The 45423-nt window shown below is 22.6% G+C and carries 39 protein-coding genes, 1 tRNA gene and 1 rRNA gene; 13 read left to right on the top strand and 28 right to left on the bottom strand.

Annotated features, from left to right (window positions below; all coding sequences use genetic code 4):
- Positions 1–232: 232 nt before the first annotated feature.
- The 7 genes from ACXX85_RS00755 to ACXX85_RS00785 all read left to right on the top strand — a co-directional run bounded on the left by ACXX85_RS00755 (position 233) and on the right by ACXX85_RS00785 (position 5534).
- Positions 233–931 carry a hypothetical protein gene (locus ACXX85_RS00755; protein WP_458560365.1) on the top strand — a complete coding sequence of 233 codons (699 nt, stop codon included), beginning with the start codon at positions 233–235 and terminating at the stop codon, positions 929–931.
- 92 nt (positions 932–1023) lie between these two features.
- The gene (locus ACXX85_RS00760) at positions 1024–2388 is read left to right on the top strand and encodes a M17 family metallopeptidase (RefSeq protein WP_458560366.1); all 1365 of its coding nucleotides are present in this window, start codon (positions 1024–1026) and stop codon (positions 2386–2388) included.
- Positions 2389–2612: 224 nt separating this feature from the next.
- Positions 2613–3191 carry a DUF6088 family protein gene (locus ACXX85_RS00765; protein ID WP_458560367.1) on the top strand — a complete coding sequence of 193 codons (579 nt, stop codon included), beginning with the start codon at positions 2613–2615 and terminating at the stop codon, positions 3189–3191.
- 8 nt (positions 3192–3199) lie between these two features.
- Positions 3200–3826 (top strand): type IV toxin-antitoxin system AbiEi family antitoxin domain-containing protein, encoded by a 627-nt coding sequence (locus ACXX85_RS00770; RefSeq protein ID WP_458559648.1) that lies wholly within the window; start codon positions 3200–3202, stop codon positions 3824–3826.
- Positions 3827–3842: 16 nt separating this feature from the next.
- The gene (locus ACXX85_RS00775) at positions 3843–4676 is read left to right on the top strand and encodes a nucleotidyl transferase AbiEii/AbiGii toxin family protein (protein WP_458560368.1); all 834 of its coding nucleotides are present in this window, start codon (positions 3843–3845) and stop codon (positions 4674–4676) included.
- Positions 4666–4878 (top strand): hypothetical protein, encoded by a 213-nt coding sequence (locus ACXX85_RS00780; RefSeq protein ID WP_458560369.1) that lies wholly within the window; start codon positions 4666–4668, stop codon positions 4876–4878. Before ACXX85_RS00775 ends, ACXX85_RS00780 begins: the two co-directional genes overlap by 11 nt.
- A gap of 209 nt (positions 4879–5087) precedes the next feature.
- Positions 5088–5534 carry a hypothetical protein gene (locus ACXX85_RS00785; RefSeq protein ID WP_458560370.1) on the top strand — a complete coding sequence of 149 codons (447 nt, stop codon included), beginning with the start codon at positions 5088–5090 and terminating at the stop codon, positions 5532–5534.
- 342 nt (positions 5535–5876) lie between these two features.
- Here the strand turns inward: ACXX85_RS00785 and ACXX85_RS00790 are convergent, their stop codons facing one another.
- From ACXX85_RS00790 to ACXX85_RS00830, 9 genes are all read right to left on the bottom strand, one after another.
- Positions 5877–6107: a hypothetical protein gene (locus ACXX85_RS00790; RefSeq protein WP_458560371.1), complete on the bottom strand. Its 231-nt coding sequence runs from the start codon at positions 6105–6107 to the stop codon at positions 5877–5879.
- Positions 6107–6859 carry a hypothetical protein gene (locus ACXX85_RS00795; RefSeq protein WP_458560372.1) on the bottom strand — a complete coding sequence of 251 codons (753 nt, stop codon included), beginning with the start codon at positions 6857–6859 and terminating at the stop codon, positions 6107–6109. The genes ACXX85_RS00790 and ACXX85_RS00795 overlap by 1 nt, the downstream gene beginning before the upstream one ends.
- An 876-nt stretch (positions 6860–7735) precedes the next feature.
- Positions 7736–8188 carry a hypothetical protein gene (locus ACXX85_RS00800; RefSeq protein ID WP_458560373.1) on the bottom strand — a complete coding sequence of 151 codons (453 nt, stop codon included), beginning with the start codon at positions 8186–8188 and terminating at the stop codon, positions 7736–7738.
- A gap of 49 nt (positions 8189–8237) precedes the next feature.
- Positions 8238–10349: a hypothetical protein gene (locus tag ACXX85_RS00805; RefSeq protein ID WP_458560374.1), complete on the bottom strand. Its 2112-nt coding sequence runs from the start codon at positions 10347–10349 to the stop codon at positions 8238–8240.
- A 229-nt stretch (positions 10350–10578) separates the two neighbouring features.
- The gene (locus tag ACXX85_RS00810) at positions 10579–12246 is read right to left on the bottom strand and encodes an IS1634 family transposase (protein WP_458560375.1); all 1668 of its coding nucleotides are present in this window, start codon (positions 12244–12246) and stop codon (positions 10579–10581) included.
- 253 nt (positions 12247–12499) lie between these two features.
- Complete coding sequence (locus ACXX85_RS00815; RefSeq protein WP_458560376.1) at positions 12500–12634, bottom strand: hypothetical protein; 135 nt, start codon at positions 12632–12634, stop codon at positions 12500–12502.
- Between the two features lie 61 nt (positions 12635–12695).
- The gene (locus tag ACXX85_RS00820; protein WP_458560377.1) at positions 12696–13382 is read right to left on the bottom strand and encodes a hypothetical protein; all 687 of its coding nucleotides are present in this window, start codon (positions 13380–13382) and stop codon (positions 12696–12698) included.
- Positions 13383–13487: 105 nt separating this feature from the next.
- Positions 13488–14567, bottom strand: a complete 1080-nt coding sequence (locus ACXX85_RS00825) for an SPFH domain-containing protein (protein ID WP_458560378.1) — start codon at positions 14565–14567, stop codon at positions 13488–13490.
- A gap of 17 nt (positions 14568–14584) precedes the next feature.
- Positions 14585–15616 (bottom strand): hypothetical protein, encoded by a 1032-nt coding sequence (locus tag ACXX85_RS00830; RefSeq protein WP_436358658.1) that lies wholly within the window; start codon positions 15614–15616, stop codon positions 14585–14587.
- A 1219-nt stretch (positions 15617–16835) separates the two neighbouring features.
- Here ACXX85_RS00830 and metK point away from each other — a divergent pair.
- Positions 16836–17975 carry a methionine adenosyltransferase gene (gene metK / locus ACXX85_RS00835; protein WP_458560379.1) on the top strand — a complete coding sequence of 380 codons (1140 nt, stop codon included), beginning with the start codon at positions 16836–16838 and terminating at the stop codon, positions 17973–17975.
- A 461-nt stretch (positions 17976–18436) separates the two neighbouring features.
- Here metK and serS read toward each other — a convergent pair whose 3' ends face one another.
- The gene (gene serS, locus ACXX85_RS00840) at positions 18437–19708 is read right to left on the bottom strand and encodes a serine--tRNA ligase (protein WP_458560380.1); all 1272 of its coding nucleotides are present in this window, start codon (positions 19706–19708) and stop codon (positions 18437–18439) included.
- 87 nt (positions 19709–19795) lie between these two features.
- On the opposite strand from serS, the gene ACXX85_RS00845 reads away from it, so the two are divergent.
- The 4 genes from ACXX85_RS00845 to ACXX85_RS00860 all read left to right on the top strand — a co-directional run bounded on the left by ACXX85_RS00845 (position 19796) and on the right by ACXX85_RS00860 (position 23596).
- On the top strand, positions 19796–21925 hold the full coding sequence (locus ACXX85_RS00845; RefSeq protein ID WP_458560381.1) for an AAA family ATPase: 2130 nt from the start codon (positions 19796–19798) through the stop codon (positions 21923–21925).
- A 55-nt stretch (positions 21926–21980) separates the two neighbouring features.
- Entirely contained in the window at positions 21981–22559 is a 579-nt protein-coding gene (pth, locus tag ACXX85_RS00850) for an aminoacyl-tRNA hydrolase (protein WP_458560382.1), read from the top strand.
- Positions 22519–23406 (top strand): tRNA lysidine(34) synthetase TilS, encoded by an 888-nt coding sequence (tilS, locus tag ACXX85_RS00855; protein WP_458560383.1) that lies wholly within the window; start codon positions 22519–22521, stop codon positions 23404–23406. The genes pth and tilS overlap by 41 nt, the downstream gene beginning before the upstream one ends.
- Positions 23407–23522: 116 nt before the next feature.
- Positions 23523–23596, top strand: a tRNA-Gly gene (locus ACXX85_RS00860).
- Positions 23597–23637: 41 nt separating this feature from the next.
- Here ACXX85_RS00860 and ACXX85_RS00865 read toward each other — a convergent pair.
- The 15 genes from ACXX85_RS00865 to ACXX85_RS00935 form a co-directional block, all read right to left on the bottom strand.
- Positions 23638–23880 carry a Smr/MutS family protein gene (locus ACXX85_RS00865; protein WP_458560384.1) on the bottom strand — a complete coding sequence of 81 codons (243 nt, stop codon included), beginning with the start codon at positions 23878–23880 and terminating at the stop codon, positions 23638–23640.
- Complete coding sequence (gene mutM, locus ACXX85_RS00870) at positions 23881–24699, bottom strand: DNA-formamidopyrimidine glycosylase (protein ID WP_458560385.1); 819 nt, start codon at positions 24697–24699, stop codon at positions 23881–23883.
- Positions 24700–24787: 88 nt separating this feature from the next.
- A complete protein-coding gene (locus ACXX85_RS00875; RefSeq protein ID WP_458560386.1) occupies positions 24788–26299 on the bottom strand; it encodes an APC family permease in 1512 nt (503 codons plus the stop codon).
- A gap of 257 nt (positions 26300–26556) precedes the next feature.
- Entirely contained in the window at positions 26557–27402 is an 846-nt protein-coding gene (gene whiA, locus ACXX85_RS00880) for a DNA-binding protein WhiA (RefSeq protein ID WP_458560387.1), read from the bottom strand.
- Between the two features lie 35 nt (positions 27403–27437).
- A 5S ribosomal RNA gene (gene rrf, locus ACXX85_RS00885) occupies positions 27438–27543 on the bottom strand.
- A gap of 66 nt (positions 27544–27609) precedes the next feature.
- Positions 27610–30474 carry an SGNH/GDSL hydrolase family protein gene (locus tag ACXX85_RS00890; protein WP_458560388.1) on the bottom strand — a complete coding sequence of 955 codons (2865 nt, stop codon included), beginning with the start codon at positions 30472–30474 and terminating at the stop codon, positions 27610–27612.
- 103 nt (positions 30475–30577) lie between these two features.
- Positions 30578–32104 (bottom strand): GIY-YIG nuclease family protein, encoded by a 1527-nt coding sequence (locus tag ACXX85_RS00895; RefSeq protein WP_458559391.1) that lies wholly within the window; start codon positions 32102–32104, stop codon positions 30578–30580.
- Positions 32105–32113: 9 nt separating this feature from the next.
- On the bottom strand, positions 32114–32770 hold the full coding sequence (locus ACXX85_RS00900) for a chromate transporter (RefSeq protein ID WP_436358672.1): 657 nt from the start codon (positions 32768–32770) through the stop codon (positions 32114–32116).
- Positions 32770–33339 carry a chromate transporter gene (locus ACXX85_RS00905; RefSeq protein ID WP_436358673.1) on the bottom strand — a complete coding sequence of 190 codons (570 nt, stop codon included), beginning with the start codon at positions 33337–33339 and terminating at the stop codon, positions 32770–32772. Before ACXX85_RS00905 ends, ACXX85_RS00900 begins: the two co-directional genes overlap by 1 nt.
- A gap of 124 nt (positions 33340–33463) precedes the next feature.
- On the bottom strand, positions 33464–35527 hold the full coding sequence (gene rnr / locus ACXX85_RS00910; RefSeq protein ID WP_458560389.1) for a ribonuclease R: 2064 nt from the start codon (positions 35525–35527) through the stop codon (positions 33464–33466).
- 2 nt (positions 35528–35529) lie between these two features.
- Complete coding sequence (secG, locus tag ACXX85_RS00915; RefSeq protein ID WP_436358675.1) at positions 35530–35760, bottom strand: preprotein translocase subunit SecG; 231 nt, start codon at positions 35758–35760, stop codon at positions 35530–35532.
- A 218-nt stretch (positions 35761–35978) separates the two neighbouring features.
- On the bottom strand, positions 35979–38798 hold the full coding sequence (locus ACXX85_RS00920; protein WP_436358676.1) for a DUF262 domain-containing protein: 2820 nt from the start codon (positions 38796–38798) through the stop codon (positions 35979–35981).
- Positions 38791–40017: a DNA (cytosine-5-)-methyltransferase gene (gene dcm / locus ACXX85_RS00925; protein WP_436358677.1), complete on the bottom strand. Its 1227-nt coding sequence runs from the start codon at positions 40015–40017 to the stop codon at positions 38791–38793. The genes ACXX85_RS00920 and dcm overlap by 8 nt, the downstream gene beginning before the upstream one ends.
- A complete protein-coding gene (locus ACXX85_RS00930) occupies positions 40007–40246 on the bottom strand; it encodes a hypothetical protein (protein WP_436358678.1) in 240 nt (79 codons plus the stop codon). The genes dcm and ACXX85_RS00930 overlap by 11 nt, the downstream gene beginning before the upstream one ends.
- A 74-nt stretch (positions 40247–40320) precedes the next feature.
- The gene (locus tag ACXX85_RS00935) at positions 40321–40476 is read right to left on the bottom strand and encodes a hypothetical protein (protein WP_436358679.1); all 156 of its coding nucleotides are present in this window, start codon (positions 40474–40476) and stop codon (positions 40321–40323) included.
- 113 nt (positions 40477–40589) lie between these two features.
- Here ACXX85_RS00935 and fmt point away from each other — a divergent pair, with 113 nt between their 5' ends.
- Positions 40590–41429 (top strand): methionyl-tRNA formyltransferase, encoded by an 840-nt coding sequence (gene fmt, locus ACXX85_RS00940; protein WP_436358680.1) that lies wholly within the window; start codon positions 40590–40592, stop codon positions 41427–41429.
- 23 nt (positions 41430–41452) lie between these two features.
- Here the strand turns inward: fmt and ACXX85_RS00945 are convergent, their stop codons facing one another.
- From ACXX85_RS00945 to ACXX85_RS00955, 3 genes are read right to left on the bottom strand one after another with little or no spacing between them, the layout of a single operon-like run.
- Positions 41453–42463 carry a hypothetical protein gene (locus ACXX85_RS00945; protein WP_458560390.1) on the bottom strand — a complete coding sequence of 337 codons (1011 nt, stop codon included), beginning with the start codon at positions 42461–42463 and terminating at the stop codon, positions 41453–41455.
- A 1-nt stretch (position 42464) separates the two neighbouring features.
- Entirely contained in the window at positions 42465–44276 is a 1812-nt protein-coding gene (locus ACXX85_RS00950) for a S8 family serine peptidase (protein ID WP_458560391.1), read from the bottom strand.
- 24 nt (positions 44277–44300) lie between these two features.
- The gene (locus ACXX85_RS00955) at positions 44301–45314 is read right to left on the bottom strand and encodes a hypothetical protein (protein WP_458560392.1); all 1014 of its coding nucleotides are present in this window, start codon (positions 45312–45314) and stop codon (positions 44301–44303) included.
- Positions 45315–45423: the final 109 nt, after the last annotated feature.

The raw sequence follows: 45423 nt of genomic DNA on the forward strand, positions 1-45423 counted from the left end.
AATCTCTTACTAAAAAGTAAGCAAGAGAAATTTACACAAAATATCTTACACTACCTCAAAAGAAATATATTTATTTCCTTTTTTTGGTTCTTATGTTTTTATGTGATTATTTAAAAACATAGTCTTTTTGAATCTAAATGATAGTGATTTAGAAATTGATATAAAAAGAAAAATTTATTTTATTCTGTTTTTTCCTTTGTTTATAAGTTTCGTGTTTTTATTTGTATTTTTGATGTGCTCTGTATTTTTACTTCAAGAGTGAAATAATAATCCAGAAACAAGTTTCTATTTAAAATTTTTAGTTGCTACTAGCGGAATTATTATTTATATTTTACTTCATCCTTTATGAGTATTTCTTGCTTTTAAAGAATGTAAAAAATATTCTCATAAAGAGTACAATACAAAAGGAAAAATAGATTATAGTTTATTTCAAATAAAGGATCAAAAAGAGTTAATTTCCTTTGTATTTAGAAAAAACCATATAGATGATTTTTCTTGTTTAAAGCATTTTCAATTTATGATTAAAAATGAAACAAATAATAAAATAAAATTAACTGAAAAACAAAATATAAATATATCTAATAATTTAGTTGAAAATATAATTTTTAACTGATATAAAAAGCATTTTTACAAATTTAAATTAATGTTCTTACTAGTTTATATAAAAAATATAATTAAAAATCAAGAGCAAAATGATCTAAATAATAATGCTTTATATAAATACATAAATAAAGAGATTTTCTTTTTAATTGGTTTAAAATTGCTATTTTTTACAGCTTGAATTAGTTCTTTAATTTTAATTATTTTTCTATCAAATATTTTTGTCTTTTTCATTTTCTTATTCTGTTCAATACTTTCTTATTTAGTAATTTTAAAACCTTTTTTCGGTTTTATATTTAGAATAAAATTGTTGAAAAAACTTCAAGCATAAACATTTAACAAGATGTTTGTGCTTTTTTAATAAAAAAAGATAAAAATTTAAAAAAAAGTTTAAAATATATTTATTATAAGAATAGGAGAAAAATGATTAAATTTATAGAAAAATTAACAAATTCTAACTTTTCACTTGAAGCTGTATTCAAAGGTGAAAAGTTTGATTCAAATGTTATTGAAAAAAAATTCGCTTTAACTGAATTTATTACAGAGAAAAAAGCTGTAATGTTTTTAGGAGATAAATCAGAGTTTAAATTAAGTGATTTAGATACTTTATTAGATAAACTTGTTTCATTATCAAGAGTTTATGAAGTCAAACTTGAAAGTTTTGTAAATGAAGAAGTTTCATTAACAACACTAGCAACAAGATTACTAGAAAAATATGAATTTGTAAATGCAAATATTTACAACGTAAAAACAAACAAAAAAGAAGAAAAACATGATTTATATGTTTTAGTAAGTAATCTAAGTTCTTTAGATGCTGAACTTAAAAAAACAAAAGTGTTAGTTGAATCAGTAAATTTTGCAAGAAATTTACAAGCAACTCCTCCAAACATTTGTAACTCAGAATGATTAGCTGAAAAAGTTAAAGAACAAGTTTCACAATTTAAAAACTTAAAAGTAACTGTATTAAACAAAAAAGAAATTGAAAAACTTGGAATGGGACTTTTATTATCAGTAAATAAAGGTTCTATGTATGAACCAAGATTAGTTGCTATTGAATACAATGGAAATCCTGATTCAGAAGAAAAAGTTGCATTTGTTGGGAAAGGTATTACTTTTGACTCTGGTGGTTACAACATTAAAACCGGAAGAAGTATGCTTGGAATGAAATATGATATGTCAGGAGCAGCAATAGTGGCTTCTGCCTTAAATGCGATAGCACAATTAAATCCTAAAGCAAACGTTGCTGCGGTATTAGCAATTACTGACAACAGAGTAAATGGTGATGCTAATTTACCAGATGCAGTTTGAACTTCAATGAATGGAAAAACAGTTGAAATCAATAACACAGATGCAGAAGGAAGATTAGTTCTTGCTGATGGAATGACATATGCTATTAGAAATTTAAAAGCAACAGCAGTTATTACAGTAGCTACATTAACAGGTGCTATTTTAGTTGCTCTTGGACATACATTCACAGGAACATTCTCAACTTGTGATTGCTTATGAAATAAATTAGATGAAGCTGCAAAACAACAAAACGAATTAATTTGAAGAATGCCTTTACACGATGATTTTGCTAAATTTATTAAAGGTTCAACAGTAGCAGATTTAAAAAATACTGACTTAACTGGAAATGGTGGTTCTATTTCTGCTGCTATGTTCTTAAAAGAATTTGCAGAAGGAAAATATTTTGCTCATTTAGACATTGCTGGAACAGCAGAAACAGGTGAAAAACCTATGGGTGTAATGGTTAAAACATTAGTTCAATATGCATTAAACAAAAAATAATAAAGATAAATTACAAACACAAACAAACTTGTTTGTGTTTTTTTACTAAATTCTTTATTTTTCCTTTATTAATCATAAAAAATATATAAATATTCATTATAAAAATGCACCAAAAAGTATATATTATTTGGTGCAAAAATGTAAGATTGTGATATAATAATTTTGTATAAATTCACCAAAAAGTTTATGTTATTTAGTGCAAAATAAAGAAATAAAGGAAAAATATGATAAGTAAACAAATAGAAGAAATAATGTATAAAAATAGGGGACAAATATTTACTGTTTCTGATTTTCTAAATTTAGCTTCTGTAAATACAATAAAATCTGCTTTGTTACGATTAAAAAACAAAGGTAAAATTCAACACTTAATGAGAGGTTTTTTTGTTTATCCAAATTATATAAGACTATTAGATGAATATTCTTTGCCTTCTCCTATAGAACTGGCAGAAAAAATTGCAAAAAAGTATGATTTTATTTTAACTCCTACAGGAAATACTGCATTGAATATGACAGGTATTTCAACTCAAGTACCAAATGTTTGTTTATTTTTAACAAATTGAAACTATAAAAAATACAAATATAAAAATTGAGATATTGTTTTCAAAAAAACAAGCAATAATTTAATTAATGGTTTTAATTTATATCAAAATTTAATTATACAAAGTATAAAAACACTAGGACCTAATATAAGTGAAGAAAATATAGAAATATTAAAAAATTTTAAAAACAAGAATAAAGTACATTTTACAGATAAAATTAAAAAATTACCAAATTGGATTTTTAATATTATTCAAAAAATTTAAGGACTACTATGAAACATTTACAACAAATTACAAAACTAATTAATAAATATAATGGATTAATTAGTGCAAAAATTTTAAAAGATAATAATATTCCTACTTGATACCTTTATTATTTGTACAAAAAAAATAAATTAGAAAAACACAAAATAAAAGGTTTTTACGTGCATTGTGATTATTTTAACTTAGACGAAGAATTTACTTTTCAATCCAAACACAAAAATGTTATTGTTAGTCATTTAAATGCTTTATATTACTGAAATTTAACAGACCATCATATTTGACTTAATCATTTTACCACTTCAAACAAAAGTATTAAATCTGAATACAAAATTTACAATGTAAATAAAAAACTCTTAAATTTAGGTGTTGTTACAATAAAAAATCAGTGAGGATTACCTATAAAAATTTACAATATGGAAAGGACTTTAATAGATATTTATAAAGATAGAAAAAATATGATTAGAGAAATATATTTAAAAGCATGAAAAACTTATCTATTAGAACCTATCCACCCTACTAATATAAAACGATTATTATATTATGCTAAAAAATTCAAAGTTCAGTATGAAATTAAAGCAATATTAAATTATTTAGGTGTTTGAGAGAAAATGAGAGAATTAGCGAATTTAAAATAAAAATAAGAAAGTAAATATGAGTAATAAATTAATAAAAAATTATAGTGATTCTGTAAAAAATAAAGTGAAACATATCAATAATAAATATAAATTACCTCCAAATACAGCATTAAACACCTTTTTTATGTTAGAGTTTTTAAAATTAGTAGCGGAATCTAAATATAATAAAGAATTTGTAGTTAAAGGAGGGATGCTATTATTAAACCGATTAGGGTTAGATAAGAGATGAACTAAAGATATTGATTTTTTAAGTTTAAATAATGATATAAATTTAATCGAAAGCAAAATCAAAGAAATAATAAGAACAAATTCACAAATTAAATTCCAAGTGTTACCAAAAACAGAAAATATTAGAGAACAAGAATTATATGGTGGCATTAGAATATACCTTAAAGCATCTTTAAATAAAATAGAAACATTTTTTCATATTGATATTACAATTAAAGACGTTATTTATCCAAAAATTGTTAATAATGTTTATAATACATTAGAAAAACAACCTTTTAAATTACAAGAATTTCCTTTAGAAACTGTTTTTGCTGAAAAATTACACTCTTTATATGAATTAGGAGTTAATACATCTAGGTTTAAAGATTTCTTTGATTTTAATTTTTTAATAAATAATGTAGAAATAAATAGTTTAAAGCAAGTAATTAATTTAGTTTTTAACCATCGTCAAACCGTTTTTAATATAAATACTATGATTAATACAATTCTTAAAGTTAAAAATTCAAATAATATACAAAAATTATGAGATATTTATAAAATTAATATTAAAAGTGATTTAAAATTAGAAGAAATATTAAATAAATTACAAGAATTATTACAAAGGATTTTCAATGAGCAATAGTAAAGAATTAGAGTTTGTAAAAAAATATAAATATTATCGTAATAAAAAACAATTAGATAGTAGTGAATTTAGTAATTATTTATATGAGTTTTTTAAAAATAATACTTTAGATTTGTTTGAATTAGAAATTATATTAAAAAATCAAGTAAAAATATTTTTAGAAATACAAGATTTATGTGGATTCACATCAATTAGAATATAAATAAATTTTTATTCAGGTAGTTTAGGAAGTGTAATAAATTTTTGTTTTTTTACTAAATTCTTTATTTTCCTGTGTTTTATAGTTGAAAATTAAATATTAACCTATTTTGCCTTATTTAAATCCAACATTTATTATTTATTATGATTGTATTTTACGGGATTATAATAGTTAGTCGATTTAGCAAGTTAAATTTATCTATATGATTTTGAATGTTTCAAGTAGTAATGATAACTTTATATTATTTATGAGATTGAACGTTAATTAGAAGAAAAGAAAATTCGCTATATAATAACTTATATTCACAATACGCACCTATTATTTCTAATTATTTAACTCAAACTTACACCACAACAATTAATAACACCGATAATAGTGATAACAGTTCAAAAATAATTAATATTGATATGAGTCAAAACTATTTATCCCAAGGTTCTAACCAAAATAAATTAATTAATAATCAAGGAACTAAAAAAATTGAAAGTAAAAACAATGACGTTTCGTTAGATAAAATAGATGATTTATTAGAAGATAAAAATTTAAATAGGTTAGTGGAAGATAAAAGAATAAATAGGTTAGTAGAAAATAACGCAGTAAGTCCAAAAGAGATAGAGAACCAAAAATTAAGTTATTTTAATGAAGACAGTGATATATTTTAGATAATTTGGATAATAGTGATATATTTTAAATAGTTTGTATAATTGTGATATATTTTAGATGCCTGGCATCTATTTTTTATTAATTTTTAAAGATGCACAAAAACACACTTATTTTAAACGGAATTTTTTGGAACTATTAAAATACCATCCACTACATTATTGTTGATTATATCGAATTTCTAGGCGTTACAGACGCTATTTTAGATTGATGCATAGTGTTAGAGTTACACGGTAGGTTTTAGTTTATTAGTCATCAGAGATTTTTATATTTACTATTATTATGTATTATAAGGATTTAAAAAACCCACTACCAGTGAGTCTCCTTTGTTTCCCATACCATATCTAAAAAGCAATATTAATAAGGAATCCGCTAATTAGCGACAGTTCTTTCAATAAATATATTCTACCATAAAATACAAATTTACCCGTAAAAATATTTTTATAATAAGAGTTCTGTATAATTTCTAAAATTTCTAATAATAGATAATAGTTAATCAGTTTATTTCTAGGATGTTTATAACTTTTATTACGAATTTTATCTTTTAATGATTGTAAATAGTTTTTATATTCCATTAATAAACTTCCTTGTATTTAAATTTTCTTAATATTTTTTCAATTTCAATTAAAAGTTTTACGGTTATATCAGTATAGGGATAGTGAAAGTTAGTTAAATTAAAATAATAATCATAAAATTCTTTAATAAACTTTTCGTCTTTAATGTGTTTAGTTAAGTTATTTTTTAAGATATATAATTTTTTAATATCAAAATGTTTGTTTATATAAATGTAGTCTAATTTATTATTATCTATCAAGTTAAAGAATTCATAAATGTTTTTATATATTTCATCTTTTAATAAAATTTTAATTAATCTATTATATGCCAATTCTTCAACCGAAATTGTAAAAAGTTTTAATGTTTCACCTTGTTCGTTAGTATGACTTAATAATTTTACGTGTTTGGTTTTTTCATAATTGTTAAATTTAATTATTAAATCAAAGTTGTTTATTATTATTTTTAATTGGATAATATCACTTATTACATCTAATTTATAATTTACTTCATATGGTAATTCACTTAAAATATTTAATAATAGTGATTTGGTTTCTTCCATTGGTTGTGTATAGTGAATACCTAATACTTCTGGTGTATAAATATCACCTTTCAAGTAAAAATATTTATTATATGCTTTTTTAGAAATTACTTTTAATAAATCTCATATTAATAATATATTAAATTCATCAAGAACCATATCAAGAGTTTTAAAATTGATATCTATTGAGTTCATTAATTCTAAATAATACTCATTTTCAGTAAGTTTTTTCATATATCTCCTTATAATTATAATTATAATTATATCATTAACAAATTTGGGTTTTAATTTAATTTTTTCTGGTATAATATTATTATAAAGGACCCACAAGCACTATTTCGATGGTGTTTTTTTATCTTTTACAACAGCAAATGTAATAATTTATTACAAATACACCACTAATATCATAAATAGATAAAATTTGTGCGAAAAATAATATATTAGTATAAAAATGTGTGAAATATACAAATTAACTTAAACACACATATTTTAATATTATTACAGTATTAATTTAGAGAAAATATTTAGTTGCGAGTATTTTGTTATATTGGTTTAACTGAAAAAAATAGTATAAAAAAACACCATACATTAATACTACGATGTGCTTAAATCTAATAATTACTTAAAAGCACAAAATGTATAATATAAAATGGTGTAAAAATTATTATATGTTTCAGTTTTTTTATTTAATAATTCTAACGCAACAAATTTAATAATTAGTTACAATAAACGCACAGATAGGTTTTAGTATCGATTGTGGTGCTAATTTTATAATGTTTATCTATTGTAATTTACTGATAAAATACCTATAAATACTAATATTATAAATTCCAAGATAACTATTAATATAAAACACCCCCTGTAACGCTTATATTTTGCGTATTTTAAACGGTTTTGCTTTGGGAGTGTAAATATACCAGAAAAAAATTTCTGTTGAAAATAACGGTGTTTTTGTGAATGCGTAGCATTGTGTTTTTGTGAGTTTTAATTTTTTTAAACAATTCATAATATTTTAAGATTATAAGACAATAGGTTTTAGTGGTAGTATTAGTGGTAGTATTAGTGGTAGTATTTTCTATTATCTCCTAATTAAAGTAATAAAAAAAACAACTATTTTCCAAGTTGCCTTCTGTTTTCAAAATAATCTAATCAATAAAATAATTCCTCTTTAAGTTTATCTTGAAATGGTTTTAATTTTTCTTTTAGTGTTTCATCTGATATATTATTCATTAATTCATCTATTTCGGCTGAAATGTTACTTCATATGTTAGTTACTTCTGTCTTACAATAAAATAATTCCCCAAATTTATCTCTGTCAATCATTAATTCTATTGTATGTAACTCATCTTCTACTGGTTTAATTACTCTATAATCAACTCCTTTGGGGGAATCATAATCACTAAGTAATTTCATTATGTTATCCATATGTTTTTGATTAAAGTCTTCAAAATTATAAGGTATTACTTTCTTTTCTTTTAATCATTTAACTATTTCACTATAAATACCTGATTTAAATCTTTCACAATCATTTTCATTTCCATTTTTATATCATCTTAATATCATTGTTTGTCTCCTTTTTAATTAATTTTTTTTGATTTATTATTTGTTTATGTTATTTTTTAGGTTTATCTTTAAAATTATCTTTTACTCATTGTTTTAAATCATAATTGTTTTTTGTTTTTTTATTTATCTCTAATGATTGTTTTGTTTTTTCTTTGCTTAATGAGTTGTTTAAATAATTTATCCCTAAATCATAGTTTGGTTTTTTATCAGTATTGTTTTTAACTACTTTTTTTGGTTTAGTTGTTTTTAGTGATTTATTTTTATCTTCATCTAATTTAATTTTATCAGTTTTAGTAGTTTTAACTTTTTTACTATCGCTATTATTAATTTTATTGTCTATTTTAGTTTTATCTATTTTATCATCTTTAATTTTGCTTGTATTATTAGATTTTTTACTATTTTTTGGTTTTTTAATTTTATCATCTAATTCTGATTTTTCTTTAATATTTTTATCTACAACTATTTCGATATTGTTATTAGATATATTATTGTTTTGTTCTGATTTATTATCTATATTTTCAACAGTAACATCTTCTAATTTTTTAATATTGTTTGTAGTATTTATAGAATTTTCTTCTGTTGTATTGTCTAAATCAATTATTCAATCTGGTTTATTGTTCTCTATATTATCTACTTCTGGTTTATTATCTTTTGTTGTATTGTCTAAATCAATTATTCAATCTGCTTTATTTTCTTCTGCTTTATTTTCTTCTGGTTTATTTTCTTCTGGTTTATTTTGTTCTAATTTATTTTCTTCTGGTTTATTTTCTTGTCTTGTTTTAGGTATGTTTTCGAAGTGAATAATTAATGTTCCAAATTTATCGTCGTTAGATTTACCTGTTTTTTTAGTATTATTTACTTTATTTTCATTTAGTTCAGTAGTTTTATTATTATCTTGTTTTTTGTTTTCTTCTTTTTTATTATCTTTCACTACATCTTGTGGTTTTTCTTCAACTTTATTAGGTTCTGATTTGATTGTATTATCAGTATTGTTGTTGCTATTATCTTTTACTTTATCGATATTCTGTTTTTCAATATTATCTTTATTATCATTAATTTTTTCTACTTTATTAGTATCTGATACATTATCGTTAGGTGTTGAATTGGTTACTTTGTTAATGTCGTGTGTAACTGTATTGTTATTAGTGTTATCTGTGCTATTATTGTTTGTAACAGTATTAATTACATTGTTATTACTAATATGTTCTTTATTAACAGTTTCTTTAATACTTTCTTTGTTATTTGTAACGGTTTCTTTAATTTTTTCAGATTTAATTTCTTTAATATCGGTTTTAGATTCTTTAATGATTGTTTCTTTTTGAATGGTATTAATTGGTGTATTATTACCCTCTTTTGTTGTTTCTGTAAATTTAGCAGGTAAGGCATTTAGTTTATCAATTAATGGTTTATTATCTGTTTTTAGATTATTTAATTGTAATTGGTTATTTGTTAATAATTTTTCATCTGTATTTTTAGTAACTATCCCTTTATCAAACTGTTCTTTAAATCTATCGTAGATACCTTTGTTAGTATTTTGAAAATCATTATACTTTTCTCTAACTTTTGCTTTAATATTATCGCTGGATAGTTTTTGTGATGCCTGTTGAAATATTTTATTAGTCTTAGCTTGTCTTTTTTCAGAGTATTTTTGTGATGTTACATACTCACCTTTACCTTGACGAACTTGTTTCTTTTTAATTGCTTCTTGCCAGTTAGTTAATTTTTTATTAGATAATAGTTTTTTACCGATTTTTGACTGTCCAAAAGCACTATTTCTTATTTTCTCTGAATATTTTCCTACAACATTTGCTTTTTTCTCTAAATATTTCTGTCCAACCCCGGTTCCTAAAAATTTACCTTTTGCGTTTTTACCAAGAAATGCTCCAACACCACCGACTTTGGTAGCAAGTTTAACAGCTCCACCAATAGCTTCTTTAATTTTTTCAAATGGTTGAGGTAATTCAGCATAAAATTCTACATCTCATCTAGCAGCTAAGTCATTACCCCATTTATTATATACTTCAATTGAAATTCCAAAAAATACTATTCCAATTACAAATACAAATAAATTATTAATAGAAGAAGCAAAGTTTTGTCTAAATAGAAATTGAATTGCTGAATCTTTAAATAATACAAATATTAATTGAAATAAAATAAACACTGTAAGATAACCAACATTAAATACTAAATTTTTTCAGTTAATTCATCATTGTTCAATATTTTCATAAACTGTATCTTTACGGGGATTATATGCTATTGATTCTACTATAATTGAAAAACTCTTAAATAATAGTAATATTGTATTAGTACCAAATGTAATTATATAATCAAACGCCCAAGTAAATAATGCTTTTAAAATTACAACCTAAATTTTTACTAAATTTCTATACTTAGTTAATTTTATTGTTTAATTCATCTATATATTTGATCATTGTTTTAACATCTATTTCAAGTAAATTGAAAATTTCCTTTTGCTTTTTAGTAAGGGAATTTTTTCTTATATATCTTGTTGTAAATTTTGTAACTTTAATTTTTCTTAATTCATACATAATCGTGTTAAAAGAGGATGAACTATGATTTTCAAGGTATTTTTTGCACTTGTAAAATATGTAAGAACGGACTATTGAACCTAAAAAAGTAATAAAAACCTTTGAATTAAATGCATTATCGAATCTTGTATAGTTACCTAAACCAGATGATTGTTTTATTCATCTAAAAGTCTTTTCAATATTGTCTCTTTTTTTATAAATTTCTAACACTTCATTTATATCGATGTTTGTGTTTGATATTATTGCAAAAAACCCTGCATTTTCTATATGACTTTTAAATACATCTGATTTAACAGTTAAATTTATAATATTATTTTGATTATCAATTTCAAAATCAATATATTTTCCGTAATCTTCCTTAATTCTCTCAGTGAGTTTTTTTTGATTTTTTAATAAAATTAATAAGTCTTTGAAATACTTATCATAATATGATCTTGTCTCAAATTCCTTAGCACGAGAATAAACTATATGAACATTATATAATCTGTTTATGTCACTAAAAACTTTCATTTTTTCAGTTATTCCAAAATACCCAGCATCATTTAAAGAAGTGTTATATTGATCAATAATTTCATTCTTTTTTCTTGAAATTATTTCTCTTAATTGCTTGTTTCAGGTACGAGCCATCATAATGAATTGAAAATCGTTTTCTACCATAAAATCAAGGTTTTTGGATGAAAAATATCCTCTATCAAGAACAAAAATATGTTTTCTTAGTTCAAAAGAATTCGCTTTTTCCATTAATGAAATACATTGAGATTGGTCTGTTATTGATCCTGAATAAACCTCGTGAAACACAGGAATACCAGTTGATTGTTCGACAATCATATTAATGTTTACAATAGGTTCGCTCTTGTTATTTTTTGAATAACCATATTCAGCCATTTCAATATTTTTAGCTTCAGTTGCGACATTTGTAGAATCAATATTTAGATAAACATCTTTATTTTTCAAATGAAATAATTCTTTTGATTTATTAATTCATTGAAATGAAAAATCGTTAATATTTTGGTTTGTTATATCATTTGTAATAAATTTAGAAATAGATGCTAATGAGTATTGTTTTTGTAATTTTATATAGTTATCAAATGTTCAATCTAAAAATCCTTGCGAAGTTGAATTAGAATCTAATGAATAAAAACAAGCTAATCCTTGCAACAAATCAGATTTCACACCATACATATTTTTTAAGATTGAATCAATCCCAAGTTTCTTAAAAACAAACTGATACACAAAATATTGTCCAATACTCATAGACTCAGAAAATTTTTGTTCTGATTCAACTTCAATCAAAGTTTCTTCACCAAAATAATTAAAGTAATTATCATTTGGTATTAAAAATTTCTCATCTTCTGTTGCTTTTCCGATTAAAACTTTTTTGTCCACTTGGTATTTTTTTACTTTATCATATTTGCTTTCTATCACTAACTGAACATATTTAACATTTTTTTGTCTAGAAATTTTTGCATTTTTAATAGGTAATTTTACTTTAAAATCATTAAAAAACATATAGTTCCTCCTAAGTATTTATATTATACTAAAATTTTGAAAAAATTAAAGAAAAAAATCAAAAATTTTGATAAAAAAACACATTTTTTTGTTGAAAATGTGTCATTTTTTGCTAAGTATAGAAAAATAGTAAAAATTTAGGTTACAACTACAAATACAAATACAAACAATATTACTGAGTTTCCCAGTTGAAAATCAAATATTAACCGATTTTGCCTTGTTTTAGGTATTTTCGGTTTTTTTATTTCTATTTTTACTTGTTAACTTTTATATAATTTTTAAACTCTTCATAAATTTTTCAAGCGTAATTGGAAAATTCTCCTTCTTTTTTAGTTTTTAAGATAATTTCATTTGTATTAGAATCTCTTTCAACAATAAAGTGAGACAAAAAACTTAATATTAGGTTAAGTTTTTCTGTCTATATTTATTACTTTCTCCTAAATATAATCTTATTGTTTTGCTGCTGCTAATGCTCTTAAGTCAGTTAATGTAGCAGCTATCATATTTATTCCTGCTAAATCAATTACTCCACCAGTTACAAAGTTTAGGATTGCCAGTGGTATTTCACTAGTCCCTGTTAAAATCCCTGGTTGTGATAAGAAAACTTTTACTAATCCTAAGAAAAATATATGTGGAAATGATATAACAATTCGTTCTTTTAATACAGATGGTATAGATACAACTGCATTTTTGTCTTTTGATACTTTAATAAGTTCACTAATTAAGAAGTATAACGCATATACAAAGTTAGCAAGCGCAACACTTATTACTAAAATTGATACTATACTACTTACTATTGTAACAGCGGTAATATTATGAGTCACACTAGCAATAGTAGCTCCGGTTAATAATGTTTTAGGTGCTACTCCTGAACCACTAATAATTTGTGTGTATGAATATGATAAAAATATACTTAATAGTGCTGCTATTGGCATTAAAATTTTTGCTTTTGCTCAGTATAATTGTGGTAGTGTTTTAATTTGGTTTTCTTCTTTGTATTTTATTATTGATTTATATAAATGTAATCCCATTATAACTGCAATACTTAAATATAATAATATAGCAAATATATCAAATACAAAACTAGTAAGTGGTACTGCTTTTGCTGGGAATTTTGCAAATTCTTTTAATTTCATTGTTCTCCTTTTTTTATTATTTATTTATTACAAAAAATAAACAACAAAATAAATATTGTATTCAAAATTTACTTTCTTGTTTATGTTTAAGTATTTTTCTTTTTACTAGATTTTAGAATCTTTTCTTATAATTTCTAATGCTGTTTCTTTTAAATTTGGAGAAACAACTAGAGTATTAGTGTTTTTTGATTTGATTAAATCGGATAATTTATCAATGGCTTTTCAAACTAATACTTCTTCTGAAATATTTGCAGATTTTATAATTTCAATATAGTCTCTTTCTGCTTCTGCTAATCTTTTTAATCTGTAATATTCATCTTCTGTTTCAAGTTTTTTAATTTTACTTTTTTCTTCTGCTGTGTTAATTTCTTTTAATGCTTTAACATCATCTTCGTCTAAATTAATATCATTATTTAAATTAACTATTTCTAAACCTGTATTAGATATAATTGATTCAATTTCTTTTAATAAATTAGATTTTAGTTGATTGTTTATACCTGATAATTCTTCTCAATTTTTGCTTCTTATAAAATCTGAAATAGAGTTTTTAACACCAATTTCTAATTTTTTCTTATGAGCTTCTTTTTGTCTATAAAATAATTCTGGTTCTAAAACCTTTCACATTAATACTAATTCAATATTTAATCTTTTGTTATCTTTGGTAAACAATTTGTTAATATCAAATCTCATTGGAGTTTCGTCTAAACCAAAAGTTGCTTTGCTTGCTCCTTCGTTTTCAAATAAAGAAGTTTTAATTTGTTCATCTTCTTCTCAGTAATATGTTCCAGGAGTTTTTAAAAATTGGGTAATGATTTTTGTATTTTTGTTTTCAATAACAGTAAACTCGTTTTCAGCAAGATCGATTCTTCTTTTTTGTCTTTCTCTTTCTTGTCTTTCTTTTTCTTCTAAAAGCATTTTAGCTATTAAATTATCGATTTCTGTACTGAAAGTCTCTAAATCCTTAATTGTATTATTTTCAACTTGCATAGAATTAAGTTTTGCTAAATTATTTTCTTTATCAGGAGATTTTAGAGTTTCTATTTTAGTTCTTAATTCTGATTTTTTTCTTTCAAAAGCTGCTTTTTTTCTTTGTGCTTCTTTTTCTTTCTTTTTCTTTAAAAAGAATCAAACACCAGCACCTATTACGATAACTGCAGCAATAACAGATATAATTATATATATCATTTTTTAAACATCCTTTCTTAATTTTTTATTTTTTTAACTTTAGTCACATAAAAGATTCCATGCTTTTCTCTTTGAATATTAACCATAGTACCCGCTTCAAGAAAACCTTGTCCTTGTGCTGCAAGGACTTTCTTTTCTTGCCCGCTAATTTTTATGCTTCCATATTTTGGATTTGGATTACTATTCTCTTCATCAGCATCTTGTAAAAGTATAAATTCTCCTGCTTGATAGTAAGGATTGTGATTTTTAAGTGCCAATTCAAAAGCTGATGAATTTGAAAATATTAATACTTTTTCTGAATTTGTATATGCTTCTTTTTCATATTCTTTTATTTTTAATTTAATAATTTCATTTCAACAAGTTTCAATTGTTTTTTCTGAAATTTCAACCAAAGAATAGTCTTTTAATTTATCTAGTATCTTGGTTTTATAAATTTTAAAATCCAAAATTTCAGCTTGTTCTAAAGATTTGCTTCTTTTAACATTTTCTTTTGCATTATTGAAGAATTCAATTGCAATTTTTTCAACAATTTTTCTAATTAGATATTTTTTAAATATTACTTCTTTTTCATTAAAAGCAACATAGATTATATTTTCTAAAGAAAATGGATTGAATGTATAATTTTTAAATTTAGCATCAAAATTTAATCATTCATCTAAAGATTTGTCTTTTAATGTTGGATTTTTAAAACATTCTAATACAGATTCATTTCCTGCTAATTTATAAATTTCTTCTAAGGTATTGACATCGGAATTATAAAAATATTTTGGTTCAGATTTAGATTCTGATTTTACAGTAATAGGATGAACTAAATTTGAAATAGTTTGATATTGTTTATAATCATATTCATAGGAAAGAGAAAATTCATTAATTTTATTTGTTTTCTTATTTTTATAACCTTCTAAATGTCATTTTCAAGTTCACTCTTCACTCATATCAACTTCATCTAATTTTCCTGATGTTAAAACATTTTCTCAACTTTCTTCAAAATATGTATAACCTTTCAATAAATAAAATAATTTAGAAATAATTGATTTTTTATTATTCATAAAACCTCCTTTCATAAAGCATTATACAAAAAAAAAAAAAAACAAAGATTTTGGTAAAAAAGTCCATTTTTCTTTGTTTTTAGACTAAATTTAAAGAAAAAAAGAGTTGTATTTTTCTTGTAAATATACAAAATTTTTTAATTATTTAATATAAATAAAAAATAAATTTAAGAAATAAATATTTTCAAAAAGATTAATTATAAATCAAAATATATTAATAAAATTTTTAATTTATTAAAACAAAATAAGTAGATAATATTAGTAATTAAAATTAGAAGTACTTAATTTTGAAATCAACTCAATTTTTTTTCTTTTAATTCAAAATAGTTGAATCCTATATGATTTTCAAAATTCTTATTTTATATTAATAAAAAACTTAATAAATAATATAGGTAACTACAAAATTAAAGTTTGAATAACAAATCAAAAAAAATTAAATTAAGCTATTTAGTAAAAATTCCTAATACCAAAGAATATTAAATTATTTATATACAAATAAAAATAATATATTGAAATTTATTACAAGACTTACAAGCACCATTTTACAACTATGTAGAAAAGAAGAAGTATAAAGAATAAAAACTAGACTAAATCATTTAAAAACAATTTTACATTAACTTCAATTTTTATAACTACAACTCAAATATTTTAATTTAATAAAAATAAAAAAATCTCTCTTTAAAATCAGAGAGAAAATTATTAATTGAAATTTTTATTTCTTTAATTTTGAGGAAACTCAAAACAAAAATAAGAAAGATTCTTGTTAAAAAGAATAAACTTTATACGAAATATTATGTTACTATTTTGTTTACTTTTTATTAACTATTTTTTCCAAATATATGGGAAAAACAGGCATATTTGAAAAATATAACTCAATTTTTGCAAAATCCTATTTTTCTTAAATTTTTGGGGGGTAAAAATTGGTTCATTTTGCCAAAAAGTTTATTTTTCATTAAAATTTTACCATTTTTTTAACTTTTTGCCAAAAAAAATTATTTTTTTTTATTTTTGGAAAAATGTTGTATCATTTTAGTGTAAAAAAATACATTAAGAGTCACTGAGTTTAAGGGAACTTTGAAGTGAGCCAACCTGCAATGCAAGGTGGAAACCCTTGGGATATTAAATATCTGTCATGTATAGAAATCTTTAATGTTCCAAAAATTCTCTTTTGTAAATTAGAGAATTTTATTTTTTAAAAAAACAAATAACAAGGAGAAAAATGTATAAAAAATTATTTACAAGTGAAAGTGTAGGAAAAGGACATCCAGATAAAATATGTGATCAAATTAGTGATGGAGTATTAGATGCTATTCTAAAGAAAGATCCAGATGCAAGAGTTGCATGTGAAGTTATGGCTTCTAATAGATTAATTATCATAGGAGGAGAAATAACAACTAAGACTTATGTAGACGTTGTTAAAGTAGCTTGAAATACAGTTAAGAAATTAGGATATAATGAAAGTGACTTTACAATTGTTTCTAACGTTAATAGTCAAAGTCCAGATATCAACCAAGGAGTTGATAAAAAAGACGGAGAAATAGGAGCAGGTGATCAAGGTATTATGTTTGGTTATGCAACCGATGAAACTCCTGAATTTATGCCCTTAGCAATTACCCTTGCTCATGCTTTAGTTAAAAGAGCAGAAGAGTTAAGAGTGAGTCATAAATTTAAATGAGCAAAATCTGATATGAAAAGTCAAGTAACAATAGACTATACAAATGAAAAAAATATAAAGATAGACACTATCTTAATGTCTATTCAACATGATGCTAATTATGACGAAAACGCCTTTAAATCCTTTATAAAAGAAGAAATTATGTTATATATTTCTAATAAATATAATTTAAATAATAATTATAAAATTTTAATTAATCCAACAGGAAAATTTGTTATAGGCGGACCTATTGGAGATGCTGGATTAACAGGAAGAAAAATAATAGTAGATACATATGGTGGTGCAGCTAAACACGGAGGTGGAGCATTTAGTGGAAAAGATTATACAAAGGTTGATAGAAGTGCGGCATATGCAGCAAGATGAGTTGCTAAAAATTTAGTAGCAGCAAAAATTGCTAAAAAAATTGAAATTCAATTATCTTATGCAATCGGTGTTAGTAAACCAATTTCAATAAATGTTAACACATTTAATACATCTAATTATAGTGATGCACTAATTTTAGAAATTATAGATAATGTTTTTGATTTAACTCCAGCAGGGATTATTAGAGATTTAAATCTTAAACAACCTATTTATCAACAAACTGCTTCATTTGGACACTTTGGAAGAAATGATTTAGATTTACCTTGAGAAAGATTAAACAAGGTAAATGAAATAAAAAATATGCTTAAAAAGGGAAAATAAAAAAAATACCACACTTTTGATAGTGCTTAAAAGATTAATAGAAGTAAAAAAAATATGAAATTTATAAATATATTCTTCAATTTAAAAAACTCGCTTTAAAAGTGAGTTTTCTTTTTTTCCTTATATCAAACCTAAAAAACGGACATAAATAAGAGATTCGCTAATTAGCCACCGTTCTTTCAATAAATAAATTTTACCATTTTATTGAATTATTTTTATACTAAAATTGAAATAATTATTAAAACAGAAATAAAATTCCCCCCCATTCCTAATATAAAATATCACTTTTTGTCTATGTGGTTAAATTGATATAATGAAAATAAAAAAGTAAATATAACTATAATGACAAAATGAGAAATTAAAAGCAGTTTCTTCAAATAAAAAAATTTTACCAATGATTTCACGGGTAAAATGTATCCCAATAAATTGTCCCACTTTAATCACAATACTTTTTGTGAATTTTACTTTGAAATTTTAGTTAAACCATTCATATAAGGAACTAAAACTTTTGGAATATCAATTGTTCCGTCTTCGTTTTGATATTGCTCTAAAATAGCAGCAAAAACCCTATCTATAGCTATACCTGAACCATTTATAGTATTTGCATATTCTGTTTTATTGTCTTCGTTTTTATATCTAATTAATGCTCTTCTTGCTTGAAAATCACCAAAGAATGAAATTGATGAAACTTCTCTAAATCTTTGTTCTGAAGGAAGTCATAATTCTAAATCAAATGTTTGTTTAGAAGAAAAACCTAAATCCCCTGTGCTTAATGTTACTGTTCTATATGGAATTTCTAGTTTTTCTAAAATATTAGCAGCATCTTTTACAGTTTGGTGAAATTCATTCATTTTGTCTTTATCATTAACTATTTTAACTAATTCTACTTTGTGAAATTCGTGAGATCTAATTAATCCTTTAGTATCTCTTCCACCACTTCCTGATTCAGATCTATAACATTTTGTATAACCAACGTATTTTTTAGCAACATTTAAATCTAAAATTTCATCATTATGATAATTGGTTAAAGTTACTTCTGCTGTAGGAATCATTCACATATCATTATTTTCAATTTTATATAAATCTTCAGCAAACTTTGGAAGTTGTCCTGTTCCATAAAGCATTTTGCTTAAAACCATTGTAGGAGTAACCATTTCTGTATAACCATTTTTTACGTGTTCATCTAACATAAATGAAACTAATGCTCTTACTAATCTTGCTCCTTCATTTTTAAAAATAGCAAATCTAGAACCAGACATTTTAACTGCTCTTGCAAAATCTAAAATGTCTAAATCTAAACCAATTTCATAGTGTGGTTTTAATGCTTTTACAAGTCCTCTACCAATTTTGTCTTTAACTTCAACTACTACATTATCATTTTCATCTAAACCTACAGGAACTGAATCTAAAGGTAAATTAGGAATATTTAGTAATATATTTTCAATTTTAGAGTTAATTTCGTTGCTTTGCTCACTTAATGAATCAATTTGAATTTTAAGTTCACTTACTTCCTTTTTGATTTGGTCAGTATTTTCTTTATTTCTTACCATTTGACCAATTTTTGCAGATTTTTCATTTCTTTGACTTTCTAAAAATTGAAGTTTTGACATAACTTCACTTCTTTTTTCTCCAAGTTTAAAAATTTCTTCTACTAAAGAAATATCAAAATTTCTTGTTTTAAGTTTATTAATAACTTCTTCTTTATTATTTAATATAAATTTAATATTTAACATAAATAAAATTATAATACAAAAACTAAAAATATATCTTATTAGTTAAAATTGAATTGATATTTTTTAATAGTAGTTTATAATTTCCATATGAAAGAATTTGAAGTCAAAGTAGAAAGAAAGATTTTTGAAAACAATACTAAAAATTTCTTTATTTTTTTAGTAAAAACTAAAGAAAAACAAATAATTAGTCTAACTTCAAAAATTAATTTAGAATTAAAAAAATCTTATTTAATTACTGCTTTAGAAAAAAACCATCCAAAATATCAAAATAGTTGAGAATTAAAAAAATGTGAATTAATTATTGAAACCAACGAAAAAGAAATAGTAAAATACTTTTCTTCTTCACTTTTTCCAGGAATAGGTCAAAAAATGGCTCAAAGTATTTATAACACTTGGGGTGATAAATCCATATCTATTTTGAAAAATGATCCTAATCTCATTTATTCTATTCCTAAATTAATTCCCGAAAGAAAAGCAAAAATTATTTTTGACAAAATTTCTGCCAATTCTTTAAAACAAGAAATAGAGATTTTCTTTTTTTCAAACGGATTAGAAAATTTATATTCTAAATTAGATAAAAAATACAGACTTCTAGAATTTTGAAAATACTTAAAAGAGCAACCTTTTTGTATTTTAGATACAGTTGATGAATATGTTTTTGCTGATGTAGATAAAATGGCTTTAGCTTTAGGTATAAAACCAGAAAGTAAAATTAGAAAAAAATACATAATTTTAAATGAGTTTTTATCTTATTTAAAAGATAATGAAAATACTTTTTTAGAACCAGAAGAAATAAAACATGTATATAAAAATGCAAATAAAAAAAATTTTATGAGTATTGAAGAATTTAAAGAATATGTAAAGATTTTAATGGATCAAAAATTTTTATTTTTTGTCAAAGATAAAAAAAATATTACTCACTTTATAATGTATGAACAAGAGCAATTTATTGCAAAAACTATTAATGAAATTAAAAAGAAAGAATATAAATTTAAATATAAAAAATCTATTATTGGTAAGTATTTAGACGATATACAAAAAAATTCTGTTATTTCTGCTTTTGAAAATAATTTAACTATTATAACAGGTGGTCCAGGGACTGGTAAAACAGAAATTCTAAAATTCATTTATAAAGGATTTAGCGATGTTTTTGGAGAAAAAAACGTCGCAGTTCTCACTCCAACAGGTAGAGCCTCTTTTCATATTTTGCAAAAAGCATCCATCCCTTCTAGAACAATTCATTCATTTTTAGAAGTCTCATGAGAAAACGAAAATATTGAATATAATTTAGAATTAACAAAAGAAATTAATGCTTTAATTATCGATGAATTTTCTATGGTGAATACTGATTTATTCTATAAACTCTTAAAATCTTTGGATTTAAATAAAATCAAAAAGATAGTTTTAATTGGAGACAAAGATCAATTACCTTCCATTGGTTATGGAAATTTATTAAATGACTTTATTAACAGTGATAAATTTATTACTAATAAATTAATAAATAATTATCGTCAAAAAGACAAACAAGAAATATTAGAAATTGCAGCGTCAGTAAATAATGGCCAAATACCTGTATTTAAAAATAATTATGTAAAATTTTATGAAAGTAATGCAAAGTCTTTTCTAGAAATTTTCAATAAGCAAATTGACTTATTTTTATCAAAATTTTCAATAAATGATTTTATTGTAATTGCTCCAAAATATGCAGGAAATGCAGGAATTAATAATATTAATAAAATAATTCAAAGCAAAATTTTTGATGAAAAAAATAATACTTTTTTTGAAATAGACGGCATTAAGTACTTTGTTAACGACAAAGTTATGCAAACAGAAAATGATTCCAGTCAAAATTTAGTAAACGGGGAAATCGGTTATATAGAAAATATTCTGTTTTATAAAGAAAAAGTGGAATTTATAATAATTAAATTTAATGATAAACTAATTAAATTTACAGAGCAAAAATTCAGAAATTCTATAGTTTTATCTTATTGTGTTTCTGTACATAAATTTCAAGGTTCTGAAACATCTGCTCTTATATATTTAATTTTTAAAGAATATAATATATTTTTAAATAAAAAAATCTTTTATACAGGAATTACAAGAGCAAAGGATGAATTAATAATTATTGGAGAAAAAGATGCTATTGAAATAGCTGTATCAACAGAAGAGAGAGAAAGAAAAACAAATATCAATTATTTTTTAGAACAAAATGACTAAAGAATTTTACTTTTATTTGTAAAAATTATTCTTATAATGGAATATAATTTAAAATATGAAATTAATTATAGGTTTAGGAAATCCTGGTGTTGAATATGAAAATACAAAGCACAACGTGGGATTTTGAGTTTTAGATAAAATAGCTAATGAATTAGAATTAAAATTTGAAAGAAGCAAATTCAATGGTGTTTTTGCAAAAAAAGAAGATTATGTTTTAGCAAAACCATTTACTTACATGAATAAGTCAGGTGATTTTGTAAGAGAAATAATGTCTTTCTTTAAAATTCCTGCTGATGATATTCTTGTTATTTATGATGATATGGACTTTAAAATAGGTCAAGCAGCAATTAAAAATCACGGTTCTCACGCTGGGCATAATGGTATGAAAAACATTATTGAACAACTAGGTACTGATCAAATTAAAAGATTAAAAATAGGAATTGGTCGACCAGAAAATAAAAACACTAGAAATTACGTTTTAACCCCTTTTAGTCAAAATGAAAAAGAAATAATTGATAAAGTTGTTGAAGATGCCGCTCTTGCTTCAATTGAATTTATTTCAAACGATATAAGAATGGTTATTGAAAGGTTTAATGCTAAAAATAAAAAAGCAAAGAGTTCTCTTAGCAGTTAGTGGCGGACCAGATTCTATCTTTATGTTAAATAAATTTAAAAATAAAGATATTGTTGTGGCACACGTTAACTATAAAAAAAGAGAAACTAGTGATGAAGATCAAACAATAGTAGAGAATTTTTGTAAAAAATACAAAATTCCTTTTTTTGTTCTAACTGTTAGTTATGATAATTATGAAAAGATAGAAAATTTCCAAAATTTTGCCAGACAAATAAGATATGATTTTTTTAAAAAAATTTATAAAGAAAATAACTGTAATTTCCTTTATATTGCCCATAATAAAGATGATTTTTTTGAGACAATAATGCTTCAAAAAAATAAAAATAAAATAGTTAATTATTGAGGTATAAAAAAGAAAAGTCAACTCTTTGATATGCAAATTTATAGACCATTACTTTTTAAGTATTCAAAAAACAAAATTGAAAAAATATTAAAAAATAAAAACATAAATTTTGCCATTGACTATACAAATAACTTACCAATTTATGAAAGAAATAAAATTAGAATTGAGTTTAAAAATAAATCTTTTTATAAAAATCTAACAATTTTTTCTTACAAAATTAAAAACATTTTTTTATTATTTAAAGATAGAAAAAATAAAAAAATGTTGCAAAAATGAGAAAAAACAAATTTTGATATTGATTGATTAAAACAACAAACAGAAAAAAAGCAAAAAAATTTAATATATAACCTAATTCACCAAAAATTTTTAAATATAAATTTAACTGAAAATAAAATTAATTTAATTTTACAATTTCTCTTTTCTCAAAATAGGACATCTTCCTTTTTATTAAAAAAAGGTATTTTTCTTTATAAAGTAAAAAATCACATAATATTTAATGACTAAAAATCGCTTTTTTTATTTATTTTTTCCGTTTTTTTTAAATTTTTTTTAAAAAAATAAAAATTTCTATAAAAATTCTTGATTTTTACAAAAAATAGTTTATAATAATAAAGTATCTCGCGAGTGTAGTTTAATGGCAGAACTTCAGCCTTCCAAGCTGACTATGAGGGTTCGATTCCCTTCACTCGCTCCAATCATTAATTTGACCAAAAAAGCAAGCTATAAAGCTTGCTTTTAAAATGCTTTTTTGAATACTGAAAAGTTTATTTCACCTTCTGTAAAAAACAAATTTTCTCTTTCAAGAAAACTTCTAACAAAAACTTTTAATGTTCCTGTACCCCTTCCTACAATTATATTTAAACTGTCATATTGATTTGAATTATTAAATTCAAAAATGGCATTTGATAATACTATTTCTGCTTCTGATGTAGTTAATCCGTGCAAATCAATTGTTTTTTCATAACTTCAATTATTCATTTATTTTTGACATTCCTTACAGTAATAGGTTCCTCTACCATTTACTTTTATTTTTAAAATTTCATTTTGACAGATAGGGCAAGGTAATCCTTTTTTAGTGTGAACTTGTAAAAAGTTTTGGAAAGAACCTTTTTTCTTGTTTAATGATGTGTAAGAATTTATACTACTTCCGCCTAATTCAGTGGAACGATCTAAAATATCTGTAGCTACTTCTAAAATTTCTTTAGCTTGTTTTTTGGAAATTAAATTACTAGGAGTTTCTGGATGAATTTTGGTTGCAAACAGCACTTCATCTACATAAATATTTCCTAATCCTAAAACAAGAGTTTGATCTAATAAAGAAGTTTTAATTGCTTTTTTTCTAGATTTTAATTTTTTATAAAATTCTTCTAAATTTGTTTGTGCAGGTATCTTTCCTAATTTAGCAAGTGGATTTGTTGTTAAATAATTTTGCTTTGTTCTTAAGTGAAAAGTTCCAAATGTTCTTGTATCATTGTAGTGTAAATTACTATTATCACTAAACTCAAAAAGAACATAATCATGTTTTAATCTTGTTTTTGCTGGTTCAAAATAATTATATTTTCCTTCCATTCTCAAATGACTTAAAATAATATTATCATTAGTTAAATGAAATACAAGAAATTTTCCTTCATTAGTTACTTCTACAATTGTTTGTCCAATTAAAGCTTCTTTAAACTTTTCTACGGAAATTTCCTTTATAAATGAATCTCTAAAAATATGAATATTCTCAATTTTTTTATTTTGAACATATTTATTTAATTCTTGTCTTACGACTCTAACTTCTGGTAATTCTGGCATAATATAAAAATTTTACACTTTTATTATAAATATTTCAAAAATATTATAAAAATGACTAAATATAAGAAAAAAATCGGTTTGTAACCGATTAATTTTCTGCTTCATATTCTTGTAATTTTAACTTCATTTCTTCTAAAATATTTCTTTTGAAAACTTTTTTCTCTAAGAAAATATTTAAATATAAAGAACCAATACAGAATCCTAAAAATAAGAAATAAACTAAAACAGGAACTCATTTATATATTAAATTTCCATTGTCTCTAAATAAACCTCATGAAGATTTAAAATCAGGGTTAAATAAATCTGAAAAAATTGTATATAAATAAACTACTTCTACAAAAGCAATACCTACAACAGAAATTACAGAAAATGTATAAAATAAATAACTATTTAATTTCTTAGTTTCTGTAATTTTATTTCTTTTTATTAAATATGAACCAATTACAAATCCATATATACCAAAAAAGAAAACTGTAGGATAATTTGTTGCTCCATCTATTCAACTATCCATTTTTAAAACCACTGAAGGTACTAAAATCAAGATAGCTCAAAAAGTTAAAATGATTGCATTGTATATTAATTCTGTTTTTTTAGCACCTATTTTTCTTTTTAGTGCATATGAACCAAAAAATAAATTTAAGTCAATTGCACTATATGTTTCACTAATAAATGCTAATGTTATTCCGTTTATTACTCCAAAAGTTGATATTAAAATAAAGAACACTACAGATGGAATAATATATTTAGATACAGTTTTTGGTAATGTATCTGCTAAAACTGTTCAAACAATACCGCTATTATGTAAAATGGATGACACAGCAATTAAAGTATATAAAATAACTATAAGAGTCATTCCAAATAAAATTACAAAAGGTAAATTTTTAGATGCATTTTTCATTTTGTTTCTTACAGAACCGGCAACTAAAAAAGCATCATAAGAAAAGAGAACTGCAGGAATTGCGACAATCATTCCTTTTAATCCAAAAGGTGCTTTCCCTTCAAAATCTAAAAACGCATTTACTCCACCTTCTGAATTATGAGTGTCAAAAAACGCAATTCCCACAACAACAGCAACTATTAAAGGAATAAATTTTGTAAATGTTACTACTGTTTGTATTATTCCGCTTGTTCTAATAGATAAATGATTTAAAGCTAAAAATAGAACAGAGAATAATAAACCTACTACAACAATTACTCAAAATGGAATTTTACCAAACTCCAAACTTGTTATTCCTGATAAGAAAAAGAAAAATATTTCTGATCCAAAAATACCTAAAACACTAGTTAATAACCCATAATAAAAAAGTGAATATAAAAATGATACTCCATACCCTGCTTTTACACCATAAATTTTATAAGCTCAACTAGATAAACCTGTTAATTTAGTTTTTCTGAAACTTCCTATTTCAGAAAAACTAAGAGCTGCACCAAGTGAAATAACTCCACCAATAATTCAACTCAATAATCAAGCTAATCCATTATTTCCGGTTGCTTTAGCTACTGATGCGTTTTTGAAGAATATTCCTATTCCCACAACAGAACCAATAAGCAACATCAATGAAACAAATAAGCCAATTTTTCTTACTGATTTTTCTTGCATAAAATCTCCTTATTATTTTTTATTATATAAAAGAGAAAAACTCCTACTTTTTTAAAAGTAAGAGTTTGTTTTATTCATTATTTTTAAAATAATTTTATTCTCTTACTTAAAAAAGGTATGAAAAAAAGCAATTGCATAAATTTCAATTGAGTTATTTCAGAACATAATAATTGAACTTGATTTGCTCATTTTCATACCCTTCCTAAGTTTATATAACAAATTTATTATATATTATTTTTGACTTTTTTATAAAAATATTATTTTGCTTTATATTTAGACACGATTTGAGCTAATTTTATCGATCAATGATTTAAGCCACCTTTAGTTTTTATTATATTATGCTCTTCTTTTAAAATTTCCACTATTTCATTTAAATGTAAATACGGGAATTTTACTCTTATTTCAAAAAAAATCACTTGATCATCAGTGAGTTGATCTACCAAATTATTTTCTTTTAAAAATAAATAATTTTTTATATCTCTTTGAGAAGCATTTACAAGTCTTTGTTGATTATGAAAGTCTAAATTAGCAAGTCTATTTGCGTTATTTTCAATATCTCTTTCATTTTTCAAATTGAAAAATTTTAAAAAACTAGTGTTTGCTCTAATTGCACTTAAAAAGTCCAAAATATTATTTACTTTCTTTTCATAAATAAAAAATTTATTTTTTCTTTTTTTAGAAATAAAATTAAATTCATAGTTATTTAATTTTTTAATCATTAAATTACCTATTTTCTCTTCAAAATAACTTATTTCAAGATGATAAGAAGTAGAATCTATGCCTGAAATAGTGCCACCACCTAAAAATGCTCCTGCAAAAAAGAAAGCTGGTTCATTAATAACTAATTCTAAATCAATATCTTTTTTTAAAATGATTATTCAGTTTTTATTTTTAATTGAACGATAAAATTTAATCTTAAATTTATCTAATTTTTCCTTTATTTTCATAGAAATATCTGCTCTATTAATTTTTATAACAACTTCTAAATCATTATTATTAAATTGACAATTTGTAAAGATTAAACCTTTTAAGAAGCTTTTAAATTGCTTTTCTTTCATCTTGTTTTCAATTAATTCCATTTTTATTTCATGAGTAAATGACATAAAACCTCCTTTATATCTATAAAAAAGCAAAAAAAAAGCAGCAACTCCCTATTTTCCCATCTCTGGTATCTTCGGCGTAAAAGGTCTTAACTACTGAGTTCGGAATGGTATCAGGTGATCCCCTTTGCTATGGTCGCTTGTATATATATTACCACAATTTTAAAAATAGTCAATAATTTTTTTATTTTTTTTACTTGTATAAGCAAACTATTTGTTTAAATCTGGTTTTCCTTGTTTAATAAATTTAAATAGATTTTCTCTTCATTTAATATTGTGCTTGTTAGCTTCAGTATTATAATAAATCATTTTCATTAAATCGTTGTTATGAATTGATTTGGCTGAATCACCAAAAAATGATGAATATCTATTTCCAAATATTGAAGTTATTAATGTCTGTTGCTCTTTTGACTTTCCTGCTAAGGAATTATATATACTTTTTTCTATATTGAATGGTGAAGAAGAATAGTAAATAATATAGTGAAAAGAACTTTCTCTTGCATAAGTTTCATATGCATATCATAAAATTAATCCTGAAAATCTATATAGAAATTTTCTATATGGATTGTCCAATTCATTAACATTTGGATGAGTCTTTTTAAACTCTTTATATTTTTCAAATGCTTTTGTTGAAATTAAAGTAATTTTTGAAACTAAAGAATCACCGCTTAATTTAGTAATATCACTTATACTTAAACTTGTTCTTTTTTTTGTGTCAGGATCATTATTTATATTATTTAAATAATAAAAGAATAGATTCTTTTCTTTTGTTAAGTTTTCGGTGTTGCTAAATGGAGAATTTTCTATTATTACATTGAAAAAGTTAACAAAATTTTCTATTGAAATATCGCCAGTTTCTATTAATTTAAAAAAATCTGCTAATTTAGTTAAATCACCAGTTAGTGAATTGAAATCCAAAATACTAATTACTTTTTCAAAAGAAAAGTTATTAAAACTCAACTCTCCTTTAACAAAAGAATCTATTAATTTATCAATATTTTGTAAAACTAAATCAATTTTATCGACAGAACCTATTAAATCAGTTATAAAAGGTAAAATATTTTCCTTGTTTTCTTGAGGATTTTCTAAATTTAGTTTTTGTTCTATAGTATTAGATATAACATTTAAAATGGTTTCATTGTTTTTTAAGGATTTAATAATATTTATTAAATTGGTTTTGAATTCTTCTTTATGGTTTTCTAAATAAACTACAAATAAAGAATTAAAATCATTAATTGAATCATAATGATTTTCATTTATAATAAAATCATTTAATATATCTGAAATTACTTTAATAAAGGATTTTTCCTTTGTTAAAGTTAAAATTGTTGCTTTATTTTCTTTTAAATTTACTAAGTTTAACTTGTCCAGATTTTCTAAAATAAAGGTTGTTGCAAAATTAGTTAATGCAGTTAATTTATTCTTATTTTTTATAGCAAAATCAGATTTTAAAAATTGTTTTAAAATTCTTAAAATAAATTTTTGATCTTTAAATATTGTTTTTAATTCTTCTAATAACAATTTAGAAGTTATTATTTGTGTACCTTCTATGCCATTTAAATCTAAATCATTTTCATCAAAATATTTTTGTAGTTTTAAAATTACAACATCTATAAAATCGGTTCTTAAAAACTCTTCCATTAATTTAAATATAAATGTTTTATTTTCTTCTGTTTTTTCATTAAAAAGTTCTACAATTTCATCATTTATTCCGTATTTTTCCTTTATTTTAGAAATAAACGAATTTATTATTTGATTAGTTAAATGGTGATTTGCATTAATTCAATTTAAGACTATTCTTTTCATTGAAAAGAGTTTGCTTTTTTCTTTATTTAATTCTGTTTGATAATTTGATTTTTCTAAAATCTCATCATTAAATAGTTTGGAATTTGAAATTATTTTAACTATCTCTTCGTTATTTTTTGAAAAATCAAAAATTTTATGAAAAGCATTTTTATCTTTATCTATATAGTTTTCATCTCAATTCTTAACTAAACTATAGTTTTTATCTATGTCATTTAGAGATAATTTTAAAATAATATCTTGAGCCATTTTTTTATATCCTAATTCTGTTGGATGAATATCAAAAATAGATTTTGCTCATTTATCATTATTAGATTTTCAATCATCTTCATCAAAAGTTTCAATATAATTAATTTTAGTTTCAATTGCTACTTTTTTAGAGACTGCATTAATGGAATCTAAAATTTGGTTACTTAAATTAACTTTTTCCTGTGCTATTGAACTAAAAAAATGATCAATTATATTTAATAGTCTCAATAAAGGCATTGGATAACCAACAAGTACAATTTCTGTTTTACTGTTTATTTCCTTTATTTTAGAGACTAATTTATTTAAATTTACATAATTTTCTTTAGAAATTCTTTCTAAATCTTGTTTTAAATTAAAAATTGCTTCTTTTTGAGTTTCTTTATTAAATAACTTTTCTAAGTTATTAAAATTTAAAGAACCAAATAAATCATTAGCCCCTAAACTTATTGTTATAAGATTAGATTCCTTTATTTTATTTTTTAAATTTTCTAAATTTTCTTTTTGAAAATCACCAAAAGCCTCTTTTATTCTATGTCTAAATGGATTTAGAGAGTCATCATCTCAAGATAAAAGAAATTGAAAATAACCTTTTTCTGCTTTAAGATTATAGTTTGCATTAGGTGCATCTAGTAAATATAATCAATCTACTATTCTTGTACCTGATAAAGCATAGTTATTAAACTGGTGTATTGCATTTGGTTTTAATTTGTTTATATAATTTGCTAAAAAAGCAGGAAAACTTAATCCTTCAATTTGATTATTTTTTAAATCTCCTGCAATTTCAAAACCGTATTCACTATTGAAACCGGCACTAATGGAATCTCCAATAGCTAAATAATTAATATTGTCTTTTAATAAATCTTTTTGATCATTATTAGTAATCTTAGTTTTTTGTGAGTTATTACTATTATCAGATTTATTTAAGTTTTGTTGAACATATAAAACGCTCGGGATTGTTATAACTGCTACAGATAATGTCAACCCTGTAGAAGCTCCTAATATGATTTTTGTTTTCTTTTTCATATTACCTCCTTGAGTTGCAAAAATAATACCATAAGAAAAAAATAAAATTAAAAAAATAAAGAAAATGTATAAAAATCTTATACATTTTTATCTATAAATAGCTTTAATTGAATTTTTTTAACTTTATTGCGTTTCTGTAATTTTTTGCAGTTTTGTCTACTTTTTCCTGTATTTTAGAAAGAAAAAGAAATAAGTATTCACTTACATTTATTTGATTATCTTTATAATCTACTAAGTATTTTGTTCTATGATGTTCATCTTTTTTAAGACCAAAAACTTGTATAGATAAAGAGTTTTTAAATAGAATTTTATCTATTGCTGAAATTTGATTTTGGAAACCATCAACTAAAATTAAATCTAGTTCTAAATGAGAAAATTTTTCTAAATATTTTTGAAAACCTTGTTTCATAAAATCGACATCAGAGTTTGATTTACTATTTTTATGAACATAGAAAAAGTTTAGATCTTCAATGTTTTCAGTCTTATTATAATAAAGAATAGAAGTGACTGGAACTTTATCTAATTCAAAAGAATTATCAATAATAATAAAATTTTCTAATTTTTGTAATTGTAATTTCTCTTTTAATTCTAAAATAATAAAATCTTGATTTTGATTTTTAATTTCATCGATTTTAGATATTCTATTTTTATTGTGAGATTCTGCATTTTCACAAGCTAATTTAAATTGTCCTTTTTTTGCTATTTGGATTTTTTTATCCAAATTAATTAAATTAAAATCTATATTTGAAAAATTAGCACCTAAAACTATTTTTTTAGGAATTATATTTTCTTTATAATACTCATTAATAAAATTTGCTATAAAAAGGTTTTTATCTGTATTTTTGTCAAATTTATCATCTATAATGCTTAACAAAGATCCTGCACGATAAATAAAAATTGTAGTAAAAAAGAATTTTTCAGTTTCTTGAATATCAAAAATATCAACATCGTATTCGATATTTAATTCTATAGTCTGTTTCTCATTAAGATTTTTCTCTAATTTATCTATAAATTTTTTAATTTCTAAAGCTAATTCTAACTTTACATCATCAAACTTATAAATTTCATATTTCTCTTTTAATTCCTTTATAAAAAAGGACATTTTGTTTGATAATAACTTTTTTATTTGAAAAAAAGTAGAGTTTAGAGATTCTTCATTTCATTGATCTTCTTTTATTTTAAGTCCATCTTTATATAAAAACATTTTTTCAATTAGATTTTGAATTTCTCTAAAACCGTAACTAGGTGGAAGTGGTCCAAAGTGATATAAATTCTTTCCTTCTTTAAAGTTATTTTCTCTTAAAATAGAGATTTTTTTATCTTTTTTAACTACTAAATAAGGATATTTTTTATTATTTTTTAAAAGAATATTATATTTTGGTTTTTTTTCATTAATTAATCTGGTTTCTAAAATTAAAGAATCTTTTTCGCTATTAGTTTCAATGATTTCAAAATCCCTGATTTCTTCTACCATTTTATAAGTATAACGAGAATTGATGCTACCTTTAAAGTATTGCATCATTCTGTTTCTCAAATTCTTAGCTTTACCTATATATATGATTTCATTTTTTTCATTTTTTCACAAATAAACTCCAGGTTTAGTTGTAACTTTTTTTACTTTTGTTAACACTTTTCTCCTTTACAATCAAGGTTCAAAAACAATAAATGCAGTTATTATAGAAATTAAAATTAATAAAAATACGGGTTTTTTCTTTATATTTCACACTATAGAAATAATTATAAAAAATATAGAATAAATTATTAATGCTATAAACCTTCATCCACTAAAAAACGAACTTTTTTCTGTTGATTTTACACCAAAATATCTTAAATTAGTATCATTAAAATAAATATTTGGAAATGTAATGCTTATAAATAATTGAATAGCAAGAGCAAATAAAATTCCTGCTAAAACTGGATTTAAATATTTTATAACTTTAGATAAATATTTATTTTTTTCTGTATTTTTTATTAATTTTACAGATAAAATCATTAAAAATATAGAAGGAAGACAAAAAATTAAATATGTAAAAAAACTTATTATTCATCCTCATCATTGTCCGTTTGAAACTAAAATACCAGTAAATGCTGCAAATTTGGTAGAAACTACACCGGGAGTAGAATTAGAAATGGTTATAACTGTATCAATTTGATCTTTTGTAATTTCTAGATTGAATGTATTTGATAAAAAATTTCAAAAATTTTCAAAAATAGGTATGAAAACTTGACCACCACCAAAAACAATTAAACCTATTATTAGTACTCCTAAAAAACAAGCTAAAATAGCTAAAATCATTATTTTTTCCCCTTTTTAACTCTAATAAATTCAACTATAAATACTATAAAAATAACTAATACTAAAGGAATTGCTGGTATATTAAAAGGACTTGGAGCAAACAAACAAAATGATAATGTTAGTATAAAAAGTGGAATTCAAATTGGTAAGCTTAATGTTTTAAAACTTGTTTTTAAATATCTATAAGCAAATGCTATTATTGTTCCAATTAATACAGGAATAACTGCTGCATTAATTACATATAAATATTTATTAGGTAAAAATGTTGTTAAAAAATAAAGAAGCATTGCCATAATAACGTGTGGCATTATTGCTAAAAGTGTAACTATCATTCCTTTTATTTTACCTAGTTTTACTATGGAAATATAAGATAACATTTCTATAACCGCTGGCCCAGGAATTAAATTAACAGCAACAATTCCATCATTAAATTCTTTTTCAGTTATTCATCCATATTGATCAACTGCATATTTTTTTATTATTGGCATTAGTGCATTTCCGCCACCAAAACCAATAAAAGTACATTTAATAATAAATAAAAAAACTTTTCAAAATTCCTTACTTTTCATAACATAAATTTTACATTTTTTTAAATCTCTGTTATATTTTTTTTAAAAAAAATACTTTTATAAAGGATTTATAGGTATAAAAGGATTTTTTACAAAAATTTCAAAATAAAAGCATAGTATAAAACTATGCTAAAATTGCGTTTATTTTTCCTTCAAATTTAGAAACAGATTCTATTTTTATATTTACAAAATCACCAACTTTATATGTTATTTTTTGATTAGATAAAAATAACTCATTTTCATCAACTTCAAATCCTTCCCCAGGTAAAGCGGAAACGTGAACTAATGCACTTGTTCCAGTTTCTAATTCAACAAAAAAACCAAATTTTTTAACTGAAACTATTTGTGCTTTAAATTCTTTATTATTGATTTTGTCTTCATAAAATTCTGCCATTTTTATTCCAAGAACTTCTCTTTCTAAAGAAATAGCGCTTTGTTCACTTAAAGAATTTTTTAAAGAAATTTCTTGTAATTCATTTTTGTATGCTTCGATTTTTTCTGTATTTTTTAAAAATACTAGTTCTCTAAGTAATCTATGAACTATCAAATCTGGGTATCTACGAATAGGACTTGTGAAGTGTGTATAATATTCTGAAGCAAGTCCGAAATGACCAACATTTTTTTCTGAATAAATTGCTTTTTGCATAGTTCTTAATAAATTAATTTTTATAAAGTTATCAAAATTAATTTTTTTAATTTTTTCCATTGCTTTGGCAAATTCCTTCGGTTCTTCTGTTAAAGGAATAGTTACATTTATATTTAATAGTTTTAAAACATGGTTAAAAGCATTTATTTTTTCAACATCTGGTGCTGGATGGATTCTATAAATAAAAGGAAAATTCTTTTTAGTCATAAATTCTGCAACATTTTCGTTAGCTCTTACCATGAAATCTTCTATCATGTTTTCACTTTCATTTCTTTCTCTAACTACTATATCAACAGTTTTTCCATTTTTATCTAAAACTACTTTTGATTCTTCGAATTCAAAATCTATAAATCCTTGTTTTACCTTATATTTTCGAATAATTTCTGTTAAATTTTTAGCATTAGTTAATAACTCAGAAATGTTTTTATCAAATTCTTTGTTTTTATTATAAAAATCATTAACTTCTTTGTATGTTAGTCTTTTGTAAGAGTTAATTATGGATGGATAAAATTTCATTCATACATTATTTCCTTTGGAATCAATTTCACATTCCATTGTAATAGTGAATCTATCAACATTAGGATTTAAAGAACAAATACCGTTAGAAAGTTCAAAAGGCAACATTGGAATAACTCTGTCTGCTAAATAAATAGATGTTCCTCTTTTTCTTGCTTCTAAATCTATTGTTTCATTTTCTTTAACATAATAACTTACATCAGCTATATGAACTCCTAAAATATAGTTTCCATTTTCAAGTTTTTTTACACTAATAGCATCATCAAAATCTTTAGTATCATCACCATCAATTGTCACTATTATTTCTTTTCTTAAATCAATTCTGTCACTTATATCTTCATTATCAATTGTTTGTGGTAAAAGTTTAGCAGCTAATAAAACATCTTCAGGAAAAATATGTGGTATTTCGCTTTTTTCTATACTTAACTCAATATCTTGAAAAGGTTTATTTAAATCACCGTAGTTTTTAATCAAGTCAATAACTAAATTATTACCTTGTATATCTACTATTTTTACTTTTACTAAATCATTTTCACTAAAAGCGTATTTATTTTTTCATCTAAATCTTGCTTTTAAACGTGGATCTAAAGAAATAAAATCAAAAAAGGAACCATTTTTTTTAATGTAACCATAGTGAAAACTTTTTGATCTTTCAACCACTTTGTTAATTGCACATCATATTTCCCCATCTTTTTCTTCAAAACATGTTGCTTCAACCAAATCCTTGTCCAAAGAGTTGCAAGTATAAACTTTTGGAACAAAGAAATCTTCGGTTTCTGAAACTTTTATAAAGCCAAAACCTTTTGAATTTAAAGAAAATTCTCCTACAATTTTTTTAAATTCATGTTTATAAGAGTATTTTTGATCCTTACAAAACAAATGATTATTTTGCACTGATTTATTTAAAAAAATAGAAAATTCCTTATTTAATTTTCTATCTATTTGCATTTTTTTTACTAATTCTAAAAAAGTTAAAGATTTATTTGTTACTAATGATTGTATTGCTTTTAAATTAAATGTTTTCATTTTTAAAACAACCTAATGACTAAAGAAACTAAAAGTAAAACAAAACCCATTGAAAACATTGTTCATTTTAGTACTTTTTTAAGTCCTCTTTCTTTTGAAACTTTAAATAAATCTAAATCTGAAGAACCAACAAGTGCTCCTGAAAAACCATTAGAGTTAGGAGACATTAAAAGAGAAACTATCATTATAACTAATGAAATTATTACTAAAATTACTGTTAATGCTATTTTCATATTTCTCCTTTTCTTTTAATTTATTATAAATTATAAACAATTTATATTATAAAACTATTAAAAAGTTTAAAAAACTATTTTTAATTAAGAAGAATTTATGAATTTCTCTATTAAAAGCAACTGTTACAAAAATTTTTTTGTTTTTTAGTTAATATTTTTTTGTTACTTTATTAGTATTTATTAAATATTAAAAGGATTAAATCAAATATTCGCTATTTCTATTCATAAAACAATATAGAAATGTAAGCTTCAATGATTTCTTTTGTTCTTTTTTCTCTTTGATTTAATAATTCTAAAAATTCATCTTTACTTGAAATTTTATCAATGTCTAAATTATCTAATTTTGAAATTTGAATTTTATTATTAGTTCATTTTATAGAATTTGATGTTTTCATTTGTTCAAAATCAAGTAGATAAAAATCTGTATTTTGAAAACCTTCAATAGTTTTGTTTTCAATGTTGCTTTCTTTATAGTTTTTCGTTGTTTTATTACTAAATTTAGAGTTATCTTTTCCTAACAATAAAAACCCATTACCAATTAAATTAGTTATTCTCTCTATTTGTTCTCTGTTTATTCCTAATTCAAGTAAGTTTTTCAATGTACTTTGATCTAATTTTTGTGGAAAATTATGTTCATATGTATAAGGAATAAAATCGATACTTTGATATTTTTCTTCTTGTGATTTAAAACCTGTAAAACTCTTTGGAGTTTTTGAATTTTGTAAGCTGTAAATAACTTTTGCAATAATGTTTTTGTATAGTTTGTTATCGCTTTTACTATTTTGTTTTTCATATAAATATTTTCATAATTCATTGATTTTTTCAACAAGTGATAATTTTGTTAAATCAACTATTATTCTTTCTAAAAGTTCATAAAGTTTTGATTCATTTATTAAATTAAAATCTGAATTTAATAAATCATTTTTACAAATTAATTTTATGGAACTAGAAAGCGATTGTCCAGCAAATCTTATTTCTCATAAAGCTGAAAATTTTTCTATTTCAGCTAAATATTTACTAAAAATAACCATTTTTTCTGTATTTTCTTCATTTTCAAATAATTGCAAGTTATATGCTAATGATCAAATTAATTGAGTAAAAATAGTTTTAGAACCAGAATTAGAAATATTATTAATTTGAAAATTAACTTGTTTGTAGTCATAAATTTTTTGCTCATACTCTGTTAAAATGGCATTAAAATTATTTAAATATTTATTATTTTCTTTAATTTCACTATCACTTAATAAAGTAGAGAATTTATTAAAATGTCCAGTAGAACAATATTCAAATTCAATTATATCTTTTCATAGTAATTCCAATTTATCTTCAAATTCAAAATTACTATTATAATATTCAAATAAATTTTCAAATTTATTATAACAATTTGCTATTTCGTCATAAAATTTTTTGTTTGTTCTTTCCAATTCTTCAAATAATCTATATTTTATAAAAACTGCATCTAAAAAATTTGAAATTTTTTTGAGATCTTCATTTCAAACGTTTTTCTGTTTTCGTCTAAAATAAATATTAACAGTTAAATTATATAATTTTATCTTATTCTCTTTTTCATCACGATATATATCAAAAACTTTATTTCTTAGTAAATCAAGCACTCCTAATTTTTTGCTATATTGATTTAAATTTTGAAAAATTTTAGTTACAAAATCATCATCCATAACTTTTATATATGTAGTAATTAAGAATGTTTTATTTAAAATATAATCAATGAAATCTAAAAGAAAATCCTCGTCTTTTTTATCAAATTTCTTAACAATAAGGTTTATTATTTCAAAAGAGTTTTCGTAAAATCTATCCTTTTGTAATTGAGCATCTTTTTTTATAGAATTAAAAATATTTTGCAGACTTAAATAATTACTATCATCTTTTGCAAACTCAGTAATCATTTCTTTTATTTTAGGAATTAAGTGTATTAATTTTTCTTGAGCATTTTCAAAAAATTTATTTTTAGAAAATTTATATAATAAAATAATAATTATTATTAAAGACACCATTCTTTGTTGACCATCTACAATAGAGTTTGTTGTTGCATTTTGAACAATAATTATATTATTTAGAAAACTGAAATCATTTTTTCTTTGCTTAGTATTAATAAAATCATTATAAATAGATTCAAAAAGTCCAATTATAATATTAGAATCTCAAGAATAAGTTCTTTGATATAAAGGTAAAATATATTTTAATTCTTGCGAAGTAAAAATATCTTTAACACTTGTTTTAATGACTTCAAATTCACTTTTGGTTGAATAATTAGAAATTTTTTTAATTGCTTCATCTAAAGAGTTGTCTTCATATCTTACAATATTTTTTTCATAATTATCTATAACTTCATATAAAATAGATAAATAATCTTCTATCCCCGTTATGTTTTTTATGTCAGAAATTATTTTTTCCATATCATCATTATCGATTTCTTTATATAAAAATTCTAATACAAAGTCTTCATAAAATCGTTTTTCATTACCAACTTTTACTAAAGTGTTAAATATGCCTTTAAGTCTATCGTTAAATAATGTTTCATCTGAAACTACTAAAACATTTCATCAAAATTTTGTTTCAATAGAAGAATTCGAAATTTCCTTTTCTTCCTTAATGTCTCTTAATTTATCTATAACAAATTTTTTTATATAATTAGCAAAATTAGATTTTACAAATTTTTTAAGAGCATAGAAATTGTTTGATTCAGTCTTTCTTACATCTATTAATTCTTTATTAATTTTGTAATTATCTCCTATCGGTTCTATAATCCCAAGAGAAGATAAAACATCTAAAATTTGTCTAATTGTAGAGTCTGATTTAGACTTTTTGTCTTTATAAAAGGGGAATTGTGTGTTATTTTTAAATTCAGCTAAAACTTCTTTTTTATCAATTGTTAAAATGATTTCTTCATTTTCATCAACTTCATTAAGTCACTGAAGTACTGTGAAACTTAAATAAGAATAAATATTAGTTCCAATGGTTCAAGTAATAAAATTATTTTCTTTCATTCTGTCTTTTCATCATTTTATGTTTTTATTCATTATCTTGTCCTTTTTCAATGATTTTTATTACCTTAAATAAATTCTCTATTGCTTCTACTACAATAGAATTTCCTGCTTGCCTATAAAGACTTTCTTTTGTGAGAATATTTTTTTCATAGTATGGTTTTAATTTATTAAAATCTTGATCACTAAAACCCATTAATTTATAAGCTTCTCTTGGTGTTATATAACGATAATCTAATTTATGCTCTAAATTGTTTTTATGTTCAATAATTCCAACACAAGGTATTCTGTCTTGAACGGTTGTCAAGGTATTAATAATATAATTTTCACTTTTATTAATAATCTTTTGTGTTTTGACCATTTTTATTCTAGATTTTGTATTATTCATTAAAACATCTAGGTTTTCGCTGTAATTTAAGTCAAAATTAAAGATTTTTTCAAAAACTTTTTTTCTTTGATTTAGGCTTAATTTATTTTTAAATGCAATATTATCTACAAATTCTTTAAAACTTTTATCATCATTAAATGGTGTTTTTATTTCTTTTTTAACACTTAAAGCAAAAACTCTTTCTCTTTTTTGAATAGAACCAGCATTTATGCTGTTAATAGTGGTTGTAAAAGTTTTATAACCAAAATCTTCTAAAACAGAAAGCCATTTTTCATATTCAGGTTTGAATTTTTTACTTAATAGATTTGTTACATTTTCCATTAATAAGTATTTTGGTTTTTTACTTGCTCCTTTTAAAATTCTGTATATTTCTCAAATTAAACTAGAAGTTGATTTATCATCATTAATTCCTTTTGATCTTCCCATATTTGCTATTGATAAACCTTGACAAGGGAAAGAATAAGTTATAAGTTCTATATCTTTTTCTTGAATAATTTTTGGATCTAATTTAGTTATATCAACATTATTGTTTGATAAAATAATCGAAGCAGCTAACAGTTGCTTAAATTCATAGTCTTTAGAAATTATCTTTGCTGGTTTTTTAGAATCTAAAGAAATTGTAAAATTTAATAAAAATTTGTTTATTTCTTCTTCTGAAGTTAAATTATTGTTTTTCAAAATTTTTTTTAATTTTTTATCTAAAGAATTATGAATTAAACCATAAGCAATATTTGCTCTTGCATCTCACTCCACTGTTGAAACAATCTCAAAAATCTTTTTTTCTTTGTTTATTTTTGTTATAGCTTTATGTTGTGCACCAATACCTGCAAATGTTTCAAGAACATTTATTATTTTTTTAGAAGACAAAATCTACCTTAAAATTTTTTATTAAGATTTTTTTATTAAAAACTGATATAGCAAGTATTGTATTTTTGTATATTGAAATATTTTGTAAAAATTTTGCTTTTGGCAATGTTAATAAATAGATACAAAATTTATCTATTAGTTTACTAATTAAATTTCTGTATTTTTCTTTTAATTTACCCATTAAATTAGAAAAAATTGATAAATCTTCTAATTTTTCTTTCTTCTGCATAATTCAATTTTACAAAAAAAAAAAAAAAACAAATCTTTTGGTAAAAAAGACTTGTTTTGTTAGTTTTTCTTTAACTAAAACAGGAAATGATGTCCAAAAATTAAAAGTAAAATTAATCCTATAATCACAGCACCTACTGCTAAAGAAAATAGAAATTTAGCTAGTTTAATTAATCAAACTAATCCAGCTAATCCTAATATTAAAATTATAATAACAATTATTCCGCTCATTTTTTTTATCCTATAATTTAATTATATTACTTTTAGATAAATTAATTCATTTTAAATTAAAATTTTTGTTTCTTTATTTTATAATTTAAAGTAAAGAAAACTAAAGGAGAAAGATGAAAATTGTATTAGCAGGAACTCCAGAATTTGCAGTTCCTATTTTTGAAGAAATTATTAATAATTTTGAAGTGGTTGCAATTATTAGTCAACCAGACAAACCATCAAATAGAGGTTATAAAATTTTACCTACACCTGTAAAAATTTTAGCTAACCAATATAACATAAAGCTATTTCAACCTACAAAAATTTCAGAAATTACGGAAGAATTAAAGAAAATAGACTTTGATATTTTAGTCACTGCTGCTTTTGGACAATGAATTCCTACTTCAGTTTTAAGCATACCTAAAATAGCCGCTATTAATATACATGGTTCCTTACTTCCTAAATATAGAGGTGCTGCTCCTATTCAACACGCTTTATTAAACGGTGATAAAGAAACAGGAGTAACTTTAATGTATATGGTAAAAGAAATGGATGCAGGAGATATGCTTGCAAAAGCAAAATTAGATATAAAAGAAGAAGACACATCAAAAGATTTATTTCATAAACTTTCTTTACTTGCAAAAAATAATATTGTCCAGTGATTAAATAAATTATCTAAAAATGAACTTAAATCTGAAAAACAAGATGACAATCTTGTAGTTTTTTCGCCTAAAATAGAAAAAGAATTTGCTCAAATTTTTTTAAGTGATGATTATATTCAAGCATATAGAAAAATAAAGGCTTTAAACGATAATCCTGGTGCTTTTTATATTAACGAACAAAATAAAAGAGTGAAACTTTTTAGAGCTTCACTCTCTCCTATTAAAAATGCTTTAAAATTAACTTTTATCAACGGGATTTTATATATTTATGAATATCAATATGAAGGTAAAAAAGTTGTAAATGTTCTTTAAATTCTAAATTTTTAATATCTTTATTAATTTTCTAAAATCTTTGATTCTTGTACTAAATGTTTAAAAACTCCTGCATTATCATTAAGTGTTAAATTAATATCATTGATGGAATTATATTCTTTTTCTGAAATATTTACAGGAATAATAAATGAATATTGAAGTAAACGAACTAAAATTCAATTATTTAAAATATACTTTTTAGAAACTCCATAGGGTTCATATACTGGTTCTTCTGCATTGATATAAAAATCTTTTTTTTCTTTTTTTATTGCTGATATTGTTTTTATATTGAAAAAATAATTTTGATTTAATAAATTAATCATTTTTTCATTTTCTGTTTGATTTTCATCTATATCAATAGTTAAATTTATTTTATTTTGATTTTTATCAAAATTTAATGAGTTAAATTTAATTTTTGAAGAAACCAACTTTTGATATTCTGAAAAATCAACTATTGGTTTTACAATATCTGTTGTAATGTTTTTGTTAAAAGGATCGTGTAGATCTTTAGGATGCCCATCAATAAGTCTTGATATTGCAGTACTATAAAAATTTACTAATAATAAATTTTGATTTTCTTTAAATTTCAAATTAATTTTGTTTTTTAAATAATCTTTATTAAGAAGTTTAATTTCTAAGCCCAAATCAGTAGTTTTAATTTCACTACCTATGTTTTGATTTTTATTAATAAATGTATAATCTCTTTTGTTAGATGTAACATTTATTTTTTCTTCTGAATTTTGAGTTTTAGATAATTCTGTTACTTCTTGATAAGGTTTTTCAAAAAAGATTATTTTAGATTCATTATTTGCAAAAATTTCTCTATTTTGTTCATTGTTTAATTGAATAAAATCAATTTTTCAATTATTTTTTAAATCAGCTATATTTTCTAAATTTAAATTATAAAATTCATTTTTTTGTTTTTCTTCTGTTTCTTTTAATTTATTTTCCTCTCTATTTACTTTTTGATTAGAACAGGAAAAAACAATTAAAGGCAAAGAAATAAAAGGGATAATATTTAATAATTTTTTCATTTTAATCAAGTATTGCTCATACTCCTGTTAATCATATTATTTTTGCATTTACATCATTATTTGAAAAAACATTAAGTTTATATTCAGTTGCTAAATCAGAACTTGGTTTTATTATTACTTTAGATACATTTTGCAATCTATTTTCAGGTAAATAAGCAGCTGTACTTTCATAATGACTTAAATGATAAATTTTATAAACTGCAGATGAATCTGCAACTATTTCTACATCCACTGAAACAGTAAAAGGATTTACATATTTTTTTATTTCTTCTTCACTTAATTTATCAAAATTTTCTAATTTATAATATTCATTTTTTTCATGTAAATATGAGTAATTAGAAAATACAACAGTTGTTGGAGATGAAAATTTTAAATTGGAATATAAATAATAATGATGTGTATTTCCATCCGCAACTGGATAACGATAAATATTTAATTTTTTAGCTTTATCTCTAAAATATTTCATTTTTTCTCAACTTATATAACCAAAACCTTCTAAATCGTTATATTGTTCTCAAGAGTTTTTACTTTCAAAACTTGCTGTAAGAATAGCTTTTAATTGAGGTACATAAAATGGTTTTTTGTTTTTTATTTCTAACAACATTGACATACCTAAAAGAACTGGTGTTGAAAAACTTGTTCCAGTTAAATTTTTTTTATTTTTTTCATTAAGAATAGAAATAACAGGTATTTGCATATTATCTGGTCCTAAACCAAGTGGAGAATTTTTATTATTATCAGTTGCATTTTCAGAATAGTACTCAGGTTTTTTAGTATTTATATCATATGCTCCTATTATAAAAGTATTTTTAGATGAAACTAAAGAATTATCTCTTTGATAAAAATTATGATTATTTTCTATTTTATTCAAAATTTTATTATAAATGTCTTTAATATTTTCTGTTATTTTTAAATCTTTAATTTTATTTAATGTAGAAAATATAAAATCTTTATTTTTTATAAAATCTGATCTAAAATTAGAAAATTCTTCTCTTCCATTACCGGCTGAAATAAAAAATTTCATATTATATTTATAAGCATACTCATCTAATAACGATGATTCTCTATCATATATATAATAACTTGTTTCAAAGGAATCTATTTTTTGTAAAAGATTATAAAAAGTTTCTAATTTTTCTTTATCAGGAGAAAAAAGAAAATAATTTTTCAAGTTTATAAAATCTGAAAGATATTCATCTAATTTACTACCATAACTCATATTAACGTAAAAAACATTATTCTTTCTCATAAATTCTAAATTTTTTCTTAATACTTCTACATTATCATATGTTTTTCCATTTCAACCATCTTTTTTTCCTTTAAATGTTGTTGAATAAAAAATAGCATTTTTAAAAAAACCTGAATCACTTCCTAAAATGGAAGCTATTTCTGTAGCATGACTATTTTTTTTATATAATTCAGCAAAAGTTTTTTGCTTATTTTTGTCAGTTTTTTCTAAATCATCTAATTCTTCTTCATTGTAAATTACTTTATCTTTGTTTAGACGATTTTCATTATGGAACAAACTGTAAGTATCAGAATTTCTATATTCCTTTAAAGTTTGTCCATTGTATTTTAGCAAATTTGAATCAACTAAACCTCCATCAATAATTCCAATTTTCACTGGAGCATAACTAAGTTCTTCTTTTTTTATTCCTAAATGATTAAATAAGTTAAAAAACATATCATTATATATTTTAGGATCTCTCTCAATTGTATCAGTAGTTTCCATTTTTGCTGAAACAAAAGTGGTTAGTGTAAAAATAGGAGATACTGATAGTAATATTTTTTTAAATAATTTTTTTCTTTTCATTTTTTCCTCTTTAATTAAATTTTTTTAATATACTCCTGCATTATCATTAAAAATCAAGTTTATGTCTTTTAATGAGTTAAATTCTTTTTCAGTTAAATCAGTTGACACAATAAAAGAATATTGAATTAAACGATTAAAAATTGTTTTTTCTAAAATATAATCTTTAACTAAATGATGCGGTTCAAAAGATTGAATTTTTTGTTGACTTGTTTTACTTCAATTTTTATTTGGCGTATCAATTGAAATGGTTTTTATACTAAAATAATCATTTTGATCTAATAAATTAAAGTTTCTATATTTTAAATTTTGTCCTTTATCAAAATTAATTGAAATTTTTGCTTTCTTTTCAGTTTTATCAAAGTTAAAAGAATTGAATTTAACATTAGAAGCAACTAAATCATAATATTTATAAAAATCAACAATTGGTTTTTCTTTTGTTGTGTCAACCTTATCTTTTTCATTATTCAATCTGTAGTTTAAACTATAATCTATTTTAGATTGTACTCTTCTATATAAATTTACTAAAAGAAAATTTTCTTTTTCTTTTTGTTTAGACCACCAAAAAGAAGTTTTTTCTAAATTCTTTTTATTAAGAAGTTTGATTTCTAAAGCAAAGTCATAATTTTTAATTTGTGAATCAATACTTTCTTCTGAAATTAAAAACTTGTAATTTGCTTTATTTTCTGTAATGTTAAACACTTTAGAGTCAAATTTAGTTTGTTCATATTTTGTTCGATAAGATCAAAATCTGTTTAAATCTAATTCTTTTTCTTCTTTTTTATTAAAAAATATAACTTTTGATGTTTGATTTTGAAAAAGATTATTAGATTGTTCTCTACTTAAGTCTATAAAATCTATGTTATCTTTTTCTCTTAAATCTTCTATTTTATTTAAATTTCAATAATAAAAATCATTGATTTTATCTTCTTTTTGTTCTTCAACTGAAGCTTGGTTAGAACAAGAAATAATAGAAAAAACAGGAATAGTTGTAATAATTGTAGAATATAAAAATTTTCTTTTTATTTTAAATAATTTCATAAACACCTCCTTTATTTAATTATATAACTTATTCATAAATTTTTATTTTACAAAGATAAAAAGTGCATATTTATTTAGAATTTCCTTTATTTAAACATATTTTTGATTT

The sequence above is a fragment of the Mycoplasma sp. Z386 genome, assembly GCF_054343375.1.